General features: G+C 65.6%; 44 protein-coding genes (2 of these 44 only partly in view). 31 read left to right on the top strand and 13 right to left on the bottom strand.

Features of this window, described 5'->3' with window-relative positions:
- Both EAH73_RS07630 and EAH73_RS07625 read right to left on the bottom strand, forming a co-directional pair.
- A protein-coding gene (locus EAH73_RS07630) for a SusC/RagA family TonB-linked outer membrane protein (protein WP_140465872.1) crosses the window boundary here: on the bottom strand, window positions 1-2,963 show its 5' portion. It extends 139 nt beyond the left edge of the window; only the first 2,963 of its 3,102 coding nucleotides appear in the window; the start codon lies at window positions 2,961-2,963; its stop codon lies off the left edge, out of view.
- A gap of 238 nt (window positions 2,964-3,201) precedes the next feature.
- Window positions 3,202-5,313: a bifunctional rhamnulose-1-phosphate aldolase/short-chain dehydrogenase gene (locus EAH73_RS07625; RefSeq protein ID WP_140465871.1), complete on the bottom strand. Its 2,112-nt coding sequence runs from the start codon at window positions 5,311-5,313 to the stop codon at window positions 3,202-3,204.
- A 426-nt stretch (window positions 5,314-5,739) separates the two neighbouring features.
- On the opposite strand from EAH73_RS07625, the gene rhaT reads away from it, so the two are divergent.
- From rhaT to EAH73_RS07550, 15 genes are all read left to right on the top strand, one after another.
- Window positions 5,740-6,777, top strand: coding sequence for an L-rhamnose/proton symporter RhaT (gene rhaT / locus EAH73_RS07620; protein WP_140465870.1), 1,038 nt, complete (start codon window positions 5,740-5,742; stop codon window positions 6,775-6,777).
- Window positions 6,778-6,878: 101 nt separating this feature from the next.
- Window positions 6,879-7,889, top strand: coding sequence for a GntR family transcriptional regulator (locus EAH73_RS07615; RefSeq protein ID WP_140465869.1), 1,011 nt, complete (start codon window positions 6,879-6,881; stop codon window positions 7,887-7,889).
- A gap of 146 nt (window positions 7,890-8,035) precedes the next feature.
- Window positions 8,036-9,319 (top strand): TIM barrel protein, encoded by a 1,284-nt coding sequence (locus tag EAH73_RS07610; RefSeq protein ID WP_140465868.1) that lies wholly within the window; start codon window positions 8,036-8,038, stop codon window positions 9,317-9,319.
- On the top strand, window positions 9,316-10,656 hold the full coding sequence (locus EAH73_RS07605) for an FGGY-family carbohydrate kinase (protein WP_140465867.1): 1,341 nt from the start codon (window positions 9,316-9,318) through the stop codon (window positions 10,654-10,656). Before EAH73_RS07610 ends, EAH73_RS07605 begins: the two co-directional genes overlap by 4 nt.
- A gap of 46 nt (window positions 10,657-10,702) precedes the next feature.
- The gene (locus EAH73_RS07600; RefSeq protein ID WP_140465866.1) at window positions 10,703-11,443 is read left to right on the top strand and encodes a (Fe-S)-binding protein; all 741 of its coding nucleotides are present in this window, start codon (window positions 10,703-10,705) and stop codon (window positions 11,441-11,443) included.
- A 2-nt stretch (window positions 11,444-11,445) separates the two neighbouring features.
- Window positions 11,446-12,840, top strand: coding sequence for a lactate utilization protein B (locus tag EAH73_RS07595; protein WP_140465865.1), 1,395 nt, complete (start codon window positions 11,446-11,448; stop codon window positions 12,838-12,840).
- Window positions 12,837-13,406 (top strand): lactate utilization protein C, encoded by a 570-nt coding sequence (locus tag EAH73_RS07590; protein WP_140465864.1) that lies wholly within the window; start codon window positions 12,837-12,839, stop codon window positions 13,404-13,406. The genes EAH73_RS07595 and EAH73_RS07590 overlap by 4 nt, the downstream gene beginning before the upstream one ends.
- A 778-nt stretch (window positions 13,407-14,184) precedes the next feature.
- On the top strand, window positions 14,185-15,894 hold the full coding sequence (locus EAH73_RS07585; protein WP_205012970.1) for a M14 family metallopeptidase: 1,710 nt from the start codon (window positions 14,185-14,187) through the stop codon (window positions 15,892-15,894).
- Window positions 15,895-16,708: 814 nt separating this feature from the next.
- Window positions 16,709-19,609 (top strand): beta-galactosidase GalA, encoded by a 2,901-nt coding sequence (gene galA, locus EAH73_RS07580; RefSeq protein WP_140465862.1) that lies wholly within the window; start codon window positions 16,709-16,711, stop codon window positions 19,607-19,609.
- An 85-nt stretch (window positions 19,610-19,694) separates the two neighbouring features.
- Window positions 19,695-20,924, top strand: a complete 1,230-nt coding sequence (locus tag EAH73_RS07575) for a glycoside hydrolase family 27 protein (protein ID WP_140465861.1) — start codon at window positions 19,695-19,697, stop codon at window positions 20,922-20,924.
- A gap of 220 nt (window positions 20,925-21,144) precedes the next feature.
- Window positions 21,145-21,471, top strand: a complete 327-nt coding sequence (locus tag EAH73_RS07570) for an ArsR/SmtB family transcription factor (RefSeq protein WP_240047174.1) — start codon at window positions 21,145-21,147, stop codon at window positions 21,469-21,471.
- 70 nt (window positions 21,472-21,541) lie between these two features.
- Window positions 21,542-22,360, top strand: a complete 819-nt coding sequence (locus EAH73_RS07565) for a sulfite exporter TauE/SafE family protein (protein ID WP_193560190.1) — start codon at window positions 21,542-21,544, stop codon at window positions 22,358-22,360.
- 57 nt (window positions 22,361-22,417) lie between these two features.
- Window positions 22,418-23,776, top strand: coding sequence for an MBL fold metallo-hydrolase (locus EAH73_RS07560; RefSeq protein ID WP_140465860.1), 1,359 nt, complete (start codon window positions 22,418-22,420; stop codon window positions 23,774-23,776).
- Window positions 23,777-23,817: 41 nt separating this feature from the next.
- Complete coding sequence (locus EAH73_RS07555) at window positions 23,818-24,378, top strand: YeeE/YedE family protein (RefSeq protein ID WP_140465859.1); 561 nt, start codon at window positions 23,818-23,820, stop codon at window positions 24,376-24,378.
- A gap of 9 nt (window positions 24,379-24,387) precedes the next feature.
- Window positions 24,388-24,798 (top strand): DUF6691 family protein, encoded by a 411-nt coding sequence (locus EAH73_RS07550; RefSeq protein ID WP_140465858.1) that lies wholly within the window; start codon window positions 24,388-24,390, stop codon window positions 24,796-24,798.
- Between the two features lie 477 nt (window positions 24,799-25,275).
- Here EAH73_RS07550 and EAH73_RS07540 read toward each other — a convergent pair whose 3' ends face one another.
- Complete coding sequence (locus EAH73_RS07540) at window positions 25,276-26,196, bottom strand: hypothetical protein (protein WP_205012969.1); 921 nt, start codon at window positions 26,194-26,196, stop codon at window positions 25,276-25,278.
- A 234-nt stretch (window positions 26,197-26,430) separates the two neighbouring features.
- On the opposite strand from EAH73_RS07540, the gene EAH73_RS07535 reads away from it, so the two are divergent.
- Entirely contained in the window at window positions 26,431-27,048 is a 618-nt protein-coding gene (locus EAH73_RS07535) for a TetR/AcrR family transcriptional regulator (protein WP_140465855.1), read from the top strand.
- Between the two features lie 29 nt (window positions 27,049-27,077).
- Here EAH73_RS07535 and EAH73_RS07530 read toward each other — a convergent pair whose 3' ends face one another.
- Both EAH73_RS07530 and EAH73_RS07525 read right to left on the bottom strand, forming a co-directional pair.
- On the bottom strand, window positions 27,078-27,329 hold the full coding sequence (locus EAH73_RS07530) for a hypothetical protein (RefSeq protein ID WP_140465854.1): 252 nt from the start codon (window positions 27,327-27,329) through the stop codon (window positions 27,078-27,080).
- Between the two features lie 101 nt (window positions 27,330-27,430).
- Window positions 27,431-29,461, bottom strand: coding sequence for an alpha amylase C-terminal domain-containing protein (locus tag EAH73_RS07525; protein WP_140465853.1), 2,031 nt, complete (start codon window positions 29,459-29,461; stop codon window positions 27,431-27,433).
- A gap of 161 nt (window positions 29,462-29,622) precedes the next feature.
- Here EAH73_RS07525 and ggt point away from each other — a divergent pair, with 161 nt between their 5' ends.
- Window positions 29,623-31,383 carry a gamma-glutamyltransferase gene (gene ggt / locus EAH73_RS07520; protein WP_240047173.1) on the top strand — a complete coding sequence of 587 codons (1,761 nt, stop codon included), beginning with the start codon at window positions 29,623-29,625 and terminating at the stop codon, window positions 31,381-31,383.
- Window positions 31,384-31,479: 96 nt separating this feature from the next.
- Here the strand turns inward: ggt and EAH73_RS07515 are convergent, their stop codons facing one another.
- A complete protein-coding gene (locus EAH73_RS07515) occupies window positions 31,480-31,824 on the bottom strand; it encodes a hypothetical protein (RefSeq protein WP_140465852.1) in 345 nt (114 codons plus the stop codon).
- Window positions 31,825-32,102: 278 nt separating this feature from the next.
- On the opposite strand from EAH73_RS07515, the gene EAH73_RS23865 reads away from it, so the two are divergent.
- The gene (locus tag EAH73_RS23865; protein WP_140465851.1) at window positions 32,103-33,998 is read left to right on the top strand and encodes a gliding motility-associated C-terminal domain-containing protein; all 1,896 of its coding nucleotides are present in this window, start codon (window positions 32,103-32,105) and stop codon (window positions 33,996-33,998) included.
- A gap of 96 nt (window positions 33,999-34,094) precedes the next feature.
- Here the strand turns inward: EAH73_RS23865 and EAH73_RS07505 are convergent, their stop codons facing one another.
- On the bottom strand, window positions 34,095-34,466 hold the full coding sequence (locus EAH73_RS07505; RefSeq protein WP_140465850.1) for a hypothetical protein: 372 nt from the start codon (window positions 34,464-34,466) through the stop codon (window positions 34,095-34,097).
- Window positions 34,467-34,613: 147 nt separating this feature from the next.
- Entirely contained in the window at window positions 34,614-35,582 is a 969-nt protein-coding gene (locus EAH73_RS07500; protein WP_140465849.1) for an NYN domain-containing protein, read from the bottom strand.
- 65 nt (window positions 35,583-35,647) lie between these two features.
- Between EAH73_RS07500 and EAH73_RS23005 the strand changes: the two genes are divergently transcribed.
- From EAH73_RS23005 to EAH73_RS07460, 8 genes are all read left to right on the top strand, one after another.
- Complete coding sequence (locus EAH73_RS23005; RefSeq protein ID WP_161599471.1) at window positions 35,648-35,785, top strand: hypothetical protein; 138 nt, start codon at window positions 35,648-35,650, stop codon at window positions 35,783-35,785.
- Between the two features lie 21 nt (window positions 35,786-35,806).
- Window positions 35,807-36,184 carry a GNAT family N-acetyltransferase gene (locus EAH73_RS07495; RefSeq protein ID WP_161599470.1) on the top strand — a complete coding sequence of 126 codons (378 nt, stop codon included), beginning with the start codon at window positions 35,807-35,809 and terminating at the stop codon, window positions 36,182-36,184.
- Between the two features lie 215 nt (window positions 36,185-36,399).
- A complete protein-coding gene (locus EAH73_RS07490) occupies window positions 36,400-37,749 on the top strand; it encodes an alpha-amylase family glycosyl hydrolase (protein WP_140465847.1) in 1,350 nt (449 codons plus the stop codon).
- Between the two features lie 462 nt (window positions 37,750-38,211).
- Window positions 38,212-38,817, top strand: coding sequence for a sigma-70 family RNA polymerase sigma factor (locus EAH73_RS07485; RefSeq protein WP_140465846.1), 606 nt, complete (start codon window positions 38,212-38,214; stop codon window positions 38,815-38,817).
- 142 nt (window positions 38,818-38,959) lie between these two features.
- On the top strand, window positions 38,960-40,006 hold the full coding sequence (locus EAH73_RS07480) for a FecR family protein (protein WP_140465845.1): 1,047 nt from the start codon (window positions 38,960-38,962) through the stop codon (window positions 40,004-40,006).
- 164 nt (window positions 40,007-40,170) lie between these two features.
- Window positions 40,171-43,584 carry a TonB-dependent receptor gene (locus tag EAH73_RS07475; RefSeq protein ID WP_161599469.1) on the top strand — a complete coding sequence of 1,138 codons (3,414 nt, stop codon included), beginning with the start codon at window positions 40,171-40,173 and terminating at the stop codon, window positions 43,582-43,584.
- 23 nt (window positions 43,585-43,607) lie between these two features.
- Window positions 43,608-45,221: a RagB/SusD family nutrient uptake outer membrane protein gene (locus EAH73_RS07470; RefSeq protein WP_140465843.1), complete on the top strand. Its 1,614-nt coding sequence runs from the start codon at window positions 43,608-43,610 to the stop codon at window positions 45,219-45,221.
- Between the two features lie 261 nt (window positions 45,222-45,482).
- Complete coding sequence (locus EAH73_RS07460; protein ID WP_140465841.1) at window positions 45,483-45,812, top strand: DMT family transporter; 330 nt, start codon at window positions 45,483-45,485, stop codon at window positions 45,810-45,812.
- Between the two features lie 158 nt (window positions 45,813-45,970).
- Here EAH73_RS07460 and EAH73_RS07455 read toward each other — a convergent pair whose 3' ends face one another.
- A complete protein-coding gene (locus tag EAH73_RS07455) occupies window positions 45,971-48,055 on the bottom strand; it encodes a M1 family metallopeptidase (RefSeq protein WP_205012968.1) in 2,085 nt (694 codons plus the stop codon).
- A 203-nt stretch (window positions 48,056-48,258) separates the two neighbouring features.
- Between EAH73_RS07455 and EAH73_RS07450 the strand changes: the two genes are divergently transcribed.
- The 3 genes from EAH73_RS07450 to EAH73_RS07440 are packed head-to-tail and all read left to right on the top strand — an operon-like array spanning window position 48,259 to window position 50,302.
- Window positions 48,259-48,849 (top strand): nitroreductase, encoded by a 591-nt coding sequence (locus tag EAH73_RS07450; protein WP_140465840.1) that lies wholly within the window; start codon window positions 48,259-48,261, stop codon window positions 48,847-48,849.
- Window positions 48,850-48,882: 33 nt separating this feature from the next.
- Entirely contained in the window at window positions 48,883-49,305 is a 423-nt protein-coding gene (locus tag EAH73_RS07445) for a VOC family protein (protein ID WP_140465839.1), read from the top strand.
- Window positions 49,306-49,351: 46 nt separating this feature from the next.
- Window positions 49,352-50,302 (top strand): hypothetical protein, encoded by a 951-nt coding sequence (locus EAH73_RS07440; protein ID WP_140465838.1) that lies wholly within the window; start codon window positions 49,352-49,354, stop codon window positions 50,300-50,302.
- Window positions 50,303-50,337: 35 nt separating this feature from the next.
- Here EAH73_RS07440 and EAH73_RS07435 read toward each other — a convergent pair whose 3' ends face one another.
- Window positions 50,338-51,585 carry an MFS transporter gene (locus EAH73_RS07435; RefSeq protein WP_140465837.1) on the bottom strand — a complete coding sequence of 416 codons (1,248 nt, stop codon included), beginning with the start codon at window positions 51,583-51,585 and terminating at the stop codon, window positions 50,338-50,340.
- Between the two features lie 153 nt (window positions 51,586-51,738).
- On the opposite strand from EAH73_RS07435, the gene EAH73_RS07430 reads away from it, so the two are divergent.
- The gene (locus tag EAH73_RS07430; protein ID WP_140465836.1) at window positions 51,739-52,698 is read left to right on the top strand and encodes an aldo/keto reductase; all 960 of its coding nucleotides are present in this window, start codon (window positions 51,739-51,741) and stop codon (window positions 52,696-52,698) included.
- Window positions 52,699-52,992: 294 nt separating this feature from the next.
- Here EAH73_RS07430 and EAH73_RS07425 read toward each other — a convergent pair whose 3' ends face one another.
- The 3 genes from EAH73_RS07425 to EAH73_RS07415 form a co-directional block, all read right to left on the bottom strand.
- Window positions 52,993-53,565: an SgcJ/EcaC family oxidoreductase gene (locus tag EAH73_RS07425; RefSeq protein ID WP_140465835.1), complete on the bottom strand. Its 573-nt coding sequence runs from the start codon at window positions 53,563-53,565 to the stop codon at window positions 52,993-52,995.
- Window positions 53,566-53,638: 73 nt separating this feature from the next.
- Entirely contained in the window at window positions 53,639-54,466 is an 828-nt protein-coding gene (locus EAH73_RS07420) for a helix-turn-helix domain-containing protein (protein ID WP_140465834.1), read from the bottom strand.
- A 182-nt stretch (window positions 54,467-54,648) separates the two neighbouring features.
- A complete protein-coding gene (locus EAH73_RS07415) occupies window positions 54,649-55,650 on the bottom strand; it encodes a transglutaminase-like domain-containing protein (protein ID WP_140465833.1) in 1,002 nt (333 codons plus the stop codon).
- 146 nt (window positions 55,651-55,796) lie between these two features.
- On the opposite strand from EAH73_RS07415, the gene EAH73_RS07410 reads away from it, so the two are divergent.
- Window positions 55,797-57,671, top strand: partial view of a choice-of-anchor I family protein gene (locus EAH73_RS07410; protein ID WP_140465832.1) — the 5' portion only. It continues 336 nt past the right edge of the window; only the first 1,875 of its 2,211 coding nucleotides appear in the window; its start codon is at window positions 55,797-55,799; the stop codon falls past the right edge of the window.

Genomic DNA, 57,671 nt, shown 5'->3' with positions numbered 1-57,671 from the left:
TTCTGGCCGCTGGCGTAGAGCCGCACGCCCTTGATGAAGCCCGTGCGGGTGAGAAGCGCCGCCGGCAGGTGGTAGCCCAGCGTCACGTTTTGGAGGCGGGCGAAGGTGCCGCTCTCCACCCAGTCCGAGTTGGTGTCGCGGAAGATTACGCGGGCGCCGTTGGTGGTCGGGATGTGGCCGTTGCCGGGCTGCTCGGGCGAGCGCCAGCGCTCGAGCACCTTGCGGTCGACGTTGAAAATGCCGTCGATGTTGAGCAAGTATTGGTTGGCGGTTTTGAGCACCTGCCCACCCTGCGAGCCGACGAAGATAACGTTCAGGTCCAGGCCCTTGAAGCTGAACTGGTTGGTAACGCCCCAGGTGTAGTTGGGCTGGGCGTGGCCGATGACGGCGAAGTCCTTGGTCGCCTCAATCACGCCGTTGCCGTCCACGTCGCGGTACTTAATCGAGCCCAGCACCGAGGTCACGTGCTTGGGCGAGTTATCAAAATCGGCCTGGGTGGCGTACACGCCGTCCACCACGTAGCCGATAAACTCCCCGATGGGGTGGCCCACCTGCGTGAGGTGCTGCGGGCTGCCTTCGCCGCTGCGGCCGCTGTAAATCGGCGCGTTGTCGTCGTTGAGCGCCAGCACTTCGTTGTGGTTGAAGGCAATGTTCAGGCTCGTGTTCCAGGTAAAGGCCCCGGCGAGGTTGCGCGTGTTCAGGGCCAGCTCCAGGCCGCGGTTCAGCACCTTGCCCGAGTTGATGATGGCGTTGGAATAGCCCGAGGAGGTCGGCAGCTGGTTGTTGAGCAGGATGCCGTTGGTGATACGCCGGTAGACGTCGGCCGTGAAGGCCAGCCGGTTTTCCCAGAAGCTGATGTCAAGGCCAGCGTCAATCTGGTTGGACTTTTCCCAGGTTAGGTTGGGGTTGGCCAGCGAGGAGAGGGCCCGGCCGGGGGCCAGCTGCCCGCCGAAGGCCGCGCTGCTGGCGTCCACGTTGGCAATGGTGGTGTAGTTGCCGATGTTGTAGTTGCCGGTTTGGCCGTAGCTGGCGCGCACCTTGAGGTTGCTGATGGACTTAAAGCCCTGCATAAACCCTTCGTTGATGATGTTCCAGCCCGCGGCCACCGACGGGAACGTGCCGTAGCGCTTGTTGGCCCCAAAACGCGACGAGCCGTCGGAGCGGATGGTGCCGGTGAGCAGAAAACGGTCCTTGAAGGCGTAGTTGACGCGGGCCAGGTACGAAATCAGCGACCACTCCTGCACGTCGGCGTTGTAGTTGGGAATCAGCGAAGCGGCGTTGATGGTCTGCACATCGTCGCTGGCGTAGTTCGTGGCGTTGAGGTACTGGTACCGGTACTGCTCTTTTTGGGCGCTGTAGCCGGCCACGGCGCTGATGGTGTGGTTGTCCCCGAGTTTCTTGTCGTACGACAGCAGCGCTTCCGAAAGCCAGTTGAAGCGCTGGTCGTTGGAGCTGTTGGAGTTCGGAATGGTGGGCGGCGGCGAGTTCACGCCCCCCACAAAGGAGGGGTTGAAGCTGAAGTTGTTGCTGTTGTTGTAGTTGATGCTCAAGTTGTAGCGCGCCCGCAAACCCGGTACGATGGTGTACTCGGCAAAAGCGCCGCCGATGCCCTGGAGCCGCCGGGTGGTGCCGTAGGAATACTCTAGGCTGTTGAGCGGATTGGGCCCCGAGTACATGCCCGGCGATGTGACGTAGGGCGTGCGCACACCGCTGGCATCCGTGACGGGCACCAGCGGCGAGAGCCAGAGCGAGCGCGAGAGCACGTCGGTGAAGCCGGTTTCGTAGTCGTTGCCTTTCTGAATGCCGTAGGTCGGCGCCAGGTTCAGCCCCAGGCGAACTTTGCTGCCCACCTTGCCCTCCACGTTGAGGCGGGCCGTGTAGCGCTTGTAGTCGGTGTAGCGCACGGTGCCTTCCTGGTCGAGGTAGCCCAGCGAGAGCGAGGCGCGCAAGTCCTCGGTGCCCTTGGTGAGCGACACGTTCACGCTGCGCTGCGGCGCGACGTGCACAATCTCGTCGTACCAGTTGGTGCCCGCCCCGTACTGCGCCGGGTTTTGGAACTCCACCGGAATATCGGCCGCCGTGGGCGTGGCCCCGCGGGCCTTGAAGGCATCGGTGATGATATCCTGCCGAAATTGGGCGAACTCCTGGCCGTTCAGCATGTTGGGGCGGCCCTTCTGAGGAACTTGCTGGATGCCGGTGTAGGCGTTCACGTCGAGGTTGGTCACACCGGCCCGGCCGTGCTTGGTGGTAATCACCACCACGCCGTTGGCCCCGCGCGAGCCGTAGATGGCCGTGGAGGAAGCATCCTTAAGCACGGTCAGGGTTTCAATGTCGTCGGGGTTGAGCAGGTTGAGGGGGTTCTCCGTCTGGTTGGCCGAGCTGGCAATCGGGAAGCCGTCAATCACGAACAGGGGCTGGTCGCCGGCCCCGATTGAGCCCGAGCCGCGAATCTTGATGGTGGGCCCGCCGCCCGGCGTACCGGTCGTGTTGCTGACCTGCACGCCCGCTACCTGGCCGGTTAGCCGCTGGTCCACGGTGGCCACGGGCAGGTCTTGCAGGGCTTTGGGGTTGACGGTGGCCAGGGCCCCCGTCACGTCTTCGCGCTTTTGGGTGCCGTAGCCTACCACCACCACGTCGTTGAGGCTGGTAGCATTTTCGGCCAGCGTCACGCGCAGCGGCTGGGCCTGCGGCACCGTCACGGCCACTTCCTGGCCGGTGTAGCCCACCGAGGAAATCACCAACGTGTGGGGCCCAATGGGCACATTAACGACGGTGAAGCTGCCGTCGACGCCCACCGAGGCCCCCAGCGTGGTGCCCTTCACCACCACGGTGGCGCCGATGGCCGGCCCGCCCTTGGGGTCGAGCACCTTGCCAGCCAGGGGCCCCGTTTGGGCCATCCCGCGGGTGGCCAGCGCCAACAAGGGCAGCAGTAGCCACAGAAAAAAGAGGCGTTGTCTTTTCATGGATAGAGAAAAAATGGGAAGAGGAAAGGAAGAATGAGAGAGCTGAATAGTAAATGCCTCGCCCTCAGGGAGCGCCGATGCGGTGCCCGGGGGCCGGCTAGCCGGGATTGCTTGCGGCAATCGATTGCCTATTGCCCCAGTTGCCTGCGTGGGCGGGTAGTTGCTGGCGGCCACCCGGAGACCCCAGCCGCCCGGGCCGCTGAGCCGTGGGGCCCCCGGGCTGCCGGGGTCCCACGGCTCAGCGCACGAAGGCCATGGCCACGCCGCCGTCCACGTTGAGCACGTTGCCGGTGCTCTTGGCCAGCGAGCCGTCGACAAACACGCGCACGGCCTGGGCGATGTCTTCGACGAGCAGTTCCTCACCAAGCAGCGTGCGCTTGGCGTAGAAGGCGGGTAGCTCCTCCACCGTGATGCCGTAGGCCTTGGCCCGGCCGGCGGCCCACGCCCCTTCCCAGATTTTGGAGCCGCGCAGCACGGCGTCGGGGTTCACGGTGTTCACGCGAATTTTGTCAGGGCCCAACTCGGCGGCCAGCAGGCGGCTCATGTGCAGCTGGGCGGCTTTGGCCGTGCCGTAGGCCACGTTGTTGGGGCCGGCCACCAGGCCGTTTTTGCTGGCAATGTTCACAATATCACCCCCCTGCCCCTGCTGGCGCAGGATGGCCACGGCCGCCTGGCTCACCAAGAACTGGCCCTTCACGAGCACATCGTTGAGGATGTCCCAGTCGGCCTGCGTGGTATCGGCCAGTGGCTTGCTGATGCTCAGGCCGGCGCAGTTCACCACGATGTCCACGCCGCCGAATTGCAGCGTCGCGGCCCGCAGCGACTCCGCGATGCTGTCGGCATCGGTCACGTTGATGGCCACGGCGAGGGCGCTGTCCGGGCCGAAGCGCTGGCGCAGGTCGGCCTGAGTTTCGTCGAGGCGGTCGCGGTCGGCGGCCACCACGCAAGCCCCGTGGCGCAGCAGTTCCTCGCAGATGGCCTTGCCGATGCCGCCGGTGCCGCCCGTCACGTAGGCCACCTTGCCCGAGAGGGCCTTGGGCGGGGCCATGCGCTGGAGCTTGGCTTCTTCGAGCAGCCAGTATTCGATGTTGAAGGCCTCCTGCTCGGGCAGGCCCTGGTAGGTGCTCACGGCCTCGGCCCCGCGCATTACGTTGATGGCGTTGGTATAAAACTCGGCGGCCACGCGGGCCGTCTGCTTGTCCTTGGCGAAGGAGAACAAGCCCACGCCGGGCCACAGAATAATCACCGGGTTGGCGTCGCGCACGGCCGGGCTATTGGCGTGCTTGCTGCGCTCGTAGTAGGCCACGTAATCTTTCCGATACGCCTCGAATTGGGCTTCCAGGTAGGTTTTCACGCTGGCCGCGTCGCCCGTCATCACGTCGGCATCGAGCACGAGCGGGCGGATTTTGGTGCGCAGGAAGTGGTCGGGGCAGCTGGTGCCCTGGGCGGCGAGGCGGGCGAGGTCGTGCGAATTCACGAATTCGAGCACGCGGGCATCATCCGTGTAGTGGCCCAGCATGCGGCGACCCGGGCTGCTGGCCAGGCCGCGCAGCACGGGCATGGCGGCGGCGGCGGCGGTGCGGCGGGCGGCGGCGTCCAGGGCCTGGGGGCGCTGCTCGCCGCCGAACACGGGGCCCCGCTCCCCGTAGTGGGCTTTGAGGTAGGCAGCAGCCATCTCAATGACTTCCAGCGTATTCAGATACGATTCGTAGCTCGTTTCACCCCAGGTGAAGAGGCCGTGGCCGCCCAGGATGACGCCGCGCAGGCTAGGGTTGTCGGCCACGATTTTCTCCAACTGCAAGCCTAGGTCGAAGCCCGGCTTCTGCCAGGGCAGCCAGCCCATGGTGTCGCCCCAGATGTCGTGCATAATGCGCTCGCCATCGGCGCTCGCTGCGATGGCAATGAGCGCGTCGGGGTGCAGGTGGTCGATGTGCTTGAAGGGCAGCAGCCCATGCAGCGGCGTATCGATGCTGGGCGTGGCGCACTTAGGGTCGAATAGGCAGTACTCGAACAGGCCCACCATTTCGTCCTCGTGCGCCAGGCCCCGGTAGCGGCCCTTCAGCTGGTGCAGCTTCTCGACGTAGAGGTTGGCGCAGCCGGCCTTGGTGAGCGTGCCGATGTCGCCGCCCGAGCCCTTCACCCACATCACCTCGGCCGCCTCGCCAGTTACGGGGTTGGTTGCCTGCACCTTCACCGACGTGTTACCCCCGGCGTAGTTGGTCAGGCGCAAGTCGGCCCCCAGCAGGTTGGAGCGGTAGAGGAACAGCGCTACTTCGTCGCCGGCCAGCTCGGCCGCTTTGGCCTCGTCCCAGAGGTAGCTAACGTGCTGGAAAGTCAGGGTGTTTTTCATGAGAAGAAGCAGAGAAGAAGGAGGAGAAGTGGGCCCGGGGCCCCAGCCGGTGGGTGGCAGCGGTGGCAAATGTTGCCACCCGCGGCGGGGCCAACTTCCTGTACTCTCCTGCTCTTGCGCCTTTTTTTAGGGCCCCAGCTCCCCGTTCGGCCGCTGTTGCCCCGCGCACCGGCAGGTTCACTTCCACTTCCTGGCATCTGGCCCGGCTGGGGGCCCTGCTGCGGCTGCGTGGGGGCCCCAGCCGCGGCTCCCGCGCAGCCGCACCAGCCTTTTTTCCTTTCAAAACGACCCATTATGTGGCACTGGAGACCGATTAATTTGTGCTTTAGCCAGGAGAGTACAGGTCGGTGCAGGTGGGTGCAGGAAGGGGGCAGCGGTTTCGGCGCGCAGTTTTGCGGGCGGTACCTTCCACTCCCGCCCTACCCCATGCTTGTTCTTCTTGGTGTCTTGTTTCACGCGCTGGGCGGCTTTGCCTCGGGCAGCTTCTACTTGCCCTACAAAAAAGTAAACGGCTGGGCCTGGGAAAGCTACTGGCTGGTGGGCGGCGTGGTATCGTGGCTGGTGGCGCCCTGGGTGCTGGGGTCCCTCACCGTGCCCCACCTGCTGGCCGTGCTGCGCCAGGCCCCCAGCAGCACCCTGTGGTGGACGTACCTGTGGGGCGTGCTCTGGGGTATGGGCGGCCTCACCTTTGGCCTGGCCATGCGCTACCTGGGCCTGAGCCTGGGCATGGCCGTCACGCTGGGCCTGTGCGCCGTATTCGGCACGCTGGTGCCCCCGTTGTGGACCGGCACGCTGGGCACGCTGGTGGGCACCGCCTCGGGCCGCTTCGTGCTGCTGGGGCTGGGGGTGTGCGTGCTGGGCATCCTGGTCTGCGGCCGGGCCGGACTGCTCAAAGAGAAGTCGCAGAGCGCGGCGGAAAAGCGCACGTCCGTCGCCGAGTTCGACTTTCGCAAGGGGGTGGCGGTGGCCATTTTTAGCGGTATTATGAGCGCCTGCTTCTCGTTTGGCCTCACCGCCGGGCAGCCCATCGCGGCGCTGGCCGCCAGTAGCGGCACCAACCCGCTGTTCGTCAACAACGCCATTCTGGTGGTAATCCTGGCCGGCGGCCTCACCACCAACGCCGCCTGGTGCCTGTACCTGAACGCGAAAAACCACACGTTCAGCGATTACCGCAATCCCTCGTTTCCGGCGCTGCGCAACGTGCTGTTCTGCGCCCTGGCGGGCACTACCTGGTACTTCCAGTTCTTCTTTTACGGCATGGGCGACAGCCAGATGGGGGCCTACCGCTTCTCGGGCTGGACGCTGCACATGGCCTTCATCATCGCCTTCAGCAGCATGTGGGGCCTGCTGCTGCACGAGTGGCGCGGCGCCAATTCCAGCACGCTGCGCACCATTACGCTGGGCATCGGCCTGGTCATCTTCTCGACCGTGGTGGTGGGCTACGGCAACTACCTGGCGGGCTGAACGACGCGCCTATTTTTCCAGTGCATTCCCCCCACGGAATACTTCTACTAAGCCAGAAATTGGTAAGCTTGCGCACTTGATTAACCAGCTTGCTTTTTCCCATGTACCACTTACAGCTCGATCCGCTTGACCAGATGCCCAAGTACAAGCAGATTGTACAGTCCGTCATCGAGGGCATTGAGCGGGGAGCGTTGAAAACGGGGGTGCAGCTGCCCTCCATCAGCGAGATGAGCGAGGAGCACTACCTGGCCCGCGACACAGTGGAAAAGGCGTACCGCGAGCTGCGCGAGCGGGGCTTCATCAACTCGGTGCAGGGCAAGGGCTACTACGTGCTCTCGCGCGAGCCCGACAAGCTGAAGATCCTACTGGTGTTCAACAAGCTAAGCTCTTACAAAAAGGAAATTTACTATGCCTTTTTGGAGGCCCTGGGCAGCCGGGCCACCGTGCACCTGGAGATTCACCACTACAGCGCGGAGCTGTTCCGGCAGATTATTGCCGCCAACCTGGGCAAGTACAGCCACTACGTGGTGATGCCCCACTTCACCTACACCACGCCCCCGGACGACTACTTGCTCGTGCTGCGCAGCATTCCGCCCGCGCAACTGGTGCTGCTCGACAAAAACGTGCCGGAGCTGCACCACCCCTGCCTGGCGGTGTACCAAGACTTTGCCCGCGACATCGGGGGGGCCCTGAACTCGGCCGCGCCCGACTTGGTGAAGTACCCGCGCATGCGGATGATTTTGCCCAGCGACGAGAATTTCCCCCCTGAAATTGAGCAGGGCTTCCGGCACTTCGGCACCTACAACGACAAGGACTTCGCGGTGCGCGAAAATGCCCGCGAAGAGGTGCTGGAATTTGGCACCTGCTACGTGGTGCTGCGCGAAACCGACCTGGTGGAGCTGGTCAAAAAAGTCCGCCAGACGCCCTACCTGCTGGGCCGCGAAATCGGCATCATCAGCTTCAACGAAACGCCCCTGAAGGACCTGCTGGGCATCACCGTCATCACCACCGATTTCCAGCACATGGGCCGCACGGCCGCCCTGATGCTGCTGGAAGGCAAGCAGGAGAAGGTGCGTAACCCCTTCTCCATAATTCGCCGGGGCTCCATTTAGGGGCCCCGCCACTGGGGCCCCCAGGCGGGCAGGAGAGTGCAGAAAGGTTGCCCCGGGCCCACCGTAGTTCTTTGCGCAGCAGCCAGCAGCGGCTAGCTCCACCTGCCTGTCGCGGCATTTTTCTTTCCTTCTCCCCTACCCGACCGATGCTACTCGCCCAGCAACTCCACGACTTGAACGCGCCCCTGGTGGCCGGCCACGAGGCTAACTACCATCACCTCAGCGAGCAGCTGGACCAGCGCAGCGCGGCCAGCGCGGCGGCCGTGGTTGCGCAGCTGCGGCAGTTTCAGGTGGCCGTGCCGAGCTGGGCCCTGGGCACGGGCGGCACGCGCTTCGGACGCTTCCCGGGCGGGGGCGAGCCGCGCTCGTTGGAGGAGAAAATTGCCGACGTGGCCCTGTTGCACCAGCTCAATGGCTCATCGAACGCCATTTCGCTGCATATTCCTTGGGATATACCGACCGACGTGGCCGGCGCCCAGCAGCAGCTGGCGGCCGCCGGCCTGCGCATCGATTCCATGAACTCCAACACCTTTCAGGACCAGCCCGGCCAGGCCCAGACCTACAAGTTTGGGTCGCTGGCCAGCACTGATGCCGCGGTGCGGGCGCAGGCCGTGCAGCACAACATTGAGTGCCTGGAGTACGGCCGGCAGCTGGGGGCCCTGGTGCACACCGTGTGGCTGGCCGACGGCTCCAACTTCCCGGGCCAGCAGCATTTCCGCGGGGCCTACCAGCGCACGCAGGAGTCGCTGGCGGCCATCTACGGGGCCCTGCCGCCCGACTGGACGTTGCTCGTCGAGTACAAGCCCTTCGAGCCCAATTTTTACTCCATGGTGATACCCGACTGGGGCACGTCCTACGCCCTGTGCCAGGCCATGGGGCCCCAGGCGCAGGTGCTCGTGGACCTGGGCCACCACCTGCCCAACACCAACATCGAGCAGATTGTGGGCCGCTTGCAGCACTTTGGGCGGCTGGGGGGCTTCCACTTCAACGGCTCGATGTACGGCGACGACGACCTGACCACGGGCAGTATCAAGCCGTTTCAGCTGTTCCTGATTTTCAACGAGCTGGTGGACAGCGCCCAGGATGCCACCGTGCACAACCCCGCCGTGGCCTACATGATTGACGCCAGCCACAACACCAAGGACCCGCTCGAAGACCTGCTCCAATCGACCGATAACATCCTGACGGCCTACGCCAAATCCCTGCTCGTAGACCGCCCGGCCCTGCAGGCCGCCCAGGCCGCCAACGACGCGGCCCTGGCCGAGGACCTGCTGCGCGACGCCTTCCTGACCGATGTGCGGCCCCTGGTGGCCGAGGCCTACCGCCAGGCCGGGGGGGCCCTGCGCCCGGTGGCCGCCTACCGCCAGGCTACGCACCGGGCCGGCCTCATTGCGCAGCGCGGCCGCCACGCGCTGGCCACCGGGCTATGAGAAAGCCCGTTTACGCCATTTTCGACGTTGGCAAAACCAACAAGAAAATCCTGCTTTTCGACGAAAGCCACCGGCTGCTGGAAGAGCACCAGCACGTATGCCTCGAAACGGTGGACGACGATGGATTTCCGTGCGAAACCCTGGAACGGCTCACCCACTGGGTGCTCAGCAACTGGCACGCGCTGCGCCAACACCCCAGCTATCTGCTCAAGGGCGTCAACTTCACGGCCTATGGCGCCAGCTTCGTGCACCTCGGGGCCGACGGGCAGCCGGTGGCCCCGCTCTACAACTACCTCAAGCCGCTGCCCGAGCGCATTGCCGCGCAGTTTTACGCCGCGGTGGGCGCGCCGCCCGAGGAATTTGCCACGGCCACCTGCTCGCCCACGCTGGGCCTGCTCAACTCCGGCTTGCAGCTCTACTGGCTGAAATACACCCGGCCTGAGCTGTTCGCGCGGGTGCACACCTCGCTGCACCTGCCGCAGTACTTGTCGTATTTGATTACGGGCGAGAAGTTTAGCGACTACACCTCCGTGGGCTGCCATACGGCCCTGTGGGATTTTGCCCGCCACGGCTACCACGCCTGGGTGCACCGCGAGGGCCTGGCCGCCAAGCTGGCCCCGCTGCTGCAAGACCCCATCGCGGCTGTGGTGGACGGCGTGCTGGTGGGGGCGGGCCTGCACGACTCGTCGGCGGCGGTGCTGCCCTACCTGCGCCGGCACGCCGCGCCTTTTCTGCTCGTTTCGACCGGCACCTGGGCCGTCACCTTCAACCCCTTCAACCAGCAGCCGCTCACCACCGAGCTGCTGCGGCGCGACTGCCTGAGCTACCTCTCGCCCCAGGGCCAGGGGGTGCTGGCGGCGCGCGTGTTTCTGGGCCGCGAGCACGATTACCAGGTGCAACACATTGCCAACCACTTCCGCATCAAGGCCGAGTTCAGCCACGAGTTCTACAAAACGCAGGTGACGGCCCGGCCGGCCGACCCGGCCGCCGCGCCCTTCCGGCCGTGGTGCATGCACGGCACGGGGCCCTACCCTGAGCAGCCGGCCCAGGCCTGGGACCTGGCGGGGTTCCGCACGGCCGGCGATGCGTACCAGCACTTGATGAGGGGGTTGGTTGATATACTGGCCGCGTCCATCCGGCTGGTGCGGCAGGACGAGCCCACCATTTTTCTTGACGGTGGGTTTGCGCGCAACCCCCTGTTTCGGGAGTTGCTGGCCGAGGCCTTTCCTGGCGTCGGCCTCCAGACGCTGGAGGTGCCGCAGGCCACGGCCCTGGGGGCCCTGCTGCACCTGGAGCAGGGCGTGGCGCAGCAAAAACCAGCCAATGTTTTTACTTAGCACTTTTATCCATTACCGCTTGCGCAGCAGCCAGCGGGTACGCTTTATGAAAGTTGCTCTTTTTGTGCCCTGCTACGTGGACCAGTTCTACCCCCAGGTGGCCATTGCCTCGCTGCAACTGCTGGCCAAGCTGGGGGTGGCGGCGGCGTTCCCCAAGCAGCAAACCTGCTGCGGGCAGCCCATGGCCAACAGCGGCTGCGAGCAGGACGCCAAGCCCGTGTACCACCACTTCGTGGACACGTTCCAGGACTACGACTACGTGGTGGGGCCCGCCGGCAGCTGCGTGTACCACGTGCGCCAGCACTTCGACATCATCGACCAAACCCCGGCCGTGCAGCACGTGCGCACGGCGACGGTTGAGCTGTTCGACTTCATCACGCAGGTGCTCGGCGTTACGGAAATTCCCGGCCGCTACCCGCACAAAGTGGGCCTGCACCTGAGCTGCCACGGCCAGCGCGGCCTGCACCAGGCCAACGAATCGGAGATGACGCCCGTGCGCGACGGCCAGCTGCGCCGCCTGCTGGCGGGCCTGGACGGCCTGGAGCTGACCGAGCTGGACCGCAACGACGAGTGCTGCGGCTTCGGGGGCACGTTTTGCGTGAGCGAGGCCGGCATTTCGGCCCGCATGGGCCAAGACCGCGTGGCCGACCACCTGCGCCACGGCACCCAGGTGCTCACCGGCGGCGACATGAGCTGCCTGATGCACCTGGAGGGCATCGTGCGCCGCCGCCAGCTGCCCCTGCGGGTGCTGCACGCCGCGGAAATCCTTAACGGCGCCCTTGCCTAACCATGAGCCAGCCCCAAAACCACGCCCAGCGCTCCGACCTGTTTTTACTCGACGAGGAGCGCACCACCTGGCACGACGAAACGCTGTGGTTTGTGCGCCAGAAGCGCGACCGAGCGGTGTACGCCACGCCCGAATTTCAGGAGCTGCGCCAACTCGCTTCCGACATAAAAGACCACACCCTGAGCCGGCTGGCCGAGTACCTGGAGCAGTTTGAAGACGCTGCGCTGGCCAACGGCGTGCGCGTGCACTGGGCCGCCGACGCGGCCGAGCACAACCGGATTGTGCTGGGCATTGTGCGGCAGGCCGGGGCCAGCCGGGTGGTCAAGAGCAAGTCAATGCTAACGGAGGAGTGCCACCTCAACCCGCACCTGCTGGCCCATGGGGTAGAAGTGATTGATTCCGACCTGGGCGAGCGAATTATTCAGCTGCGCGACGAGGCCCCCAGCCACGTGGTGCTGCCCGCCATCCACCTCAAAAAGGAGGACGTGGGCGAAACCTTCTGGCAGCACCTGGGCACCGAAAAGGGCCTCACCGACCCGCAGCAGCTCACCGAAGCTGCCCGCCAGCACCTGCGCGCGAAGTTCTTGGCCGCCGAGGTGGCCATTTCGGGCGTCAACTTCGCCATCGCCGAAACGGGCTCGGTGGTGGTGTGCACCAACGAGGGCAACGCCGACCTGGCCATTGGCCTGGCCCGGGTGCACATCGCCTGCATGGGCATGGAAAAGCTGCTGCCCCGGCTCTCGGACTTGGCCGTGTTCACGCGCCTGCTCACGCGCTCGGCCACCGGGCAGCCCATCACTACCTACACCTCGCACTTTACCAAGCCTTTGCCCGGCCGCGAGCTGCACGTCGTCATCGTGGACAACGGCCGCAGCCAGCAGCTGGGCCGGCCCGACTTCCGGGCTTCGCTCAAGTGCATCCGGTGCGGGGCCTGCATGAACACCTGCCCGGTGTACCGGCGCAGCGGCGGCCACAGCTACGATTTCACCATCCCGGGGCCCATCGGCGCGATTCTCTCACCCAACATCGACATGCGCAAGCACGCTTCGCTGCCGTTTGCCAGCACGCTCTGCGGCTCGTGCACCGACGTGTGCCCAGTTAAGATTGATATCCACACCCAGCTCTACAAGTGGCGGCAGGTGCTGGGGGCCGAGGGAATGCTGCCGGCCAGCAAAAAGTACAGCATGAAGCTGCTAAGCCGCGTCTTGGCCCGGCCGGCTCTGTTCAAAGCCGGAGGCGCGGCGGCCCGGCTTGGGCTGCGATTTGTGCCGCACGCCCTCAGCCACGCGCCGGGCTACAACCCCTGGGCCATTGCCCGCGAGCTACCCGCGCCGCCCAAGCAAAGCTTCCGCGACTGGCACGCGGCCCAGGCTGCCACCCCCGCCCCGACCGTATGAGCACGGCGCGGGAAAAGATGCTGGCCGCCGTGCGCGCCAGCCAGCCCGGGGCCCTGCCCCTGCCCACCGTGCCGCTGTTTGACGGCGAGGCTTCAGTGGAGAAATTCATCGCCCTGCTGGAAAGCATTGGGGCCCAGGCCATCCAGCTGCCGCACCTCAGCCAGCTCGCGGCCACGGTAGCGCGCTGCTACCCCAACGAGCGGCGCGTGGCTTCGGACCTGCTGCCGGCGACCGTAGCCGTGGCTGCAACCACCCCGGCGGCGACCCTGGCCACCATCGACCTAGCCGTGCTGCGCGGCGCGTTTGGCGTGGCCGAAAACGGCAGCATCTGGCTGCCTGAAGCGGCCATGCTGCACCGCGCCCTGCCCACCGTGGCCCAGCACCTGGCCATCGTCCTCGACCAGCACGCCCTGGTGGCCACCATGCACCAGGCCTACGCCCGGCTAAACGGCCAGCCGGGGGGCTACGGCACCTTTTTAGCGGGCCCCTCCAAAACGGCCGACATCGAGCAGTCGCTGGTAATCGGGGCCCACGGGGCCCGCAGCCTCCTGGTGCTGCTGCACTAAAACAAGACCAGTGCTTCGCCGCGGCAGGCAACCGCCACCCCTTAGCGGCGCGCCAGCAGGGGCCCCACCAACCCGTAGCCCGGGCACGACTGCGCACACCGTTTTGCTGGGCCCGGCGGGGCGGCCAGTGGCCGGCCTTTTGCTGGCCCAAGGCTACGGTAAGCGCACCAAACGCTGGCGGGGCCAGGGCCCGCACGGGTGCAGGTGCCCGTCGGGATGCTTGACCCCAACTATCCCTTTGGCTGCGCGGCCGGCACTGGTTCGCTGCCTTTTACATTGGCCTCCGTTACCATGGCCCGAAGGACATTGCTCAGAAACATAGTCCTGGCTACTCCGGCCACCTGGCTGCCCAGCGTGGTAGCCAGGTGGTAGCCAGCCTCAACTGGAGCCCGACGGCTCCGGCCGGAAAGCGCACGGCCCCGGCAATTTTGCTCCTGCTTGAGCGTCGCTGGCGCAGTGCCAGACGCCCAAGTGGTTTCGCATTGGGGGAGCACTGGGGCCCCCAGAGCCAGCCCGAGCGCGGCACTTGAGGCCCGCGTACGCCAGGAGCTGGCCACCAGCCTCTGCACCGAGGCCGAAATCGTGCACTGGCAGCGCGGTGGCGCATTTGCAGGCCCCTGGCCGCCGTTTTAGCTGGCCCGCGGCGGCGTTCTTTGCGCAGCGGGGCGCCGTTGGTTTTATCGTTTACGAGCGTATGTTGATTACTTTCTCTTGTCGTATCGCCGCGCTTATCGCGGGGCTAAGCTGCTTGGCTACTCCAAAAATAATGGCCCAAACCGTGCTGGACCTTCCCCCCGCCCGGCCTTGGTCGGGCCGTAGCGAGCAGCTGATTGCCGAGCCCAGCGACGAGTGGATAACGCCGGCCGAGGCCGCCAACTTCCAAACTACGCCGCGCTACGCCGAAGTCCGCGCCTGGTTGGAGCGGCTCGCCGCGGCCTCGCCGCTCGTGACGCTGCACCCCTTCGGGCGCACGGGCGAGGGGCGCGAGCTGCTGTACGTGCGCGCCAGCCGGGGCGGCCCCGCCAAGCCAGTGGTGCTGGTGCAGGCGGGCATTCACGCGGGCGAAATCGACGGCAAAGACGCCGGCCTAATGCTGCTGCGCGACATTGCCCTGCGCGGCAAGGCCCACCTGCTCGACCGCGTGGACCTCGTATTCGTGCCGGTTTACAACATTGACGGCCACGAGCAGCTGAGCGCCTGGAACTTCCCGCAGCTGCGCGGCCCCGCCGAAAAAGGCTTTGAGAACAATGCCCGCAACCGCAACCTGAACCGCGACTACGCCAAGGCCGATGCACCCGAAACGCGGGCCATGATTGGGCTGCTGCGCGGGTTAGACCCCCTGCTCTACATCGACTGCCACGTGAGCGAAGGCTTTGACATGCAGCATGATATCACCTTCACCTACGCGGGCTGGGGCACCTACGCGCGCCACCGGGCCACGGCCGACTGGCTGCAGGGCAGCTTCGGCCCGGCCGCGATGCGGGCGCTGACCCAGGCGGGCCACCTGCCCACCATCTACCCCAGCCCCATCGACACGCGCGCGCCGGCCAAGGGCATCCGCTACAGCCCCGAGGGGCCCCGCTACTCCACTGGCTACGGCGACTTCATCAGCGTGCCCACCGTGCTGGTCGAGAACCACATGCTCAAGCCCTACCGCCAGCGCGTGCTCGGTACCTACGTATTGCTGGAAGCCGCCCTCCGCATTGCGGCCCAGGATGCCGGGCGCATCGCCGCGGCCAAGGCCACGGACCGGGCCAGCCGGCCCGCCGAGCTGCTCACGCGCTGGGCGCCCGCGCCGCAGCCCATCGGTTGGGTCGAGCAGTTCAAGGGCATCGCCTTCGAGTGGTACCAATCGCCGGCCTCGGGGCGGCGGGAGCAGCGCTGGCTGGGCCAGCCCATTACCTTCCGCATGCCCATTATTGGGCAGCAGCCCACCGAGTCGGTGCGCCTGCCCCGGGCCTGGTGGGTACTCGCCGCCCAGGCCGAAGTGCTCGACCGGCTGCGCCTGCACGGCATCGCGTTTGAAACGATAACGGCGCCGCGCACCCTGCAGCTCGACCGGGTGCGGCTCCTCAACCCCAAGCTGCTGCCGCCCAGCGAAGGGCGCGTGCCGCTGGCGGCCAGCTTTGTGCACGAGCCCGGCCCGCAGGTGCTGCCCGCGGGCAGCGTGCGCGTGCCCGCCGACCAGCCCAACGGCCTGCTGGCGGCCGCCCTGCTGGAGCCCGAAAGCCAGGATTCGTTCCTGGCCTGGGGCTTCTTCCCCGAAATACTGTCGCCCGCGCCCAGCACCGACGACTTCATCCTGGCCGCGCTGGGCGAGCGCCTACTGGCCACCGACCCCGCCCTGAAAGCTGCGTTCGAGGCCAAGCTGCGCGCCGAGCCTGCCTTTGCCGCCGACCCGGACGCGCGCCTCGCCTGGCTCTACGCGCACGCGGGGCCGGGCCACCCCTACCACTGGCAGTACCCCATTATGCGGGAGCTGAATTAAGCAGCTATCGGCTCCGCCACCAGTTGGACGGCTTAATTGATGGCGCTGCCCCACACTTTTGAGGCGCTCCCAGAAGACCAGGTTCTTGATAGGTTCCGGTAGAGTGGGGCCCCTAGCCTTCGTTCTGGTGGTACGCCCTGGCCAGCACCCGCCACCGGCCACCTTACCTGAGCAAGGTTTGGAAATCGGTAAAATAGCCGCCGAGCACATCTTTCTTCAGCTCCACGCGCACCACAGCCGTGGTGGGGGTAATGGCCAGCACGTCGATGCGCGTCTGGAGCTCGGCCGCCGGGCCTACTCTGGCGAATCTGCCGGCACAGCGTCAGCCCGCTGCCTGCGGCTGCAACGGCCACTGCGCCTGACAGCACCACCCGTTCAGCGGAACTGCAACTCCGCGTCCAACTCACCACCACGCTCTGCACCCCACCCTTGCTTGCTGGGGCCCCAGCATATCCCTTACAAGGCCCTTTGCTTAATACCCGGCTTGCCACCCGCCCCCGGGTAGTAGAACAGGCTCATTCCCGTTAGAATGCGTCTGCTTTCTGCGCTTATTTCATTACCCACAGCTTGCAGTGGCGGCGTCCTTTGGGGGCCGGTAGCTAGCCAGCGGCGGGGCACCGGGCATTGCACTGCTGGAAAATGCTAGGCATAAATTTTTTCACCCTTTGCGCCGCCCGGGCGGCTCGAGTCCTGGGCGCACCACGAGCCGGGCGCTAGCTCTGAGAGACGTTTCCTCCTTTCGATGGGGTAAGCGCTGGGGCCGGACCGCCGCGCTGCTTACCAAACCTACTATCAAAACTTCGTGAGCTACGGTATGATAAACGGACTGTCTTCTTTTTGCGCTACCTTCTTGCTGCTGCTGAGCGCCAGCCTGGCCAGCCGGGCACAGGGCCCTGCGGCGGGCCGCGAGCACCTGCTGCTGGACGCCGGCTGGCGCTTCGCCTACGGCCATCCGTCTGACCCGAAGCAGGATTTCACCAACGGCACCAGCTACTTTTCCTACCTGGCCAAGACGGGAAATGGCGACGGCGCGGCGGCCGTCAAGTTTGACGACCGCGCTTGGCGGCAGCTCGACCTGCCGCACGACTGGGCCGTGGAGCAGGGTTTTAGCGAGCAGGCCAGCTTCAGCCACGGCTTCAAAACCGTGGGCCGCGCCTTTCCCAACACCAGCGTGGGCTGGTACCGCAAGTCGTTTGCAGTGCCGGCCAGCGACTTGGGCCGGCGCATCAGCCTCGATTTTGACGGCGTGTACCGCAATTCCATCGTGTGGGTGAACGGGCACTACCTCGGCACCCAGGCCAGCGGCTACAACGGCTTTCAGTACGACATTTCCGACTACCTCCACTACGACGGCAAGCCCAACGTGATTGCGGTGCGCGTGGACGCCACGATGGAGGAAGGCTGGTTTTACGAAGGCGCGGGCATTTACCGCCACACCTGGCTCACCAAAACTGCGCCGCTGCACGTGGCGCCCCACGGCACGTTCGTCACCACCAAGCTCGACGGCAGCGCGGCCACCCTCACGGCCAAAACCACCATTAAAAACAGCGCGCTAACGCCCCAAACCTTCGACGTGGTGCAGGACGTGGTGGACGCGGCCGGCCAAATCGTGGCCACGACCCAGGTGCGGCAGCTGCACCTGGGGGCCGCCCGCGAGCAAGAGTTCACCTGCACCATTCCGGTGGCCAATGCCCGGCTGTGGTCCATCGAAACGCCCTACCTCTACAAGCTGGTGACGCGCGTGCAGCAGGCCGGCGCGGCCGTTGACCAGTACGAAACCCGGTTTGGCGTGCGGACCATTCGCTTCGACGCCAACGAGGGCTTCTTCCTCAACGGCCAGCACGTGAAGATCAAGGGCACCAACAACCACCAGGAGCACGCGGGCGTGGGCACGGCCATCCCCGACGCCCTGCAGGACTGGCGCATTAGGCAGCTCAAGTCGTTCGGCAGCAACGCGTACCGCTGTTCACACAACCCCCCTACCCCCGAGCTTCTCGACGCCTGCGACCGGCTGGGCATGCTGGTCATCGACGAAAACCGCCTGATGGGCATCACCGAGCCCTTACTGAACGAGCTGAAAACGCTGATGGTGCGCGACCGCAACCACCCGAGCATCATCAGCTGGTCGATCGGCAACGAGGAGTGGGCCATTGAGAGCAACGTTCTGGGGGCCCGCATTGCGGCCACCATGCAGGCCTACGCCAAAACCATCGACTCGACGCGGGCCATCACCGCGGGCATCAGCGGCGGCTGGGGCCAAGGCACCTCCACTACCATCGACGTGATGGGCTACAACTACATTGCCCAGGGCAGCACCGACGCCCAGCACGCCAAGTTTCCGCAGCAGCCCGGCTGGGGCACCGAGGAAGGCTCCACGTTTGCCACGCGCGGCGTGTACGTGACCGACATGGCCAAGCACTACATCGCGGCCTACGACAAAAAGCCGCGCCCGAGCTTTTACAGCATCGAGGAAGGCTGGCGCCACTACGCCGACCGGCCCTACCTGGCGGGCCTGTTCATCTGGACGGGCTTCGACTACCGGGGCGAAGCCACGCCGTTCCGGTGGCCGTCGGTCACGTCGTATTTCGGCATGCTGGACCTCTGCGGCTTCCCCAAAGACGACTACTACTACCTGAAATCGTGGTGGACCACCCAGCCCACCCTGCACCTGCTGCCCCACTGGAACTGGGCCGGCAAGGAAGGCCAACCCATCGACGTGTGGGCCTACAGCAACTGCGACGAGGTGGAGCTGTTTCTAAACAACAAAAGCCTGGGCAAAAAGGCGATGACCAAAAACTCGCACCTCGAATGGCAGGTGCCCTACGCCTCCGGCACGCTGGCCGCCGTGGGCTACCGCAACGGCAAAAAAATTGCCACCGACCAAGTGCAGACAACCGGCCCGGCCGCCGCCATTGCCCTGGCCGCCAGCAGCGCAACGGTGCAGGCCAACGGCGAAGACGTATCGGTTGTGACGGTGCGCATTGAGGCCAAAAACCAGCGCCTGATGCCGACCGCCGACTCGGAAGTAACGTTCAGCCTGCGGGGCCCCGGTAAGATAATCGGGGTCGGCAACGGCGACCCGACCTCGCTCGAACCCGACCAGTTTTTGCCAACCGTGCGGGCGCTGCCCATCGAAAACGTCAAAGAAAAGGGCTTCGGCGGCCCGGTGAGCGGCGCGGAAACCGGCGCTGCCTTCGATGATTCCGGCTGGGGTAGCGCGGCCGCCCGCCAGTACGACGCCGCAACCGAGCTCGTTCCCACGGCCCAGGCGTACGTGAACCGCGGGAGTTTTGAGCTGCCAGCGGACTTGTCGGCAGCGCAGATTACGTTCTTTTACCAGCCCATTGGCCAGCAGCAGTCCATCTACATCAACGGCCACGCGCTGGCCCAAAACCTGACGGGTGAGCAGGCCAGCGCCCAGGGCTACCAGCTCGATAAAAGCTGGCTCAAGCCGGGCCGCAATAGCCTGGCAGTCGTTTCGGTGCCCTTCGTCAAAAAGCAAATCTGGGACGTTTTCAACATTGACCCCGGCACGGTACAGGTCATTACCCCGGCCGCCGCCTGGCGGCGCAAGGCGTTCAACGGCCTCGCGCAAGTGCTGGTGCAGGGCACGCGCACGCCCGGCGACATTACGCTCACCGCTACGGCGCCCGGCCTGAAGGCCAGCGTACTCAAAATCAAGTCGGTGGCTGCTACTCCCCGGCCCGCTTTATAGGGCAGGTTTTCCAGCCCCGCCCCGCTTGTCACTTGCTGCAGCTGCGCATCAGCCAGCTGCGCTACCTTTTTTTCTTACCCTTCTTATGAAGAAAATTTCGCTGCTTTTTCTTGGCATGTGTGCTTCGTTTCAGGCCTTTAGCCAAGGCAACAACTACGTGCAGAACTACAAGAAATTCGATAACCTAGCCCTCACGCCCCCGATGGGCTGGAACAGCTGGAACAAGTTTGCCTGCAACGTCGATGAAAACCTCATCAAAGAAGTGGCCGATGCGATGGTAGCCACCGGCATGAAAGACGCCGGCTACACCTACATCAACATCGACGACTGCTGGCACGGCGAGCGCGACGCGCAGGGCTTTATTCACCCCGATGCCAAGCGGTTTCCTTCGGGCATGAAGGCCCTGGCCGACTACGTGCACAGCAAAGGGCTGAAATTTGGCATCTACTCCGACGCGGGCTCCCAAACCTGCGGTGGCCGGCCCGGCAGCCGGGGCTACGAGTTTCAGGATGCCCAGATGTACGCCGAGTGGGGCGTCGATTACCTCAAATACGACTGGTGCAACACCGAGGGCCTGAAGGCCGAAGGCGCCTACAAAACCATCACGGCCGCCATCCGCAAGGCCGGGCGGCCCATGGTGCTCAGCATTTGCGAGTGGGGCAACGACAAGCCCTGGGAGTGGGGCCCCACCGTGGGCCACCTGTGGCGCACCACCGGCGACATCTACAACTGCTTCGACTGCATCAACGACCACGGCACCTGGAAATCGTGGGGCGTGATGCAAATCATGGACAAGCAGCAGCACCTGCGCCAGTACGCCGGCCCCGGCCACTGGAACGACCCCGACATGCTGGAAGTCGGCAACGGCATGCCCGCCAACGAGGACCGCGCCCACTTCACCATGTGGAGCATGATGGCCGCCCCGCTCATCACCGGCAACGACCTGCGCAAGATGAGCCCGCAGACCAAAGAAATCCTGACCAACAAAGAAGTGCTCGCCATCGACCAGGACAAGCTGGGCGTGCAGGGCTACCGCTACGCCGCCAAGGACAGCCTCGAAACCTGGCTCAAGCCCCTGGCCGACGGCAAGTGGGCCGTGGCCTTCCTCAACCGCAGCAAAAAACCCCAGCCCGTTCGCTTCGACTGGAAGGCCACCCCCATCACCGACGAGGTGTCGAAAGCCGAGCTGAACGCGGCTAAAACCACCTACCGCCTGCGCAACCCCTGGACGCACAAGGATGTGGGCACCACCAAAAAGGCCTTCGCAGCCACCGTACCCAGCCACGACGTGGTGGTACTGCTGCTAAGCAAGTAGCCATCGGGTAAGCGATAGATTATTGGAGCGCATCAAAAAATTAGGGCCCCCAGATTCAAGGGATGGCTAACTGCCTTGCGGCCTACCGGGACCAGGGCTACCGGCGGCAGGTGGGCAAGCAATTCTGTACTGCTGACAATGCGGGAACTCTGGCAGGCCTGGGCAAGTTACCCCGACAGCTTATACACATGAAATTTGTTTCATATATTTGTTTCGTCTTATGAACTCCGCCCCCACCGCACCGCTAGTAGATATGGGCCTCGATATCGAGAAGATGGAGAAGGTGGCCTTTATTCTCAAAACCACGGCTCACCCCACGCGCATTGCCATTGTGCAACTGCTGGCCGCCCACGACAGCCTCTCGGTGGGCGACATCTGCGAGCGGCTGGGCGGCGCCGAGCAGTCGCTGACCTCGCACCACCTGGCCACTATGAAAAGCAAGGGCCTGCTCAGCAGCTCGCGCAGCGGCAAAAACATTTATTACTCATTGAAAATGAGAGAGGTAATCGACGTCATTCAGTGCCTGGCAGCGTGTACCTTCCTGTAAGCGGCGCGGTTTTTTTTGGCACAATACATGAACAAACCATCATAATTTCATCTGTTTCGCCCCGCCCGCCATGTTGCATTACCTGGGTTACTTCGCCGCCATTTTCATTGGCTTGTCGCTCGGCATTATGGGCGGGGGCGGCTCCATCCTCACGGTGCCCGTGCTGGTGTATTTGATGGGCGTGAGCCCGGTGCTGAGCACGGCCTACTCGCTGTTTGTGGTGGGCAGCACGTCGGTGGTGGGGGCGTCGGGCTACTTCCGCAAGGGCCTGGTGTCGCTGAAAACCGCCATCGTGTTCCTGTTGCCGTCGCTGGCCGCCGTGTTTCTGGTGCGCAAGGTGCTGCTGCCGGCCATTCCGCAGGTGCTCTTTAGGGTGGGCAGCACCGTGTTCACCAAAGACTTACTGGTGCTGGTGGCCTTTGCAGTACTCATGGTGGTAGCCGCGGCCTCCATGATCCGCAGCAAGCAGCCCGACGGCGTACCCGACGGCGCGGCCGCGCCGGTCCATGCCTTCAACTACCCGCTCATACTCGGCATTGGCCTGGTGGTGGGGTTGCTCACGGGTTTTGTGGGCGCGGGGGGCGGCTTCCTCATCATCCCGGCCTTGGTGCTGGGGGCGCGCCTGCCCATGAAGCTGGCCGTGGGCACTTCGCTGGCCATCATTTCGCTGAACTCGCTCATCGGCTTCACCGGCGATTTGAGCGCCGGGCGGGCCATGGACTGGTCGTTTCTGCTGGGCTTTCTGGCCTTTGCGCTGAGCGGCATCGTGCTAGGCACCTACCTGGCCCGCTTCATTCCGGGGGCCCGGCTCAAGCCCGCCTTCGGGTGGTTCACGCTGGCCATGGGCGCGTTTATCCTCACCAAAGAGCTGCTGTTTCACCACGCCTAAACTGACCTTTCAGCCCGCATCCGCTCCCGTTTCTTTCCCCGTTTTTTCGCCTGCATCATGAAAATCGAACAGTTTGAAGACAAGGGCCTGGCCCACTTCTCGTACGCTATTCTCAGCGACTGCGCCCAGGAAATCGTGCTCATCGACCCCGCCCGCAACCCCCAGCCCTACTACGACTTCGCCCGGGCGCACGAGGCGAAAATCGTGGCCGTTATCGAAACCCACCCGCACGCCGACTTCGTGTCGTCGCACCTGGAAATTGCCCAAGCCACCGGCGCCGTTATCCGCGTGAGCCAGCTCCTCGGGGCTGATTATGAGCACGAAGCCTTTGACGAGGGCGACTCGTTTACGAGCGGCAAGCTCACGTTTCGGGCCCTGAACACGCCCGGCCACTCGCCCGATTCGCTCAGCATCGTGCTCAGCCGGGCGGGGAAGGACGTGGCCGTGTTCACCGGCGACACGCTCTTCATCGGCGACGTGGGCCGGCCCGACCTGCGCGAAACCGCCGGCAACCTCACCGCCCGGCGCGAGGAGCTGGCCCGCCAGCTGTACCACAGCCTGCGCACCAAGCTTCTGCCCCTGGCCGACGACGTGCTGGTGTACCCGGCGCACGGCGCGGGCAGCCTCTGCGGCAAGGCCCTCAGTGGGGCCAACAGCAGCACCATCGGCGCCGAGAGAATCGGCAACCCCATGCTGCGCCCGCTGGGCGAAGCTGAGTTTGTGCAGGAGCTGCTGGCCGACCAGCCGTTCATTCCCAAGTACTTTGGCTACGACGTGGCCCTCAACAAGGCCGGCGCGCCCGCTTACGCCCCTAGCGTGCAGCAGGTGAAGCGCCTATCCCCCGGCACCGCGCTGGCGGCCGGCGCGGTCGTCATCGACGCGCGCCCCGAAAGCGCGTTCAAGCGGGGCCACGTGGCCGGGGCCCTCAACATTCAGCAAGGCGGCAAATTTGAAACCTGGCTGGGCTCCATTGTGGGGCCCCAGGAGCCGTTTTATCTCCTGGCCGCCGACGCGGCGACTTTGGAAGACCTGATTCAGAAGACGGCCAAAATCGGCTATGAGCCGTTGATTGAGGGCGCGCTGGTGGGCACGCCGGCCACCGATGCCACCACGCCCGCGCTCGACGTGGCCGCCTTCCGCCAGCACCCGGAGCAGTACACCATCGTGGACATCCGCAACCCAGTGGAGCACCGCGACGAGCCCATTTTCGCCGGTTCGCTCAGCATTCCGCTACCCGAGCTGCGCGAGCGGGCCCAGGAGATTCCGACCGACCGGCCCGTGGTGGTGCACTGCGCCGGCGGCTACCGCTCGGCAGCCGGCAGCAGCATCGTAGCGGCCGCCTTACCCGGTACCGCAGTGCTCGATTTGGGCGAGGCCGTGAAGTCGTTCCCGGTGCTGGCCCTGGCGGCTCGCTAATGAGCCAGCCCTACCCCCTCTTTCTATCCTTGCCTTTTGCTATGCTTGATTTCTTGCAACAACCCTGGCCCTGGTACGTGGCCGGGCCCCTAATTGGCCTCACGGTGCCGGCACTGCTGCTCGTGGGCAATAAGGCCTTGGGCATCAGCAGCGCACTGCGCCACGTATGCGCGGCCTGCGTGCCGGCCGGCATCCCATTTCTGACTTACAACTGGCGGGCCGAAGCCTGGAATCTGGTGTTTGTGCTCGGCATCGTGCTGGGCGGCTTCATCGACTACCGGCTCCTGGGCCACCCCGAAGCGGTGGCCATTTCGGCCGCTACGGTGCACGATTTGAAGGCTGAAATGCACCTCACCGACTTCTCCGGCCTGCTGCCCAAGGAGTTGTTTGCCCTCGGCAACCTGGCCAACTGGAAGGGCTGGGTATTTATGGTGCTGGGGGGCTTTTTGGTGGGCTTCGGCACGCGCTACGCGGGCGGCTGCACCTCGGGGCACGCCATTTCGGGGCTCTCCAACTTGCAGTGGGTGTCGCTGGTAGCCGTCGTTGGCTTCTTTGCCGGCGGGCTGTTCATGACCTGGGTTGTTTATCCCATGCTATTTTAACTACCTGCCATGAAATACATTAAGTACCTGGCACTAGGCACGTTATTTGGAATAATCCTCACCAAAAGCGAAGTCATCAGCTGGTTTCGGATTCAGGAGATGTTCCGCTTCCAGGCCTTCCACATGTACGGTGTCATCGGCTCGGCCATCGTGGTGGGCATGGTTTCGATTCAGCTCATCAAGCGCAATCGGCTCAAGACAATCAGCGGCGAGCCCATTGTACTGGCCGACAAGAAATTCAACCACGGCATCTGGATTGGGGGCTTCATCTTCGGCCTCGGCTGGGCCATCACCGGGGCCTGCCCCGGCCCGCTGTTTGCGCAGTTGGGCAGCGGCGTGGGCGCGGCGGCGGTCATGATTTTGGCCGCCCTGGCCGGCACCTGGACCTACAGCGCCCTGCGCGAAAAGCTGCCGTACTAGGCATATAGCTCGGTCGTTAGCCCACCCCGGCTGCGGCCGAGGGCCTCATTGCCAAGGCGTTTTTTTACCTACCCGCTTGCGCGCTGGTGCGCCCGCGTAGTCGTCGAATCCAGCAACGCCGCATCCACTTCCGGCAGGCGCACGGCCGAGAACGGGCGCTGCCAGGTGCCTTTCTATGCCCAGCGCAAGGCCCGCTTGCGCACCGAATCGTGCTTGCTGAAGCGCCTGGGTAGGATACGCCGCGTGCCACCGTAGCGTATGACCCGGAGCATGGCATTCAAAAACAGGCGGTTATAGGCTTCCGTACAGCCTACTTCGCGAGCCTTACCCGCCAAATGCGGGAGAGCTTTTCCCACGCGCCTTCACTCAATTCGTCACCCTCAAGTCCCGTACCGCAAAGCCAATTGCCCGTAGGCCCTAGTTGATCAACCACGCCCTTCGTTGTCTTTAAAAGGTGGCTAGCCGCCTGGTTTCCTGTTACAGCACTTCCAGCGGCAACACCAGGCCCCCGCTCTGCGCGAGGCGCGCGAAATAGATCGTAGGTTCCAGCAACTGGTAAGGAAAGTACAGGCCGGCCGGGGTCGGAGGCTGGCCATCGAGCCCGGTGAGCCGCTCCAAGAGCATAGCGACCCCAAGGCCGGTCAGCGGGGCTGCGCCGCCCCGGTGCACCACCGCCTGCCGGGTGCGCAGGGGCTGTCCCGCGTGGTCTTCCCCGCTCAGCTCCAGAATGATTTCGGTCGACTTCGGCTCCCCCCGGCGGCGGCTTGAACTTACCCCCATGGCGAGATTAAACTGCACGTTCGGCGCGTTGGTGGCCGTTGCTAGGCCCACGACATCAATGGAGGAGAAGCCAGTGGCGTCTACTAGGGTGCCGTCGACGGCCCGGAACGTGGTCCTGGCCTCCTCGCCTGCCCGCCAGATGTAGGCGCCGTCGCGCCGGGTGAAGGCCGCGGGCAGCAGCTGGGCAAAGTGCGCAAAGTCGGCGGCCACGGCCGGCCCACCCGCGTCCTGCTCATCCACGAGCGCGCCGATGGTAATGCCCTGCACCCGGCCAAACGCGTTGGCCGCTGCCAAGGCGGGCAAGGTGGTGGCCCCAACCAGCCATTCATAGCCGAGCACGATGGGGGCGGCGTGCGGCTGGTGCATGTAGGCCGCTATTTCGGGCGCAATCTCAAAGATGCCCGTCGAGATGCTCAGGAACGGCACCCCGCGCTCTTGCGCAAACCGAAGCGCGGCCAAGGTATGGTCCATGTAGAAGATGACAACCGCGCTGATGGAGCGCTGGCCCAGGCCGAGGCCAGGGGCGGTTAGGTCCAGCCGTACGCCCTGCGCATTGCCGATTTCAGCCGCCGCCGCGTCGGCCTTGGCCAGGTCGCGCCCCCCGATCAGGAGCGGCACTTCGGGGTGAGTAGCCCGTAGAAATTGCGCGGTCTGGCGACCAATTGCGCCGGCACCACCGATAAGCAGAAGAGGAGCTTGTGTCATGATAAGGTTGTTTAGAAAGTTGTTGGTTACTTTTAACAAAGGTAACCTACTATTAGTAACCTACCAATAGTAAGTTACTAATAGTAGGTTAAACAACCATTTTTCTACACCCACTCTTGCTAGCTCGTACCAACTCAGCCCCCCTGCATGCTTCAGCCTTCTGAACTAGACGCGCCGCAGCCAGCTTCGAGCCGCCTGCCCAAGGCGGAGCGTCGGCGCCAATTACTAGCCATGGCCTTGGTTATCGTCCGCGAGGAAGGGGCCGACCGGCTGACGCTCGGCCACCTAGCGACACGGGCTGGCGTGTCGAAGCCCATTACGTACGAACACTTTGGCACCCGGGCGGGGCTGTTGGCCGCACTCTACAAGGCCCTCGATGAACAGCATACCCAGGCGTTGCAAGCGGCATTGAGCGGCGAGCAACGAGGCCTGGCGGATACGGCCCAGGTACTGGCCAGCGCTTACGTTCGCTGTTCCTTGAAGATGGGGGGCGAATGGCAAGCGGTCGGCGCGGCCCTGTCCGGCAGCGAGGAAATGGCGGCCGTGCAGCAGGAGCTACTGGCGGGGTATGCCCACCTGTTTGTCGCGGCGCTCGGGCCGCATAGCGCGTACTCACCGGCCGCGCTGCATCGGTACTGCGTCGGGCTTATCGGGGCCGGGGAGGCGCTATCCGTGCTGATGCTCGCGGGCAATTGCAGCGAGCAGGAAGCTACGGCAACCTTCGCTGCGCTGATTCAAGGCGGGTTACACGTACCTGCCGCCTAGCGCTTACTTCGTGCAAACGCCCGCGAAACTCACCAACCCACCCGAATAAGATTTACTATTGGGAAACTTAGCTTTTGCTCAATCGGCTTGACCCAGAAAGTGTCCTTCTTTGTCATCAAATCCATGTAGAACTGGTTATCAGCAGTTCCTTGATCAGCTACCAATGAATCGGTAATAACGGTGAGCTTTGAGGTGCCTGCTACTTGGTACGAGCTGTACTGTATGCCCTTGTATTTGCGGCTGCAGGAGATTCTCATTCCCAAGAAGAGCAGCGGTGCCACAAAAAAAACTAGGAGGAAGCGAAGAGCATAAACAAGCATTGGTAGTCGTTTGAACTACAATTATTTCTCAACGAGATAACCCCTACACCCCTCCCGGGGCCCTACGCTGGGGCCAGCACCAGAGCCACGCGGCTGGGCAGGTACACGCGCAGGTGCTGCTCGTAGGTTTCGTAGATGTAGCACTCGTCGGGCCGGTCGAAGCCGCCGAACTGGCCGCTGTCGGAGGAGAGCACCACGCGGTAGCGGCCCTCCTTGGGCACCCAGAAGCGGTAGTCGGGCTGGCTCTGCGTCACGTGCAGGTTGACGATGACCACCAGCGGGCCCCGGGCGAAGGCCAGCACCTTGTGCTCCTCGTCGTGGTGCAGCAGCTGGGCCGGGCCGGCGGCCAGCACGTGGCGCGCCTTGGCCAGGTGAATCAGGGCCTTGTCGAAATTGCCGAGGAAGTGGAATTTCAGGTCGGGGTTGTCGGCCAGGCTCCACTGGCGGCGGGCGTACTGGTAGCTCCAGCCGTTGCCCGCGCGGGGGAAATCGACCCACTCGGGGTGCCCGAACTCGTTGCCGATGAAGTCGAGGTAGGCCTCGCCGCCGGCCGTGAGCGTCACCAGGCGGATGATTTTGTGCAGCGCCAGGGCCCTCGCGGCGTTCGGGTCGGGGTCGGCCGCCTGCATGTGGTGGTAGATGCCGTCGCCGAACAGCCACTGGGCCAGCGTTTTGTCGCCTACCAGGGCCTGGTCGTGGCTTTCGGCGTAGGCCACCGTTTTCTCGCCTTCGCGGCGATTGGTGAGCACGTGCCAGAGGTCGCCCAGGTTCCAGCCCTCGTCGGGCGTATGCTTGAGCAGCTTGATCCAATAGTCAGGGATGCCCATGGCCAGGCGGTAGTCGAAGCCGATGCCGCCCTCGGTAATCGGGCGGCCCAGGCCGGGCAGGCCGCTCATGTCCTCGGCCACCAGCAGGGCCCCCTTCTTGAACTCGTGCACCAGCGTGGTGGCCAGCTGCAGGTACAGGATGGCGTCTTCGTCGGCCCCGGGCCCGAAGTACTGGTCGTAGCCTACGAAGGCCACGCCCTCGCCGTGGTGGTGGTAGAGCATGCTCGTCACGCCGTCGAAGCGGAAGCCGTCGAAGTGAAACTCCTCCAGCCAGTAGCGCAAGTTGCTGAGCAAGAACTGCTGTACCTCGGGCCGGCCGTAGTCGAACAGCTTCGAATCCCAGCCCGGGTGGTTGCCCCGCTCGCCCTTGTGGAAGTACAGGTTGCCCGAGCCGTCGAAGTCGGCCAGGCCCTCGGCCTGGTTTTTCACGGCGTGCGAGTGCACCACGTCGAGCAGCACGGCGATGCCGCGGCGATGGGCCTCGTTGATCAAATACTTCAACTCTTCAGGGGTGCCGAAGCGCGAGCTGGGCGCGAAAAAGTTGGCCACGTGGTAGCCAAACGAGCCGTAGTACGGGTGCTCCATCACGGCCATCAGCTGCACGCAGTTGTAGCCGTCGGCCTCGATGCGGGGCAGCATCTCATCGGCAAACTCGCGGTAGAGGCCCACGCGGTACTCCTCGGTGGCCATGCCCACGTGTGCCTCGTAGATGAACGGCTCCTTGACGGCGGCGGCCACGCGAAACTTCTGGTCCGTCCAGGCGAAGGCGGTGGCGGGGCGCCACACCTGGGCGGCGTAGTCCTTGGTGTGGTCGTCCTGCACCACGCGGCGGGCAGTGGCGGGCAGGCGGTCCTGGGCCCCGTTGGCGCTGACCACGTGCACTTTGTACTTACTGTTGTGCACCAGCCGGTCCTTGTACTCTTTGTCGGGCAGGAAAATTTCCCACACCCCGTAGTCGAGCCGCTGCAAGGGGTTGGCCTGGCGGTCCCAGCCGTTGAAGTCGCCGATGAGGTAGAGCGCCTCGGCCCCCGGGGCCCACTCGCGGTAGCGGAAGCCGCGGCGGCGGCCGTCGTAGTGCAGGCCCAGCTGCTGGTGGGCCGTGGCGTAGGCGTCGAGCGAGCCGTGGTGCTGCGCGATTTCGGCCAGGCGGGCGGCCAGGCGGGCCTGGCGCTGGCGCAGCACGGGCTCGTAGGGTGCCAGCCAGGAGTCGTGCTGCACGAGCAGCAACTGGGGCACGGGAGCAGCAAGCGGGGCGGTGGGTTCCATGGGCGGGGCGGCAGGGTTTGGCAATTGGTAGGCGAAAGGTAGCGGCGGGGCTGCGAATGCGGGCCCCTGGGAACCGCGGCAACGGTTAGCGGGCAGGGCAGCCAGCGAAAAGCCGGCAGCCCGGAGCCAACCGCCCCCGCAAATCCGCGTTACTTGCAGGTATGAAAATTCGTGTAATCTTTTTGCCTTTGGCCGTGCTGGCGGCCTGTACCAGCGGGCAGCCGCGCACTCCCAAGGTGGGGGCCCCCGGGGCGGCGCTGGAAGGCTCGGGCCTCTCGACGGTGCCCACCGGGGCGGGGGCCCCGCTGCTGGCAGCCCACGCCATGGTCATTTCGGCCCACCCCGCGGCCTCCAAAGTGGGACTGGATATTTTGCAAAAAGGCGGCAATGCCTACGATGCAGCCGTGGCCGTGCAGTTTGCGCTGGCCGTGGTGCTGCCCGTGGCGGGCAACATCGGCGGCGGCGGCTTCCTGGTGTACCGGGCTTCCGACGGCACCGCTGGCACCCTCGATTTCCGCGAAACGGCGCCCGCCGCCGCCACGCGCGACATGTACCTCGACGCGGCCGGCAACGTGGTGCCCGGCCTGAGCACGGCGGGGGCCCTGGCCGTGGGCACGCCCGGCTCGGTAGCCGGCATGGTGGCCCTGCACGACAAGCTGGGCAAGCTGCCCTGGGCCGCATTGGTGGCCCCCGCCATCAAGTTAGCCCGCGGCTATGCCCTCACCGAGCGCGAGGCGGGGGGCCTCAACCGGGCCCACGACGATTTCATTAAGTACAACCCCGGCAACCCCTCGGCCTACGTGCGCCCCGGCGGCACCTGGCACCCCGGCGACACCGTGCGCCTGCCCGAGCTGGCCTCCACCCTGATCCGCATTCAGGACCAGCAGCGCGGCGGGTTTTACCAGGGCGAAACGGCGCGCTACATCCTAGAGGAAATGCGCCGCCGCGGGGGTCTCATCACCCAAAAAGACCTCGACGGCTACCAGCCCAAGTGGCGCGCGCCGCTGCGGGGCCAGTACCGCGGCTACGACGTCATCACGATGCCGCCGCCCAGCAGCGGCGGCGTGGCCCTGCTCCAGGCCTTCCAGATGCTGGAACCCGTGAACCTGAGGGCCCTGGGCTACCACACGCCCGCCGCCACGCACCTCATCACAGAGGTCGAGCGGCGCGTGTACGCCGACCGCGCCACCTACCTCGGCGACCCCGACTTCGGGCGCGTGCCAGTGGCGCAGCTCCTAGCGAAGGATTACAACAAGCAGCGGGCCAGCACCATCCGCACCGACGGCCGCGCCACGCCCAGCGCCGAGGTAACCGCCGGCCCCGGCCTGCCCGGCTACGAAAGCAACGAAACCACCCACTACAACATCGTGGACGCGGCCGGCAACGCCGTAAGCTGCACCACCACCCTCAACGGGGCCTACGGCAGCAAAGTGGTGGTGCCCGGCGCAGGCTTTTTGCTGAACAACGAGATGGACGACTTCTCGGCCAAGGCCGGCGTGCCCAACATGTTCGGCCTGGTGGGCGGCACCGCCAACGCCGTGGCCCCCGGCAAGCGCATGCTCAGCAGCATGACGCCCGCCATCCTGGCCCGCGGCGGCAAGCTGGCCCTGGTGGTGGGCACGCCGGGCGGCAGCACCATCATCACCGGCGTGCTCACCACCATCCTCGGCATCGTGGACTACGGCCTCGACCCGCAGCAGGCCGTGGCCGCCCCGCGCCTGCACCACCAGTGGCTGCCCGACTACATCGACGCCGAAGCCGGGGCCCTCACCCCCGCCGCCCAGGCGGCGCTCCAGGCCAGCGGCTACACCATCCACCCCCGGGGCCCCTGGGGCCGCGTCGAGGCCATCGAGGTGCTGCCCAACGGCCAACTCGCCGGCGGAGCCGACCCCCGCGGCGACGACAAAGCCCTGGGCTACTAGCTGTAGCGCGGACTACAAAGCCCGCACTACAGCCCACAAAAAAAGGCTGCCGACCCGTGTGGGTCGGCAGCCTTTTTTATTCAGCGAAAACGCAGACTAGCCTTTCAGCTGCGAGCCGGCGCTGCTCAGGGCCTGGCCCAGCTGCTGGAGCTTGGCTTGGGCATCGGGCGTGGCCGAGGCGGCGGCCTTGCTGGTGTGCTCGCCCAGGGTGGTCAGGCTGCTGGCCAGGGCGCTGGTGTCGGAAGCGCCGCTGCTCAGGGCGTCGTGCAGTTTCTGCAGCTCCGAGCTGATGCCCGAGAGCTGGCTGTTGCCCTTCAGGGTTTGAATCCAGCCGGCAATGTTGGGGCCGGCTGCACCTGCGGCGTTAGCCAAGCCGCCTTGCAGGGCGGTGAGGGTGGCGTCGAGTTGGGCGGTACCGCCTTGCGATTGGGAATTATCCATGGTAGTGTGGGAAAGGGTGAGGGTGAGATTGTGCGGTGTTAACGCGGCACGGCACCAGTTGTTAACTATTTCATGTACAATATTTTGGCATTGAAAAAGAAATGATTTGGTAACAAACTTTCCCAGGGTGAAGCGGTTCTGCAGCGGCTCATTTTAGTTTCATCATTTTGGACTCCGGGGCCCACCTGAAGAAAAATTAAGGTGGGGCTCAGGCCGGCTTCAGGCCGGGGCGCGTGCTTGCCGGCACGTTGACCACGGCCGCCCGGCCGCCCCCGCTGATGCCCTTCCGACTACTCCTCGCCGCCCTGGCCCTGGGGGCCCTGCTGGCCCGCCCCGCCGGGGCCCAAAACCCCGACCTGCCCCCGGCCACCGCCCGCCCCACCACGGCCCCCGCCGGCACGCTGGTGCTGGCCCTCGACAACGCCGGGCAGCGTCTCAACGGCCAGTTCAACCTGAAAGCCTACGGCCTGGCCGTGCACTTGCTCAACAACAAGGTGCCGCTGCGCTGGGTAATCCGCAGCGGCAAGGGCAAGGACGAGCCCGACTTTACGGCCCTGGCGGCGCGGGCGGTGCCGCGCGCCGGGGCCCCGGCGGCGGCGGCGCGGGCCTTCCGGGCGGGGCCCCTGCTGGTGCTCCCGCGCGACACGGCCGGGGTGCGGGCGCTGGCCGCGGCTTTCAACGCCGCCCAGGGCACGGCCGTGAACCTTTACGAACTGCGCGAGGCCGCCACCGTGGACGTGCGCTACGTGCTGAACCAGCGGCCGGTGGCGGCCATCCTCAACGACGGCGGCAACGCGGCCATCCACCAGCGCTACATGCGGCTGGCCGGCATCAGCGGCAACGACAACGTGGCCCCCCTGCGGGCCCAGGACAACTACGCCACCCAAGTGGCCGTGGACCTGGACGGGCAAACGGACTGCTTCACCTTCGCCTCCGAGCCGCACTCCAACAACACGGCGGGCGGCGTGGTGGAGGCCATCCGGCGCTTCGCGGCGCGGGGCGGCAACTTCCTGGCCGAGTGCGAGGCCGTGGTGACCTACGAGAACTACGCCGGCGGCCGCTTCCTCACCAGCGGCGGCGTGGCCGATGCCGACGTGCGCGACGCCAACGCCCGCCGCTACCCCGCCCCCGACCAGCCGCTGGTGCAGTTCGAGGGCGAGTTCCGGGCCTCGGTACTGGGCGGCAGCGTTACGAACTGGCGCAGGGCCGCTGGCAGCGCCTTCGCCAACGGCGGCTACGCCGCCAGCCTGCTCAGCAGCAGCACCGACGAGGTGCTCGAAGCCAGCGCGGCCGACCTGTACGCCGGGCGCGGCGGGCTGGTGTTTTACCTCGGCGGGCACCAGTACGCGGGCACCACCGAAGACGACCTCAACGGCCAGCGCATGTACCTGAACGCCTTTCTGGTGCCGGCCACCACCTTCCAGAGCTGCAACGTGTTTGCCGACGAGAACGGCAACGCCCTGGCCACGGCCCTGCGCTACACCATCTGCCCCGGCGACTCGGCCCGCATTGTGCTGCCCGCCGCCACCGGGGCCCCCGAAACCTACGCCTGGGGCCCCGCCACCGGCCTCAGCCGCCTCACCGGGACCACCATGGCGGCGAGCCCCGCGGCCACCACCGCCTACACCGTGCAGGCCACCAGCGCCACCGGCACCCGCTACATCGGCGTGACGGTGGTGGTGCTGGCCGGCGGCACGCTGCGCATCGGCACCAGCGGCTGCCCGCCGCTGGCGGGCCAGGAAGTCGTGTTCCAGGCCGACGCCGGCGCCGATGCCCCGGGGGCCCTAACGTGGGACTTTGGCGACGGCACGCCTGCCGCCAGCGGCCCCGCCCACCGCTACGCCCAGCCCGGCCGCTACACCGTGCGCGCCAGCGGCCAGGCGGCCAGCGGCTGCCCCGTGCAGGCCACCACCGCGGTGGAGGTTGGCGCGTTCCAGGTACCCAACGTGTTCACGCCCAACGCCGACGGCCGCAACGACACCTTCGAGCTACCCGGCCTGCCCGCCGGCTCCAGTCTCCAGGTGTTCAGCCGCTGGGGCCAGCGCGTGTTCGCCGCCGACGGCTACGCCAACGACTGGGACGGCGCGGGCCAGCCGGCCGGCGCTTACTACTACCTGCTGCGCGTGGGCGGCTGCGGCACGCCCGTCAAGGGCTGGGTCGAAATCGTCCGCTAGGGCCCCGGGGCCCAAATAGCAAACGGCCCCCGGGCCCCGCCGCCCGCGAGGGGCAGCCGGGCCCGGGGGCCACGCAATTTATTCAAAGCCAGCGGACTAGTGCTGGGCGGGCTGGGTTTTGGCCACCAGGCGCAGGTTGCCGGCGGCGGTGATGAGCTTCTGGCTCAGCTCGCGGATTTTGTCGCCGTTGCCCTGGAAGTTGTGGGTGTTCAGGGCCGCCTGCGACGTAAGCTCGCCCATGCGCTGGAAGGCCACGGCCATGCCGGCGGCGTTGTTGTTGCCGATGTGGGTGTTGAGGGCTTCGAGCTCGTGCACGATGGGGCCCAGCACCTGCTGGTCGCCGCTGCGCAGGTATTGCAGCCAGTTGCTGACGTGGTTCTGGCCGGCGCTGGCGTCGCCTACAAAACCCTGCTGGGTGGCATCAAACAAGGAGCGGATGCCGGCTTCGGCTTCGGAAATGAGGTTCATCTTTTAGTTGTTGGTTTTTAGTTGTTCGTTGTCAGTGGCTAGTTGTCAGTTATTCGTTGTCCGTTGTCAGATGGTTCAAAAAAAGCCGACAACTGGCAACGAACAACTAAAAGAGGGGCAAAAATACAACCGGCGGCCGGCCCGCCGCTACGCCGCGCCGGCGGCGGCCAGGGCGCGCACGTCGGGGTGCTCGGGGTTGAGGACGATGACCGAAAACGGGTGCTGCTCGCCCTCGCGCTTCTCGATGCGCAGGGCCCCAGCCGTGCGCAGGCCGTTGAGCAGGTCGCGGCGCTCGTACTCGGGCAGGGCCGGAAATTCGTCCGTCAGCCGGCGCAGGAAGGGCGTGAGCCACAGCTCGTTCACGGGGCGGTGCTGGCTTAGGCGCAGCAGCTCGGCCACCATAAAGGCCAGGCAGCGCAGCTCGTCGGGGCCGGTGAGGGGGCGCACGGGGTCGAAGGCCGGGGCGGCCTCGGCGTCGGCCGGGGCGGGGGCCGCGGGGGCCCCCACTGCCGCGGCCCCGGCGGCGCGCGCGGGCGCAGGAGCCGCCGCTTCGGGCGCGGGGCGGCCGCGGCGGCGGGCTTCGAGCAGGGCCAGGGTGGCGGGCGGCAGCAGCTCGCGGGCGTCGAGGAAGTGCTGGGGCCCCAGGTTCTGGAGCAAGTCGCCGGAAGTGGCCTCGCGGAAGCCGGCCACCAGCACCTGCCGCGCCTGCCGGCGCAGGTGTTGCAGCAGCGGGATGTAGTCGCGGTCGCCGGCCACGAGCACAAACGTGCCAATGTCGGGCCGGGTGTAGAGCACCTCCATGGCGTCGATGCAGAGCTGCATGTCGGCGGCGTTTTTGTGGTGGGTGCCCAGCACGTTGCGCGTGCTCACGCCCATCAGGTACAGGCCGCCCTGGGGGGCGGTGGCCAGGCGCTCAAAGTCGGCGTAGGCGTTGAGCACCAGGCAGTCGAGGCCGCGGGTGGCCAGGTCTTCGCGCAGCTTGCGCACCAGCGCCAGCACGTAGTCGTTGAGGTCGGGGGGGTCGTGGAAGTGGTTTTTGAGAAAGTAGTACACGTTCTCAAAATCAACAAATACCGCCGCGTAGGACGGCCCTTCGGGAGCAGCACGGTTCGCCATGGGGGCAAAGGTAGCGGCCAGGGCCCCGGGTTGCTTTTGCGCCGGCCGCCCCGTTGCTTTGCCCGATGCTCGCCCCCTTCGCCTCGGCCCGCCTGCGCTACCGCCCCCTGGGCCCCCCCGACGCGGCCGGCCTGCTTGCCCTCGACGGCAACCCCGCCGCGCTGCGCTACCTGGGCACGCCGCCGCTCACTAGCATCGGCTAGGCCCGCGCCGCCCTGGCCCGCGTGCAGGATGCCTACCGCGCCGGGGCCCTGGCCCGCTGGGCTGTGGAGCTGCGCGCCACCGGCGAGTTTGTGGGCTGGGCGGGCCTCAAGCTGAACCATGAGCCGGTGAACGGCCGCACCGATTTCGTGGACCTGGGCTACCGCCTGCTGGAGCCGCACTGGGGCCAGGGCTACGGCACCGAGGCCGGCCGGGCCTGGCTGGCCCAAGGCTTCGGGGCCCTGGCGCTGCCGCTGGTGGCCAGCTACGCGGAGGCCACGCACGGGGCCTCGCGGCGCATTTTGGAGAAGGTGTGGCTGGAATTCATTAACCTATTCGACACCGCCGACGGCCGGCCCCACGCTTGGTACGAGGCCCCCAACCCGGCCCGGGCGCGGTAGCCCCGGGGCCCCGCCGGGCAACCACCCCGGCCCCCGAGGCGTAGCTTAAGCAGGCCGGCTTGCCGGTTGCAACCGTCTGCGCCGTGCGAACTTGCCCCGCCCACGCTGCCTTTTTAAGCAGCTGCGGGAAAGCAATCAGGCAATAAAACTCCGATTGCCCTACCAATAAAACGAAAGCCAACAGCTAGCAGCCACAAGCCAATAGCTACCTCCTTATGCCTGATAATTCCGACGCCGCCCTGTTTACCGTACGCCACCCCGAGTGGGCCGCCAACGCCACCATTTACGAGGTAAATGTGCGCAACTACACGCCCGAGGGCACCTTCCGGGCCTTCGAGGCGCACCTGCCGCGCCTGGCCAAAATGGGCGTCGTCATCGTGTGGCTGATGCCCGTGCACCCCATCGGGGCGGTGGGGCGCAAGGGCACGCTGGGCTCGCCCTACGCCGTGCAGGACTACTTCGGGGTGAACCCAGAATTTGGGGCCTTGGAAGACTTGCAGCACCTCGTGGAAACGGCCCACGGCCTGGGCATGAAGGTGATTCTGGACTGGGTAGCCAACCACACCAGCCGCGACAACGCGCTAATTACCAGCCACCCCGACTGGTACCAGCACGACGCCCAAGGGGCTCTGGTGCCGCCCGTGGCCGACTGGACCGACGTGGTGGCCCTCGACTATACCAACCACGAGCTGCGGGCTTATATGATTGAGGCCCTGTGCTACTGGGTGCGCGAGGCGGGCATCGACGGCTACCGCTGCGACGTGGCCGGCCTAGTGCCCACCGATTTCTGGGACGCGGCCCGGCCGGCGCTGGAGGCCCTGAAGCCGGTGTTCATGCTGGCCGAGTGGGACGAGCTTTACCCGTCCGGGGGCCTCACCTGGGAGGAGTTCGACGGCGACACGCACCTGCTTGAGCGGGCCTTCGACGCCAGCTTCGGCCTGCGCCTGCACTACCTGCTCGACCACATCGCCGAGGGCAAGGCCGCGCTGGCCGACATCGATACGTACCTGGCCGCCGAGCGCGAAAAATACCCGCCCACGGCCTACCTCATGCACTTCACCAGCAACCACGACGTGAACAGCTGGGACGGCACCGAGTACGAGCGCCTGGGGCCCCTGGCCCAACCCTTCGCCGTGCTGGCGGCCCTGCTGCCGGGCCTGCCCCTGCTGTACTCGGGCCAGGAAGCGGGCCTGAACCGCCGGCTGGCCTTCTTCGACCGTGACCCCATCGACTGGCAGGACTACCCGCTCCAGGACTTCTACACCCGGCTGTACCAGCTCAAAAAGCGCCACCCCGCCCTGCGCAACGGCGATGCGGCCAGCACTTTCCACCGCCTGAACGGGCCAGACGGCCTTTACGGTTTCGTGCGCGAGAAGGGCGGCTCGGCGGTGGTAGTGCTCATCAACGCCACCGCCGAGCCGCTGGTGCTCCCCGGCCAGAAAATGCCCGTCTCGCCCCAGAAAGGGCTGTTCGACGTGTTCAGCGGCGAAGCCCTTACGCTGGCCACGCCCAAGGCGCGCACCGTGCCGGCCCACGGCTGGCGCGTGCTGCGCACCCGCGACTAGCCAGCGCTTTTCGCGGCGCGCCCGGGGCCCAATTTTCGGTACCACTACCTCCCCTTTGGGTGGGCGGGAAACACCGCTGGCAGCTGGGGCATTTGCTTCCGTTTAGCGTTCCGCTTTGCGGCGCGGCCCGCGGGCCTGGCTCCTTGCAGCCGGTGCGCGGGCGGAGCGCTTGTTTTCCAGGAAGGCCATTTTTTCCCATTGCCAACATCTGGCAGCAGCTACGAAACGCAGCGTATCGAAATCGTTTGCTGAAAAAATTGCGGCCGGGCCGCGCCGCGTTCATCGCCGGCATCCAACTCAATATTTAGCCGCATAACATTGGGCTGAGTTATTTGTTGTCAATGAGTTGACTAAGGATAAAGGCCTACTGCCGGGTTTTTTACTCATTTTTAGAGTGGTAGTAATTTGGCAATAAATTGTATATTTCGTCAACGTTCCCACCCATTTAATTTACTGCACTAGGTGAAATCCTCTTCTTCGGGAGCCTACGGAGCCTACTCCGATTCGGCACTGCTCGATGCCTTGCGCACGGACGGGGAGGGAGCGTTTGCTGAAATTTATAACCGCTACTGTTACCCGCTTTTCAGCCTCGCCTACCGGAAGCTAGACGACCGCGAAGTGGCCGAAGAGCTGGTGCAAGACCTCTTCACCTACCTGTGGGCCCAGCGCGGCAGCAGCCAGGTACAACAGCTCGACCGCTACTTGTTTTCGGCGATGAAGTACCGCATCATCAACCACCTGAAGGTGCGCAAGGTGCAGGCGGCCTACGAGCTGTATTGCCGCCTGAGCCCGGCCCAAGCGGACGTGGACACCGCCACCGAGGATGCGCTGGCCCTGCACGATTTGAGCGCGGCCCTGCGGGCCAGCGTGCAGCAATTACCCGCCAAATCGCGCGAAATCTTCCAGCTCAGCCGCCTGGAGCACTTCACGGTGCCCGAAATCTCGGTGCGCGTCAACCTATCGGAGAAGAGCGTGGAGTACCACCTCACCAAGTCGCTGAAGCTGCTCCGGGGCTACCTGCGCGATTTTCTGCTGATTATTTTGCCGCTGTTCGTATTTTTTCACTGAGCATATCTATCAAATTTTCAGCTAGTTGCCGGCCATAATACCCGGTTTCCAAAAGTATTTTCAAAAAAAGTAGCGGCCGGGTTTAGGGATTGCGGTGGGTTGGTTGACTTGTTAACCGAAGCCCGCCTAACCCTGCCTCCCCGTGACGGAAGTTGAATTCCAGCTTTTACTGCAACGCTACCTCGACGGCCACTGCACGCCCCAAGAGTGCGCCCGGGTAGAGCACTGGTACGACCAGCTGGGCGCGGCCCCGCTGGGGGCCCGGCCGCAGCCCCACCCGCGCGCCGTGGAAGGAGCCGTGTGGCAGCGCCTGCAGCAGGCGGGCGTGGGGCAGGGGCCCCGGGCCCGGGCGCTGCCGCCCCCGGAGGCCTACTGGCGGCGCCCCCGGCTGCGGTGGGCGGCGGCGGCGCTGGTGGCCCTTGGCCTGGGGGCCCTGCCCTTTGCCTGGCAGCGCACCGCGCCGCCGCTGCAAGCCACCACCACCACCGAGCACGGGTGGACGCGCCGCGCCAACGCCAGCCCGCAGCCACAATCGTTTCGGCTACCCGACGGCAGCCTGATCACGCTGCACCCCGGCAGCAGCCTGCGCTACGCCAGCGCGTTTGCAGGGCCCCGGCGCGCCGTTTACCTCGACGGCGAAGCCTTCTTTAAGGTAAGCAAAAACCCGGCGCGGCCGTTCCTGGTGTTCACCAAGCAGGTGGTTACCACGGTATTGGGCACCAGTTTCCGCGTGAAGGCCTACCCCGGCGGCAAAGACGCCTCGGTGGCCGTGCGCGAGGGCAAGGTGGCCGTGCAGGCCCGCCAGGACGCCGACCTGGCCGCTACCCCGGCCCACCCGGCCGCCGCTGGGGTGCTGCTGCTGCCCAACCAGCAAGTAGTGTACTCGGCGGCCAGCCAGCGCCTGAAAAAGGAACTGGTGGACAGGCCTGTGGTGCTGGTGCCCCAGGCCTTCGAGTTTGAGGAGCGGCCGGTGGCCGAAGTGCTGGCCGCCTTGGAAAAGGCCTACGGCGTGCACATGGTGTACGACAAGGCCAAGCTGGCGAGCTGCACCGTCAGCATCACGTTCTACAACGAGCCGCTGTTTGAAAAGCTCGGCCTGCTCTGCAAGTCGCTGGGGGCCTACTACCAGCTCTCCAACGCGGAAATCATCATCCACAGCGCGGGCTGCCAGTCGAAAGCAGCCAACTGATTTCACGCTGCTAGCCTCCGGCAGGCAATCCATTGCGCTAGTTAATAAGGCTTTATAAACTTAAAGCTCTTGGGAAAAATATTGTCTCTTCCTTTTTACTTTTTCAATTTGCTGAAAATTTCATGAAAAACTTAGTACCATTTATCCCTCATTTTTGGCGCTCCGTGAAGGTTTTGCTGTTGCAGGCCGTGCTGGTGTGCCTGCTGGCCAACGCCACGGTGGCCCATCCGGTGCTGGCCCAGGACGTGTTGGAGCGCAAGGTGACGCTGCGCGTGGAAGGGCTCACCATCAAGGAAACCCTGCACCAGCTGGCCAAGCTGGCCAACATTCACTTCGTATACAGCCAGCAACTCATTGGTGCTGAGCGCAAAGTAACTGTTCACGCCCAGGACCAGCTGCTGGCCACGGTGCTGGACGAGGTGCTATCGCCGCTGAAAATCCAGTACGAGGTCACCAACAACCGCGTCGTACTCCGGGCCCCGGCGGCTACTTATACCACCTACGCAAACGATTCCGTTAGGTCGGAAACGGCGGCGGCCCAGCCCTCAAACGTTCCCATCAGCGGGCGCATCACCGATGCCAAAGGCAGCGCCCTACCCGGCGTAACGGTGGTGGTGAAAGGCACTACCCTGGGCACCAGCACCGACCCCGACGGCCGCTTCACGCTGCAAGCGCCCGAAAACAGCGTACTGGTTTTCAGCTTCGTGGGCTATACGCGCAAAGAAGTGCCGATCACCGGCGCCAACAGCAACCTGGTGGTAGCCCTGGCCGAGAGTGCACAGGAGCTGAACGACGTAGTAGTAATCGGCTACGGCACGGCCCGCAAGAGCGACCTGACGGGCGCGGTGGCTTCGGTGAGCAGCGCGCAGCTAACCCAGGTGGCTACCTCTGACCCCGTGCAGGCCTTACAAGGCCGCGTGGCGGGCGTGGAAGTAACCTCTAACAGCGGCCAGCCCGGTTCGGGCACCCGCATCCGGGTGCGCGGTGTGGGCACCATCAACAACAGTGACCCGCTGTACGTGGTGGACGGCATTCAGACGGCTGACATTGGCTTTTTGCTGCCCGCAGATATTGAGTCGACGGAGATTCTGAAAGACGCTTCGGCCACCGCCATTTATGGTTCGCGCGGGGCTAATGGCGTGGTGCTCATCACCACCAAGCACGGCAAAGCAGGTGCCACGCAGTTCAACCTGTTTGGCTACACCGGCTTCCAGCAAATCCGGCGCGAGTTGCCGCTGACCAACGCTGCCCAGTACGCGACGCTCGTAACGGAGGCCTTCACCAACGCCGGGCGGCCGCTGCCTGATTACGGCCCACAGCTGCAAAACGCCATTGCAACCAACGCCGAAGGCATTGACTACCAGAAGATGGTAACGCAGAAAGGCCTCATTACCAATTACAGCTTGTCGGCCTCGGGCGGCACCGAACAAAACCGCTACCTCATCAGCGGCAGCTACTTCCAGCAGAACGGTATCATCCAGAATTCGGGCTTCAAGAAATACGTGATTCGCGTGAACGATGACGTGGTGCTCACCAAGCGCATCAAAGCGGGCGTAGCGGCCACGTTCACCAACAATAACCAGACGGGCAGCGGCGATGGCCAGGGCGGCTCGCAGCCCTACCAGGTGCTACAATACGCCCTGCAAAAGAACCCGATTCTCGATCCGTACAACGCCACTGGTGGCTACGCCGACGACGTTATCACGCGCAATGCGCTAAACGTGCCGCGCTACTTAGATGAGCAGAAGTACAACAAACTGCAGAACAACAACTTGTTCAGCAGCAGCTACCTGGATATTTCGATCCTGAAGGGCCTGTCGTTCCGCTCCACGTTCGGCGTCAACTACTTCAACAACCACCCCAAAGTATACCAGCCGCAGTACTACATCGGCCCGGTGGACCAGCGGGCCCAGAGCGCGCTCATCGAGACGCGCAACGAGAACGTGTCGTGGGTGTGGTCGAACTACGCCAACTACTCCAAGACTTTTGCCGACAACAGTAATTTTTCGGCCACGGTGGGCCAGGAAGCGCAGCGGGGCTACGGCACCGGCATTTCCAGCACGGCCTACAACGTGCCGCTCGATCCTTCGCTGCAATACCTGTCGGCTTCGCGTAGCGCCAACAACGTGGTGCGCAGCAGCCAGTACGACGGCAGCTTGTCTTCCTACTTTGGACGGGCCAACTACAATTTCCGCGACCGTTACCTGCTCACGGCGACGCTGCGCTTCGACCAAACCTCGAAGTTTCTGGCGCCGGTGCGCACGGGCACGTTTCCGTCGGTGGGCGCTGCCTGGAACATTTCCAACGAGCAGTTCCTCAAGGGCGTCACCTACCTGTCGGTGCTGAAGCTGCGGGCCAGCTACGGCCAGGTGGGCAACCAGAACGCCGCTCCTAACTACGGCTACGCTTCGGTGGCCAACAATAACCAGACCTACGCCTTCAACAACACGCCTTCCCCGGGCCTAGCCATCACCCAAATCAACAATCCGCAGCTGAAGTGGGAAACGGCCGTGACTACCGACGTAGGCCTCGACGCCGAACTGTTTGACAGCAAGCTGACCTTCACGGCCGACTACTTTGAGCGGCGCACCCGCGACATGATTGCCCTGCTGCCGGTGCCCGACTACGTGGGCCAGGCCCCCGCCAGCGCCAACGTAGGCTCGCTGCGCAACCGCGGCCTGGAACTGGCGCTGAACTACCGCAACGCGGTGGGCAAGCTCCAGTACAACGTAGGGCTGAACTTCACCAAGATCAACAACGTGGTGACCAGCCTCGGGGGCGGCAACGCCATCGCCAGCGGCAACGTGCTCACGCAAATCGGCAACACCACCCTTACTGACGTGGGCCGCGAAGTGGCGTACTTCTACGGCTTGCAAGCCGACGGCGTGTTTCACAACCAAGCCGAAATTGACGCCTACAGCCGCGCTTCTACCGATCCGGCCACTCCCGGCACGGTGCTGATTCAGCCCGGGGCCCACCCCGGCGACATGAAGTACCAGGACACGAACGGCGACGGCAAAATTGATGCTTCCGACAACGTTTACCTGGGCAGCGGCACGCCAAACTTCAGCTACGGGGCCTCGCTGAACCTCACCTACTCGGGCTTCGATTTCAAGGTACTCCTCTACGGGGTGCAGGGTGCCGAAGCCATCAATGGCGCGGCCTTCAACCTGAACAAGTCGGCCGATTTTGTGGGCGTGTGGAGCAACTTCTACGCCAGCCGCCTGGACCGCTGGACGCCCAGCAACCCCACTAGCAACCAGCCCCGCGTAACGTCGGTTGACACCAACGGCAACGACCAGTTCAGCAGCCGCTACGTGGAAGACGCCAGCTACCTGCGGGCCCGCAACATGGAGCTGGGCTACTCCTTGCCCAAGGCCTTCCTGGGCCGCTACCAGGTGGGCGGGGCCCGGCTGTTCCTGTCGGTGGACAACGTGTTCACCATCACCAAGTACACGGGCTACGACCCGGAAATCTCGACCGCTGCGCTTTACAATAACCCCTTGTCCTACGGCGTGGACTACGGCAACTACCCACAGGCGCGCACCTACCGCCTGGGCTTCAACGTGCAGTTCTAATCCGCTATCCCCATCCTTTCGATATGAAATCCAACCGCGCCGCCGTATTGCTCGGCCTGCTGCTGACGACTGCCCTGGCCCCGGGCTGCAAAGACTTCCTGGAAAAACAACCCCTCGGCACCACGACCCAGGACAACCTGTTCAATGACCCGACCAACGCGGTGCAGGCCGTGAACGCCGTGTACGACGTGACCGCCTGGGACCAGGGCCCCAAGTGGGGCGACCCCGCCGGCCAGTACGTGGCCCAGACCTTTGAATGGGCGTTCGGGGACTTGATGACCGACGACTCTGAAAAAGGTGGTAGCTCGCCCAGCGACTTCCTGCCCCTCATTCAGCTCAAAAGCTGGAACATCCCGTCCTCCAACGGGCTCGTTACCACGCTCTGGGTGCACAGCTTCACGGGCATTGCCCGGGCCAACACGGTGATTAACAACATCGACGCCGGCACCATCGACGCGGCCCTGAAATCGCGTCTGAAAGGCGAGGCGCTGTTTCTACGGGCTTATTTTTATTACAACCTGGTGAAGGGTTTTGGGGGGGTGCCGCTGTTCGAGCAGGCCGTAGTGCCCACCGAGGCGGGCAACGTAACCCGGGCGACCATTGCCCAGACCTACGCCTTTATTGAGAAAGACTTAAAGGCCGCCGCGCTGCTGCTGCCCGAGAAGACCGCCTACGCCGCCGCCGACGCCGGGCGGGCCACCAAGGGCGCCGCCAACGGCTACCTGGCCCGCGCCATCATGTACCAACTGGGCACCGTGAACGGCAACAACCACACCTGGCAGGAAGTGTACGACTTGACGAACACCGTCATCGCCTCGGGGCAGTACAGCCTACTGCCCAACTACGCCACCATTCACCAGGATGCGGGCGAGAACAGCAGCGAATCGGTGTTCGAGATTCAGTTTGCCTCGGACAACAACACCTACGGCCCCATCTCGCTGGGCACAACCAACAACATTTTCCAGAACAACCGCAGGACCTGGGGCTACGGCTTCAACAACCCCACGCAAAACCTGGTCGACGAGTTTGAGGCCAACGACCCGCGGAAGGAAATCACTGTGATCAAAAACAACGACATCGTGCTGGGCATCCTCAACGTGGTGGACCTCGCGGGCAACGCCACGGGCTACTACAACCGCAAGGCCGCCATTTTAGCCCCCGCCGCCCCGGAGGCGGGCCCCCAAAACATCCGCAAAATCCGCTACGCCGACATCCTGCTGATGAAGGCCGAGGCCGCTGCCCAAACCAGCCGGCCCACCGAGGCCATTGCCCTGGTGAACCAGGTGCGCCAGCGGGCCCGCATGGCAACCCGCCCCCCGGGCACCACGCTGGGCTCCACGAGCTACGAGCCCGCCAACACCCCGGCCGGCACCCTGCCCAACCTGGCGGCCGGCCTCACGGGCCAGCCCCTGCTCAGCGCCATTTGGCACGAGCGCCGGGTAGAATTTGCCGAGGAGTCGCTGCGCTACTGGGACTTGGTGCGCACCGGCCGCTACTTGGCCACCTTGCCGGCCGAGGTGCGGGCCCGGGCCACGTCGCACATCGCCACCGAAGCATCCGTAAACCCTTTCCCTCTCCTGCCCATTTCCCTGAACGACGCCCAAACCTGGAAGCTCCCGCAAAACCCTGGCTATTAAGTAGCTATTACCGCGGGGCGGGGCCTACTCCCCCAGCACCCTTCTAGTTTGCGCCCCTGAAAAGCCGGCTGTTATGGTTTCCCCCGGGGGCCGTAGCGGCCGGCCTTTTTGTGGTGCCTGCGGCGAGTATTTGCCGTGGGGGTGCGCGGGGCGGCGGGGGCCCCGGGGGCGGCCGGGCGTTGCGGTGGGGCCCCGGGGCTGGCCGCTGGGGCCGCCCGCTGCGTATGCAGGGCCCCAGGTTTTCCCACAATGCTATTTGCCATGCCCTACGTTTTCCTGTTTCTGGCCATCATCAGCGAAGTGATTGGCACCACGGCCCTCACGGCCTCCAACCAGTTCAGCAAGCTGGGGCCCAGCGTTATCACGGTAGTGGGCTACGGGCTGGCGTTCTACTTTTTCAGCTTCTCGCTGAAGGCCATTCCGGTGGGCGTGGCCTACGCCATCTGGGGCGGGGTGGGCATTGTGCTGGTCACCGTTATCGGCTTTTTCTACTTCAAGCAGCGCCTCGACTTACCGGCGTTGGTGGGCATCGGCCTCATCGTGGCCGGCGTGCTGGTGATGCAGCTCTTCTCCAAAACCGTGTCGCATTAGGGGCCCCCGGGGCCCCAAAAAAAGGCGGGCCGCCCGGGGAAATTTCCCGGGGCGGCCCGCCTGGCTTTTAAACAATCGTGCAGAAACAAAGAGCTATTAATGCCGGGGCCGGCTGTTGTCACTGAGAACATCAGCCATCAGCCAATGGCACGGGGGCCCTATTCGCCCATGTCCGTGGCGCGCCAGGTGTTGTTCTGGCGGTTCACGTCGGGCAGGATGTTGGTGGGGTTCAGCGTGACTTGGGTGAGGGGCGTGGTGGAGTTGTAGCGGAACGTCCAGGTGCCGCCGCGCTGCCAGATTTCGACGGGCAGGTGCACGGTGGTGGTTTTGCCGTTGGTTTCCTTCACCTCGGCCGTGACGGGCATGGCGGCCTGGCCGCGATTTTCAATCGTGATGAGGGCCCCCTTGGCGGGGTCCTGGTTCACGTAGGCCACGGTGGTCACGGCCTGGTCGAGCAGCCAGTTCTCGAAGAACCACTCGTGGTAGAACCAGTTCAGGTCTTCGCCGCCCACCTCGTTCATGGTCCGGAAAAAGTCGCGCGGCGTGGGGTGCTTGAAGGCCCAGCGCTGGATGTAGGTGCGGAAAGCGTAGTCGAACCGCTCGGGGCCCAAAATTTCCTGGCGCAGCAAGTACAGGCCGTAGCCGGTTTTGGAGTAGGCGGCAAAGCCCAGGTTGCGGGCCTGCGTCACGTCGGGCACGGTGTAGGGCGGGTCCTGGTTGGGGTCGAGCAGGGCGTAGAGGACGCCCACCGCGGTGCGGCCTTCCACATCGCCCAGCTGCTTGTACTCGCCGTTGTTGAAGTTTTTGCTGCTCAAGATGTTGATGAACGTGTTGAAGCCCTCGTCCATCCACGGGTACTTGCGCTCGTTCGAACCCACAATCATCGGGAACCAGTTGTGGCCAAACTCGTGGTCGGTCACGCTCCACAGGCTGGCTTTCTTCGAGCGGGCCCCGCAAAACACGATGCCCGGGTACTCCATGCCGCCCACCCGGCCGGCCACGTTGGTGGCCGCGGGGTAGGTGTACTCGTACCACTGCTTGGAGTTGAATTCGATGCTCTTTTTCACATACTCGGTGCTGCGGCTCCAGGCCGTGTCGCCGGCCGATTCGGTGGGGTACAGCGACATAGCCAGCGACTTACGCCCGCTGGGCAGGTTCATCTTGGCGGCGTCCCAGACGAAGGCAGCCGACGCGGCCCAGGCCACGTCGCGCGCCCGCTGGCACTTGAAATGCCAGGTGAGGCGGCCGTTTTTGCCGCTGGGGCGCGAGCCGGCCTGCGTCACTTCCTCGGGGCCCCGCACTAGCACGGTTTTATCGGAAGTAGCGGCCTGGGCCAGGCGCTTTTGCTGGGCGCTGGTGAGCACCTCGGCGCCGTTCACCAGCTCGCCCGAGCCGCCCACCAGGAAGTTGGCCGGCACGTTGAGGGTGTAGTCGAAGTTGCCGTATTCGAGGTAAAACTCGGCCGACAGGTAGGGCAGCGTGTTCCAGCCCTCCACGTCGTCGTACACGGCCATGCGCGGGTACCACTGCGCCACCTCGAAAATCTCGCCGTTTTTGGTGGGGAGGCGGCCCAGGCGGTCGGAGCCGTACTCGGGGATGTTGAAGCCGTAGGCGATGGTGATTTTGAGCTTGTCGCCGTTCGGCTTCATGGCCTCGGGCAGAATGATCTGCATCCGGGTGTCGCTCACGCGGTAGTTGGCCTTGGTTTTCTTGCCGTGCAGCTCAATATTGACCGTTTGCAGCGAGTCGCCGCCCGGGAAGTTGCGCGCCGAGTTGCCGTTGCGGGCGGCGGCGTTGCCGAAGCGGCCACCGGCCACGGGCGTGGCGGCCGCCCCGCGCGAGTCGCCCCGAAACAGGTTTTGGTCGAGCTGCAACCACACGAAGGGCAGCGCGTTGGGGCTGTTGTTGGTGTAGGTGATGGTGGCCGTGGCGCTCACCCGGGCCGCTTTCTCGTCGAGCGAGGCAGCAATCTGGTAGTCGGCCGCGTTTTGCCAGTAGTTGGCCGCGGGCTGGCCGCCGGCCGTGCGCGTGGCGGGCCCCACCTGGTTGAGGTAGTCGGGCGAGAAGAGGGCGCGCGCGTTGTAGGGCGGCAGGTTGGCCGGGGGCGGGGGCAGCGGGATGGGCCGGGCGGCGGGCGCGGGCGGCGGGGTGGGGCGCGTCGGCTGGGGGGTTTGGGCTTGGGCCGTGGCCGTGCCGAGCAGCAGCGCCGCGGCCAGCAGCTTGGTAAAAGAAAGCTTTTTCATGAAAAAGGAATAGGGCAAAAAGGTCGTTGCCAAAAGTAGCGGCCGAGGCTGAAGAATGGATAAGCAGCCGGCCGCTATTTTCGGCGCGGCCGAAAGACCAGGGGCCCCGGCCACGGTTGCAGCCCGGGGCCCAGCAAAACGGTCTTTCGCTGGTTGTTGCTTTTCCCCGCGGCGGCGCACCGCGCTGCCTTTTCCATTCCCGCATGCCTTCCTCCTTCGATCCGCAGCAGCTCAACGACCTCATCCGCACCCGGCGCAGCGTATTTGTGCCGCAGTTTGTGCGCGGCAAAGTCATTCCCGACGCCATCGTTTGGCAGCTGCTCGAAAACGCCAACTGGGCCCCCAGCCACAAAAAATCCGAGCCTTGGCGCTTCACCGTGTTCACGGGCGCGGGCCTGGTGCAGCTGGCCGAATTCCAGGCCGAGCTGTACAAGCAGACTTCGGGGCCCCAGTTTAAGCAGTGGCGCTACGACAAGCTGCGCACCCTGCCGCCGCAGTGCTCGCACGTCATCGCCCTCGGCCTGAAGCGCACGGCCTTTGACCTGCCCGAAATGGAGGAAATCGCGGCCGTGGCCTGCGCCGTGCAAAACCTGCACCTTTCGGCCCACGCCTACGGCCTGGGCGGCTTCTGGAGCACCGGCGGCGTGACCTATACCGAGGAGGCCAAGGCATTTTTCGGCCTGGGGCCCGCCGACCGGCTGCTCGGGTTTTTCCAGCTCGGCTACGTGGAGGGCCCCGGGGCCCCCGGCGAGCGCGGCCCGGTGCAGGAAAAAACCCGCTGGGTGGCCGGCTGAGCCCGGGGGCCCCGCACGGCCGTTCTTTGCCCCATGAAGACGACCCCGACCCCCTCCTCCCCCCCGCCCCTGGCCCTGGCGGGCGTGCACCACATCGCCATCATCTGCGCCGACTACGCCGTCTCGAAGGCGTTTTACACCGAAATCCTCGGCCTCGAAATCATCCGCGAAGTGCACCGCGCCGCCCGCCAGTCCTATAAGCTCGACCTGGCCGTGGGCGGCCAGTACGTCATCGAGCTGTTTTCCTTCCCGAGCCCACCGCCGCGCCCCAGCCGGCCCGAGGCGCAGGGCCTGCGCCACTTGGCTTTCGCCGTGGCCGACCTGGACGCGGCCACCCAGCGGCTGGCGGCCCACGGCGTGGCCTACGAGCCCGTGCGGGTGGATGAGTTCACGGGCCGGCGCTTCACCTTCTTTGCCGACCCCGACGACCTGCCACTGGAGCTGTACGAGGTGTAGGCGCGGCGGCTTTCTTTTCGGAAAATTGCCCAGTAAACCGCCCGCAATGCCCAAACTTTACTTGCTGGCCCTGCTGCTGGCCCTGGCCGGCTGCGCCACCCGCCCGCCCACCCGCCTGAACGTGGCCGCCGGCTACTGCGACCCGCCCCTGCCCTACCGCTACGACCCGGCGTATGCGCCGCAAGCCGATTTTGCGGGGGCCCTCACGCCGGCGCTGCTGGCCCGCTACCCGCGCCGCAACCTGCTCACGGCCAACGCCGCCGGCCTATTGCCCGCCCTCACCACTTTGCTGGGTTTGGAGGCCGCCGCCCGCCAGCAGCCGGGGCCCGCCGCCGAGGTGGCCGTGCTGCGCCAGCGCCAGCTCATTGGGGCCCAAGTGGCGCTGGTGAGCACCACGGTGGCCAGCCTGGCCGCCGAGCTGGACTGCGAGGGCGAGCGCGCCGACCAAGTGGCCGGCTACCTCAAAACCCAGGACGACCGCCGCACCCAGCGCCTCAACGTGCTGTCCATCAGCATTGGGGCGGCCAGCGGCATCGGCACCACCGTTATCAGCAACCAGGGGGCCCAGTACGCCTTTGGCATCGGCGGGGGGCTGCTGGCGGCGGGCCTGGGCCTGCTCACGCTGACCGGCGGCCACTCGACCGAGTTCACGCACCCGCGCAACCTGCTGGCCGATGTGTGGGCCGAAAAACCGGCGTCCGACGTATTTCCGCCCAGCGTGTGGTACATGCTCACCGAACCCGCCTTCAGCAACGGCGGCCAAACGGCCCTGGCCCACAACACCCGCCGCCGCTGGGAGCACTACGGCCAGCTCGCGCACCCCAATTCGCCCAAAGGCCAGCAGCTGGTGGCGCTGCTCTTCGGCCCGGGCGGCCAGTACTCGGCCGATCAGCTCACCGTGCGGGCCAACCTGCTCAACGAGCTGCAATCGGCTGTGCGCCTGCTCAACCAGGAGCTGCAAGGGCTAATGCTGGTCCTGAACGAGCCGGCGCGGTAGCCGTTTAGGGCCCCGGCGAGCGGACCACCACGCCACTACTGCGCCGCCGCCCCGGGTGCCGCCAGCAGCGCGGCGGCGGCTTTGGTTTGGCGCAGGTTGCGCAGGTAGAGCAGGCCGATGAGCAGCGCCAGGGCCCCCTCGGCCAGCACGGTGGCCCGCACCCCCACGCGCTCCGAAGCCGCGCCCACCAGCAGGCTGCCCAGCGGCAGCGCGGTGGTGTACACCAGCACGTAGAGGCTGATGACGCGCCCGCGCATGGCCGGCAACACGGTGGTTTGCAGCAGCGTGACGTTGATGGTGGTTTGGGCCATCATCCCGAAGGCGCCCACCGCCAGGAAGGCCAGCGCCAGCCAATACTGCGGCGTGTAGGCAAACAGCAGCAGCCCCACGCCCAGCACGAAGGTGTTGACGGTCATCACCTTGCCCAGGTCGGTGCCCGGCGGCAGCGCCGTCAGGTACAGCGCCGCCCCGAACCCGCCCAGCCCAATGGCCCCGTCGAGCAGGCCAAACGTGGTGGCAGTGCCCCGAAACACGTCCTTGGCGTACACCGGCATGAGGGCCGTGAAGGGCAGCACCAGCAGGGCCATCAGCCCCAGCGTGCTGATGATGAACCGGATGCCCGGCGTGTCGCGCACGTAGCGGAAGCCTTCCGCCAGCTCGCCCAGCAGGGGCTTGGGGTGCGGCTGGGCCACGTAGGCCGGCAGCCGCAGCGCCAGCAGCGACCCGATGACGGCCACGAAGCTGAACGCGTTGAGCCCAAAGCAGGCGGCGGCCCCCAGCCGCTCGATGGCGAAGCCCGCCACGGCCGGCCCCAGCAGCTTCGAGAGGTTGAGCATGGTGGAGTTGAGGGCCACGGCGTTGGGCACGTCCTCCTTATCGTCCACCAGGTCGTACACCAGCGATTGGCGCGCGGGCACGTCGAAGGCGTTGATAATGCCCAGCACGGCGCTCAGCGCAATGATGGCCGCCACTGCGTCGCGCTGCCAAAACACGGCCAGCGCCAGCAGCCCGGCCTGCGCCATCGAGAGCACCTGCGTGGCCAGCAGCACCCGGTAGCGCGAGTAACGGTCGGACACGACGCCGCCGAGCAGCGAGAACAGCGCCGACGGGAACAACGTGGCGAACACGCTCAGGCCCAGCATAAGTTTGGAGTGCGTCTGGGCGTATACTACCCAACTCACCGCCGTTTTTTGCATCCACGTGCCCACCAACGACAGGGACTGGCCGGCGAAAAACAAGCGAAAGTTGCGGCTGCGAAACGCGCGCAGGGCCTCGTACTTCATGGCCCAAAGGTGGGGAAATTCGCGCCGCCCGCGCCCGGCCGCCGCTACGGCAGGGCCCCCGCCCCGGGCCGGCGCGGGCAACCCAAACCGGGCGCGGGCGGTTATACGGGGGCTGCGCTGGCAGCTTTAGCATTTCCACTTCGCATATTTCCCATGGCAAACCTTCGTGAACTGGGCCACTCCGGCCTGCACATCGCCCCGCTTGTGCTGGGCGGCAACGTATTCGGCTGGACGGCCGACGAGAAAACTTCCTTCGCCGTGCTCGACGCCTTCGTGGCGGGCGGCGGCAACGCCATCGACACGGCCGACGTGTACTCGCGCTGGGTGCCCGGCCACGAGGGCGGCGGGCAGTCGGAAACCGTGATTGGCAAGTGGCTGGCCCAGCGCGGCCGCCGCGACGACGTGCTGATTTTCACCAAAGTGGGCATGGAACTGGGCCCCGACAAAAAAGGCCTCTCGAAAGCCTACGTCAAGCGCGCCGTGGAAGCCTCGCTCCAGCGGCTACAAACCGACTACATCGACCTCTACCAGAGCCACAAAGACGACGAAAGCCTGCCCGTGACGGAGCCGCTTGAAGCCTACGCCGAGCTGCTAAAGGAAGGAAAAATCCGCGCCATCGGGGCCTCCAACTTCAGCCCCCAGCGCCTGCAAGCGGCCCTCGACGCGGCCCAAAACGGCCTGCCGCGCTACGAAAGCCTCCAACCCGAGTACAACCTCTACGACTACGAAACCTTTGAGCGCGACGACCTGCCCATTGTGCAGGCCAGCGGCATCGGCGTCATCCCCTACTACGGCCTGGCCTCGGGCTTCCTCACCGGCAAGTACCGCTCCGAAGCCGACTTGCAAAAGAGTGCCCGCGGCGCCGGCATCGGCAAAAAGTACCTGAACGACAAAGGAACGGCTCTCCTCAAGGCCCTCGACGCCGTGGCCGACCGCCACTCGGCCACGCAGGCCCAAGTGGCCCTGGCCTGGCTGATGCAGGCCCCCGGCATCACGGCGCCCATCGCCAGCGGCACCAGCCCCGGCCAGGTCACGGAGCTCACGGAAGCCATGAACTTGCAGCTCACCGCCGCCGACGTGGCCGAGCTGCAAACCGCGCCGGTGGCCGCCTAATTGGGGCCCCGCACATCGCTCAAAAAAGGGCCTCCCCGCGCGGGGAGGCCCTTTTCTTTTACAAACGATTAGGCTGTTTCCGTAGTGGGCGTTGCTTCGGCGGCGGCCGCGAGCAGTTGGTGGGTGGGCCCCGGGCTAGAGTCCTATTCTTTGAGCGGCGGGCAGCGGGCCAGGCGCCGTTTGCGCCGCGGTGTTGGGGCCCCCGGCTAGGCAGAGCGGTAGGCTTAGCAAGGCATATTTCATTCGACTTAGGCTTGAGCGATGGATGACTTGAGTGGTTGATAAACCAAAAGCTCAGTGCAAATCGGGCAGCTTGGCGGGGTCGAAGGGCACGGGCACGGGGCCGGCGGTGGGCACCGGGTTGTTGGGGGCCGCGCTGGCGCGCACCACCGTGTTTTGGCCGGCCGCGAGCAGCCAGCGGCCCCGCTGCTTCACTAGCACCAGGGTGAGCAGGTCGTCGGCTTCGCCTTCTTTATTAGTGCCGCGGTTCACACCGTCGGGCGGGTAGAAGGCACCCACGTGGCAGTAGAGGTTGGCCACGGCCACGCCGGGCGCCACGGCCCGCACCGCCAGGGGCCCCGGGGTGAAGGCGACGCCCTTGAACATGGCGTCAAAAATCTGCTGGTGGGCGGCTTGCACGGCGGGCCGGCCGCGCCACCACATGCCCACAATGTTCACCCAGCTCACGTCGGGCGTGGTGTAGGCGGCCATGTTGGCAAACTGGTGGTTTTGAAAATTAGTGGTCATCCGGGCCACGGTTTGGCGGATGGCGGCTTCGTCGGCGGCCGGCAGCGGAGCCGCGAGCGATTGAGCGGCGGCGTGGCCGGCCGCCAGCGCGAGGGCGCAGCCAAGCAAAAAGGTTTTCATGGGGCTAAGCGGTTGGTTCGCTGGCAAATCTCTCGCCCCGGGGGCCCCATTTAGTAGTAAAAAACCGACATTCTTAGCCGCCGGCCCGGGTCAGCCGGGTGTGGGCGGCGGCGTCGGCCAGCAGCTGTGGGGGCGTCACGCCGGCAAAGGCCTTGAAGTCGCGCACCAAGTGGCGGTAGTCGTAGTAGCCGCACTGCACGGCCACGGCCAGCCAATCGAGGGCCGGCTGCCGCTCCTTGAGCCGAAAGGCTTGGTCGAAGCGCGCGATGCGGGCGTAGAGTTTGGGGCCCATGCCCACCTGCTCGAAGAAATTGCGCTCGAACTGCCGCGGGCTCAGGCACACCTCGTGGGCCAGGCGCTCCACGGGCCGCGCCACCCAGCCGCTCAGCAGCTGGGGCAGCAGCGCGTCGAGGGGCCGCGCGGCCCCGGCGATGCGGCGGGCGGCCCGCAGCAAGTAGGCCTCCACCACGGCCACCATGCGGTCGTAGTCGGTGGTTTCGGCCAGGCGGTCGGCCACCTCGTCCACGGCGGGGCCCAGCACGGCGCGGCTGTCCACCGAAAAGTCGAACAGCTCCTTCACCGGCACGCCCAGCAGGCGGTGCAGGCCGCCGGGCTTGCAGGCCACGCACACCACGAGGTGGTCGGGGGCAAAATTCAGGTCAACCCGCGACACCTGGGGCCCCACTAGGATGGTGCGCGGCGACTGAATGGTGCGGTTCTGCCCGTAGTGAAAGGTGCTCATCGCATCGCGCGGGTAGAAGTACAGGCTCTGGTGCGGCGTGGGCGGCTGCGGCTTGGGCGCCGGAATGGGCTGGCCGTTGGCGCTGCGCACGTGGGCCACCAGGTAGTGCAGCACGAAGGGCTGCAACGCCGGCGCAGGCGGGTAGAGGCGGAAGAACATACAACCGGGCTTAAGCGGAGCAATTGGCAGTAAGGTAGTTACAAACCCATCAACAACATTGCAAAGCCGCAATATTTACTAGACCGCCAAGCTGTGCTGGCACCGCTTACCCGCAAAAGCAAGGGGCCCCGGCCCGCGCACCTGGATGCGCGGGCCGGGGCCCCTTGTGGCAAATACCTCGTTTACTTGGCGGCTACGTCCTCGAAGGTGTAGGTACGGGCCACGTCCTCCACGGGCTTGCCGTCGGCCTCGGCGTAGGGGTACACAAAGTAGTTGAGCGGTGGGCCGGCTTGCTTGGGCGTCAGGGTCAGGTCGCGGCCGCGGGTGAACTCGACGCGGTTTTCGTCGTGGGCCCCGAAGAAGTAGGCGCGCTTGCTGGGGTCTTTGGCGGCCTCGGAGGCATCGACGGGCACCCAGCCGGTTTCCTTGGTGAAGAACTCGGCCCAGCAGTGGTAGCCTTTCACCTCGCCCTTGCCGCGCTCGGTGGGCAGCGGCAGCCCGATGCTAAAGCGCGCCGGGATGCCCAGCGCCCGGCAGTACCCGATGACGATGGCGTGGAAATCGGTGCAGTTGCCGCGGCGCGCGTCGCAGGCGTAGTAGATGTCGCCGCGGCCCCAGCCCTGGCCGGTTTTGTCGTAGGTCACGGTGCTCACCACATGCTCGTAGATGGCGCGGGCCTTGGCCAAGGGCGTGGTGGCGTGGGCTTTGTCCACCACTTCCTGGGCCTGGGCCTTGATTTTGGCGTCGAGCGGCACCAGGCGGTCGGGGGCCAGCCAGCGCTTGAGGTTGGGGTCGGTGGCCTCGGTTTCGGCGGGGGCGTGGTCGTCGGTGGCGCGCAGGTTCAGGTGCTCGCGGCGGGTGATGCGGGCCGTGAGCGTGACCACCAGCGGCGCGGTAGGCACGGCGGCGGGCCGCAGGTGCAGCAGCTGGTTGCCGTAGGCATCTTTCTCGACGGTGTAGGGCCCCGGGGCCTCAATTTTCAGGTCGGCCACGTCCTGGCTTTTGTCGGCGTGGGGCACGGGCATCCACAACTCCAGGGCCTTGGTACCGGCGGCCGGCACGGGCACCGTGGCCCGGCAGGTGAGCAAAAACGTGCGGCTGCGCGGCGCGGCCGTGGGCGCGGTGGGCGCCGGGGCAGCGGCGCTCAGCAGCCACGCGGTGGCGGCGAGGAACAAGGGCTTCATGGGAAAGGGTAACTGGTTGAGCCCCAAAATTACGCGCTGACCCTGCTCCTGCCTCACCCGGGGCGCCTTCATCTTTCCGTAACCTGCGCGCAACACTGCGGACACGGGCGGCCAATAGTTTTGTTTTTTCACCAAAACTTCATTGCATGCGCTTGAATCTGTACGCATTTGCCCCGGCCACGGCCCTGTTACTGAGCTTGGCCGGCGGGGTCGCCCGGGCCCAGGTCATCAGCCGGCCGAGCGCTACGCTCACGGTGGCCGAGGGCGCGGGCGCGGTGCGCGTGGCGTTTGCCATCGCCAATCCCGGCGCGGCGGCCAGCACCGTGGAGGTGAGCCTGCAAGCCTTCGGAACGGCCACGGCGGGCACCGACTTTACCTACGCCGCCACCCAAACGCTGACCTTCCCGGCCGGCGCCACGGGGCCCCAGACGCTGACGATTCCCGTCCTCGACGACGCCGCGGCCGAAGAGACAGAGTACTTCGTCCTGCGCCTCCAGAACCCGACCAACGCCACGCTCACGGCCGGGGCCACCGACGTGCTGGTGTACGTCCGCGACGACGACACGCCGGCCCCCGCCCTGGGCCGCGGCCTGACGCTGAACCTGTTGCAGAGCTACCAGACGGCCACGCCCTTCAGCGGCAGCACCCAGATCAACTCGGCCGAAATTGCCGCCTACGACGCCACCACCAAGCGCCTATACGTGGCCAATTCCATCGGCGGCAAGCTCGACATCCTGAGCCTGGCCAACCCGGCGGCCATCGCCGCGGTGGGTTCCATCGACATCAAGGCCTACGGCGGCATCAACTCGGTGGCCGTGCGCAACGGCTTGGTGGCCTGCGCCATCGAGAACGCCAACCCGCAGGCCAACGGCAGCGTAGTGTTTTTTGACCAGAACGGCGCCTTCCTCAAGCAGGTGGCCGTGGGGGCCCTGCCCGACATGATTACCTTCTCGCCCGACGGCCGCACGGTGCTCACGGCCAACGAGGGCGAGCCCAAGGCCGATTACACCGTGGACCCCGAGGGCAGCGTGTCGGTCATCGACGTATCGGGCGGCGTGGCCGGCCTAACGCAAGCCAACGTGACCACCGCCGGCTTCACGGCTTTTAATAGCCAGGCGGCGGCGCTGCGGGCCCAGGGCATCCGCATCTACGGCGGGCTGGCGGCCGCGCCCGCCACAGTGGCCCAGGACCTGGAGCCCGAGTACATTGCCCTGAGCGCCGACTCGCGCACGGCCTACATCACGCTGCAAGAAAACAACGCCGTAGCCATGCTCGACCTGGCCACCAAGCAGATAACCGCCCTGCGCCCGCTGGGCTACAGCGACGTGCGCGTGCCCGGCCACGGCATCGACGCCTCCGACCAGACCGCCGACGTGCTCATCGCCAACTGGCCCGTGAAGGGCATGCGCCTGCCCGACGCCTTGGCCTCGTTTGAGGTGGGCGGCACGCCGTACCTGCTGACGGCCAACGAGGGCGACGCCCGCGACTACAGCGGCTTCAGCGAGCAGGTGCGGCTGAGCGCCAACGGCTACGTGCTCGACCCCGCGGCGTTTCCGAACGCGGCGCTGCTGAAAGACCCCAGAGTACTGGGCCGCCTCAACGTGACCAACCGGCTGGGCGACACGGACGGCGACGGCGACTTCGACGAGATTTACGCTTACGGCGGGCGTTCGTTCAGCATTTACAACGCCACCACCGGGGCCGAGGTGCACGACAGCGGCAACCTGCTGGAGCGCGTGACGGCCGCCGACGCCACCTACGGGGCCCTGTTCAACGCCAGCAACGGCTTCGGCGAGGCGCCGGTGCGCAAGAACCGCTCCGACGACAAGGGCCCCGAGCCGGAGGGCGTCACCACGGGCCGCGTCGGCAACAACCTGTACGCCTTTGTGTCGCTGGAGCGCGTGGGCGGCGTGGTGGTGTTCAACATCAACAACCCCGCCGCCCCAGTGCTGGAAGCCTACGTGAACAACCGCAGCTTCACGGCCACCGGCGCCGGCGACCTGGGCCCCGAGGGCCTCGTG

This window comes from Hymenobacter nivis (assembly GCF_006439025.1).
Classification (GTDB): Bacteria; Bacteroidota; Bacteroidia; order Cytophagales; family Hymenobacteraceae; genus Hymenobacter; species Hymenobacter nivis_A.
The sequence above is the reverse complement of the archived record's forward strand: the minus strand, read 5'-3'. Positions and strand labels throughout refer to the sequence as shown.

What these genes read in the sequence shown, in the direction of transcription:
- EAH73_RS07615 (WP_140465869.1), top strand. Translation starts at nt 6,879, where the DNA reads ATGTACCACTTACAGCTCGATCCGCTTGACCAGATGCCCAAGTACAAG.
- rhaT (WP_140465870.1), top strand. Translation starts at nt 5,740, where the DNA reads ATGCTTGTTCTTCTTGGTGTCTTGTTTCACGCGCTGGGCGGCTTTGCC.
- EAH73_RS07610 (WP_140465868.1), top strand. Translation starts at nt 8,036, where the DNA reads ATGCTACTCGCCCAGCAACTCCACGACTTGAACGCGCCCCTGGTGGCC.
- EAH73_RS07560 (WP_140465860.1), top strand. Translation starts at nt 22,418, where the DNA reads ATGAAAATCGAACAGTTTGAAGACAAGGGCCTGGCCCACTTCTCGTAC.
- EAH73_RS07440 (WP_140465838.1), top strand. Translation starts at nt 49,352, where the DNA reads ATGCCCAAACTTTACTTGCTGGCCCTGCTGCTGGCCCTGGCCGGCTGC.
- EAH73_RS07500 (WP_140465849.1), bottom strand. Translation starts at nt 35,582, where the DNA reads ATGGCGAACCGTGCTGCTCCCGAAGGGCCGTCCTACGCGGCGGTATTT.
- EAH73_RS23865 (WP_140465851.1), top strand. Translation starts at nt 32,103, where the DNA reads ATGCCCTTCCGACTACTCCTCGCCGCCCTGGCCCTGGGGGCCCTGCTG.
- EAH73_RS07445 (WP_140465839.1), top strand. Translation starts at nt 48,883, where the DNA reads ATGAAGACGACCCCGACCCCCTCCTCCCCCCCGCCCCTGGCCCTGGCG.
- EAH73_RS07555 (WP_140465859.1), top strand. Translation starts at nt 23,818, where the DNA reads ATGCTTGATTTCTTGCAACAACCCTGGCCCTGGTACGTGGCCGGGCCC.
- EAH73_RS07435 (WP_140465837.1), bottom strand. Translation starts at nt 51,585, where the DNA reads ATGAAGTACGAGGCCCTGCGCGCGTTTCGCAGCCGCAACTTTCGCTTG.
- EAH73_RS07490 (WP_140465847.1), top strand. Translation starts at nt 36,400, where the DNA reads ATGCCTGATAATTCCGACGCCGCCCTGTTTACCGTACGCCACCCCGAG.
- EAH73_RS07505 (WP_140465850.1), bottom strand. Translation starts at nt 34,466, where the DNA reads ATGAACCTCATTTCCGAAGCCGAAGCCGGCATCCGCTCCTTGTTTGAT.
- EAH73_RS07595 (WP_140465865.1), top strand. Translation starts at nt 11,446, where the DNA reads ATGAGCCAGCCCCAAAACCACGCCCAGCGCTCCGACCTGTTTTTACTC.
- EAH73_RS07430 (WP_140465836.1), top strand. Translation starts at nt 51,739, where the DNA reads ATGGCAAACCTTCGTGAACTGGGCCACTCCGGCCTGCACATCGCCCCG.
- EAH73_RS07565 (WP_193560190.1), top strand. Translation starts at nt 21,542, where the DNA reads ATGTTGCATTACCTGGGTTACTTCGCCGCCATTTTCATTGGCTTGTCG.
- EAH73_RS07455 (WP_205012968.1), bottom strand. Translation starts at nt 48,055, where the DNA reads ATGAAAAAGCTTTCTTTTACCAAGCTGCTGGCCGCGGCGCTGCTGCTC.
- EAH73_RS07460 (WP_140465841.1), top strand. Translation starts at nt 45,483, where the DNA reads ATGCCCTACGTTTTCCTGTTTCTGGCCATCATCAGCGAAGTGATTGGC.
- EAH73_RS07425 (WP_140465835.1), bottom strand. Translation starts at nt 53,565, where the DNA reads ATGAAAACCTTTTTGCTTGGCTGCGCCCTCGCGCTGGCGGCCGGCCAC.
- galA (WP_140465862.1), top strand. Translation starts at nt 16,709, where the DNA reads ATGATAAACGGACTGTCTTCTTTTTGCGCTACCTTCTTGCTGCTGCTG.
- EAH73_RS07535 (WP_140465855.1), top strand. Translation starts at nt 26,431, where the DNA reads ATGCTTCAGCCTTCTGAACTAGACGCGCCGCAGCCAGCTTCGAGCCGC.
- ggt (WP_240047173.1), top strand. Translation starts at nt 29,623, where the DNA reads ATGAAAATTCGTGTAATCTTTTTGCCTTTGGCCGTGCTGGCGGCCTGT.
- EAH73_RS07570 (WP_240047174.1), top strand. Translation starts at nt 21,145, where the DNA reads ATGAACTCCGCCCCCACCGCACCGCTAGTAGATATGGGCCTCGATATC.
- EAH73_RS07515 (WP_140465852.1), bottom strand. Translation starts at nt 31,824, where the DNA reads ATGGATAATTCCCAATCGCAAGGCGGTACCGCCCAACTCGACGCCACC.
- EAH73_RS23005 (WP_161599471.1), top strand. Translation starts at nt 35,648, where the DNA reads ATGCTCGCCCCCTTCGCCTCGGCCCGCCTGCGCTACCGCCCCCTGGGC.
- EAH73_RS07625 (WP_140465871.1), bottom strand. Translation starts at nt 5,313, where the DNA reads ATGAAAAACACCCTGACTTTCCAGCACGTTAGCTACCTCTGGGACGAG.
- EAH73_RS07575 (WP_140465861.1), top strand. Translation starts at nt 19,695, where the DNA reads ATGAAGAAAATTTCGCTGCTTTTTCTTGGCATGTGTGCTTCGTTTCAG.
- EAH73_RS07415 (WP_140465833.1), bottom strand. Translation starts at nt 55,650, where the DNA reads ATGAAGCCCTTGTTCCTCGCCGCCACCGCGTGGCTGCTGAGCGCCGCT.
- EAH73_RS07600 (WP_140465866.1), top strand. Translation starts at nt 10,703, where the DNA reads ATGAAAGTTGCTCTTTTTGTGCCCTGCTACGTGGACCAGTTCTACCCC.
- EAH73_RS07550 (WP_140465858.1), top strand. Translation starts at nt 24,388, where the DNA reads ATGAAATACATTAAGTACCTGGCACTAGGCACGTTATTTGGAATAATC.
- EAH73_RS07470 (WP_140465843.1), top strand. Translation starts at nt 43,608, where the DNA reads ATGAAATCCAACCGCGCCGCCGTATTGCTCGGCCTGCTGCTGACGACT.
- EAH73_RS07590 (WP_140465864.1), top strand. Translation starts at nt 12,837, where the DNA reads ATGAGCACGGCGCGGGAAAAGATGCTGGCCGCCGTGCGCGCCAGCCAG.
- EAH73_RS07420 (WP_140465834.1), bottom strand. Translation starts at nt 54,466, where the DNA reads ATGTTCTTCCGCCTCTACCCGCCTGCGCCGGCGTTGCAGCCCTTCGTG.
- EAH73_RS07450 (WP_140465840.1), top strand. Translation starts at nt 48,259, where the DNA reads ATGCCTTCCTCCTTCGATCCGCAGCAGCTCAACGACCTCATCCGCACC.
- EAH73_RS07525 (WP_140465853.1), bottom strand. Translation starts at nt 29,461, where the DNA reads ATGGAACCCACCGCCCCGCTTGCTGCTCCCGTGCCCCAGTTGCTGCTC.
- EAH73_RS07605 (WP_140465867.1), top strand. Translation starts at nt 9,316, where the DNA reads ATGAGAAAGCCCGTTTACGCCATTTTCGACGTTGGCAAAACCAACAAG.